Origin of the sequence: Fervidobacterium pennivorans DSM 9078 (assembly GCF_000235405.2) — a bacterium.
GTDB classification, from domain to species: domain Bacteria; phylum Thermotogota; class Thermotogae; order Thermotogales; family Fervidobacteriaceae; genus Fervidobacterium; species Fervidobacterium pennivorans.
The window spans coordinates 1,918,600-1,976,270 of sequence record NC_017095.1; the positions used below are offsets into that span (position 1 = coordinate 1,918,600).

General features: G+C 38.9%; 50 protein-coding genes and 2 tRNA genes (2 of these 52 only partly in view). 28 read left to right on the plus strand and 24 right to left on the minus strand.

What is annotated here, in order from left to right; all coding sequences use genetic code 11:
- The 3 genes from FERPE_RS09050 to FERPE_RS09060 form a co-directional block, all read left to right on the plus strand.
- Positions 1-575, plus strand: partial view of an IS110 family RNA-guided transposase gene (locus FERPE_RS09050; RefSeq protein ID WP_011994508.1) — the 3' portion only. The gene continues 574 nt to the left of window position 1, outside the view; 575 of the gene's 1,149 nt are visible here — the last part of the coding sequence; its start codon lies beyond the left edge, outside the window; it ends in the stop codon at positions 573-575.
- 528 nt (positions 576-1,103) lie between these two features.
- A complete protein-coding gene (locus FERPE_RS10500) occupies positions 1,104-4,499 on the plus strand; it encodes a fibronectin type III domain-containing protein (protein WP_014452323.1) in 3,396 nt (1,131 codons plus the stop codon).
- 138 nt (positions 4,500-4,637) lie between these two features.
- Positions 4,638-4,726 (plus strand) — tRNA-Leu (locus tag FERPE_RS09060).
- A 55-nt stretch (positions 4,727-4,781) separates the two neighbouring features.
- Here the strand turns inward: FERPE_RS09060 and FERPE_RS09065 are convergent.
- Positions 4,782-5,585 (minus strand): flagellin, encoded by an 804-nt coding sequence (locus tag FERPE_RS09065; RefSeq protein WP_014452324.1) that lies wholly within the window; start codon positions 5,583-5,585, stop codon positions 4,782-4,784.
- A gap of 213 nt (positions 5,586-5,798) precedes the next feature.
- Here FERPE_RS09065 and FERPE_RS09070 point away from each other — a divergent pair, with 213 nt between their 5' ends.
- Positions 5,799-7,169: a glycosyltransferase gene (locus FERPE_RS09070; protein ID WP_014452325.1), complete on the plus strand. Its 1,371-nt coding sequence runs from the start codon at positions 5,799-5,801 to the stop codon at positions 7,167-7,169.
- 182 nt (positions 7,170-7,351) lie between these two features.
- The gene (locus tag FERPE_RS09075) at positions 7,352-8,518 is read left to right on the plus strand and encodes a flagellin N-terminal helical domain-containing protein (RefSeq protein ID WP_014452326.1); all 1,167 of its coding nucleotides are present in this window, start codon (positions 7,352-7,354) and stop codon (positions 8,516-8,518) included.
- Here the strand turns inward: FERPE_RS09075 and FERPE_RS09080 are convergent, their stop codons facing one another.
- Complete coding sequence (locus FERPE_RS09080; protein WP_014452327.1) at positions 8,519-10,045, minus strand: IS1182 family transposase; 1,527 nt, start codon at positions 10,043-10,045, stop codon at positions 8,519-8,521.
- A 235-nt stretch (positions 10,046-10,280) separates the two neighbouring features.
- Between FERPE_RS09080 and FERPE_RS09085 the strand changes: the two genes are divergently transcribed.
- From FERPE_RS09085 to FERPE_RS09130, 10 genes are all read left to right on the plus strand, one after another.
- Complete coding sequence (locus FERPE_RS09085; protein WP_014452328.1) at positions 10,281-12,917, plus strand: tetratricopeptide repeat-containing glycosyltransferase family 2 protein; 2,637 nt, start codon at positions 10,281-10,283, stop codon at positions 12,915-12,917.
- 39 nt (positions 12,918-12,956) lie between these two features.
- Entirely contained in the window at positions 12,957-14,129 is a 1,173-nt protein-coding gene (locus tag FERPE_RS09090) for a flagellin N-terminal helical domain-containing protein (protein ID WP_014452329.1), read from the plus strand.
- Between the two features lie 105 nt (positions 14,130-14,234).
- Complete coding sequence (sdaAB, locus tag FERPE_RS09095; RefSeq protein ID WP_014452330.1) at positions 14,235-14,897, plus strand: L-serine ammonia-lyase, iron-sulfur-dependent subunit beta; 663 nt, start codon at positions 14,235-14,237, stop codon at positions 14,895-14,897.
- The gene (gene sdaAA, locus FERPE_RS09100) at positions 14,894-15,766 is read left to right on the plus strand and encodes an L-serine ammonia-lyase, iron-sulfur-dependent, subunit alpha (RefSeq protein ID WP_014452331.1); all 873 of its coding nucleotides are present in this window, start codon (positions 14,894-14,896) and stop codon (positions 15,764-15,766) included. Before sdaAB ends, sdaAA begins: the two co-directional genes overlap by 4 nt.
- Positions 15,767-15,939: 173 nt before the next feature.
- On the plus strand, positions 15,940-17,595 hold the full coding sequence (gene hutU / locus FERPE_RS09105) for a urocanate hydratase (protein WP_014452332.1): 1,656 nt from the start codon (positions 15,940-15,942) through the stop codon (positions 17,593-17,595).
- A gap of 48 nt (positions 17,596-17,643) precedes the next feature.
- Positions 17,644-18,444 carry a DUF4895 domain-containing protein gene (locus tag FERPE_RS09110; protein WP_014452333.1) on the plus strand — a complete coding sequence of 267 codons (801 nt, stop codon included), beginning with the start codon at positions 17,644-17,646 and terminating at the stop codon, positions 18,442-18,444.
- A 27-nt stretch (positions 18,445-18,471) separates the two neighbouring features.
- A complete protein-coding gene (locus FERPE_RS09115) occupies positions 18,472-19,215 on the plus strand; it encodes a TPM domain-containing protein (RefSeq protein WP_014452334.1) in 744 nt (247 codons plus the stop codon).
- A gap of 26 nt (positions 19,216-19,241) precedes the next feature.
- The gene (locus FERPE_RS09120; protein ID WP_014452335.1) at positions 19,242-20,237 is read left to right on the plus strand and encodes a hypothetical protein; all 996 of its coding nucleotides are present in this window, start codon (positions 19,242-19,244) and stop codon (positions 20,235-20,237) included.
- On the plus strand, positions 20,234-21,283 hold the full coding sequence (locus FERPE_RS09125; RefSeq protein WP_014452336.1) for a glycosyltransferase family 2 protein: 1,050 nt from the start codon (positions 20,234-20,236) through the stop codon (positions 21,281-21,283). Before FERPE_RS09120 ends, FERPE_RS09125 begins: the two co-directional genes overlap by 4 nt.
- 16 nt (positions 21,284-21,299) lie before the next feature.
- Positions 21,300-22,145, plus strand: coding sequence for a hypothetical protein (locus FERPE_RS09130; RefSeq protein ID WP_014452337.1), 846 nt, complete (start codon positions 21,300-21,302; stop codon positions 22,143-22,145).
- 19 nt (positions 22,146-22,164) lie between these two features.
- On the opposite strand, the gene FERPE_RS09135 is transcribed toward FERPE_RS09130, so the two are convergent.
- The 4 genes from FERPE_RS09135 to FERPE_RS09150 are packed head-to-tail and all read right to left on the minus strand — an operon-like array spanning position 22,165 to position 25,592.
- Positions 22,165-23,106, minus strand: a complete 942-nt coding sequence (locus tag FERPE_RS09135; protein ID WP_014452338.1) for a hypothetical protein — start codon at positions 23,104-23,106, stop codon at positions 22,165-22,167.
- Between the two features lie 27 nt (positions 23,107-23,133).
- Complete coding sequence (locus FERPE_RS09140; protein ID WP_014452339.1) at positions 23,134-23,508, minus strand: HAD family hydrolase; 375 nt, start codon at positions 23,506-23,508, stop codon at positions 23,134-23,136.
- Positions 23,505-24,095 carry an SIS domain-containing protein gene (locus tag FERPE_RS09145; RefSeq protein ID WP_014452340.1) on the minus strand — a complete coding sequence of 197 codons (591 nt, stop codon included), beginning with the start codon at positions 24,093-24,095 and terminating at the stop codon, positions 23,505-23,507. Before FERPE_RS09145 ends, FERPE_RS09140 begins: the two co-directional genes overlap by 4 nt.
- A complete protein-coding gene (locus FERPE_RS09150; RefSeq protein WP_014452341.1) occupies positions 24,096-25,592 on the minus strand; it encodes an NTP transferase domain-containing protein in 1,497 nt (498 codons plus the stop codon).
- A gap of 113 nt (positions 25,593-25,705) precedes the next feature.
- Between FERPE_RS09150 and FERPE_RS09155 the strand changes: the two genes are divergently transcribed.
- A tRNA-Gln gene (locus FERPE_RS09155) sits at positions 25,706-25,779 on the plus strand.
- Between the two features lie 46 nt (positions 25,780-25,825).
- Here FERPE_RS09155 and hisS read toward each other — a convergent pair.
- Genes hisS through FERPE_RS09175 form a run of 4 tightly spaced genes read right to left on the minus strand, consistent with a single transcriptional unit; the run spans position 25,826 to position 29,758 of the window.
- Complete coding sequence (gene hisS, locus FERPE_RS09160) at positions 25,826-27,091, minus strand: histidine--tRNA ligase (protein WP_014452342.1); 1,266 nt, start codon at positions 27,089-27,091, stop codon at positions 25,826-25,828.
- A complete protein-coding gene (locus FERPE_RS09165) occupies positions 27,076-27,810 on the minus strand; it encodes a tetratricopeptide repeat protein (RefSeq protein ID WP_014452343.1) in 735 nt (244 codons plus the stop codon). The genes hisS and FERPE_RS09165 overlap by 16 nt, the downstream gene beginning before the upstream one ends.
- Before the next feature lie 7 nt (positions 27,811-27,817).
- Positions 27,818-28,654: a Cof-type HAD-IIB family hydrolase gene (locus FERPE_RS09170; protein WP_014452344.1), complete on the minus strand. Its 837-nt coding sequence runs from the start codon at positions 28,652-28,654 to the stop codon at positions 27,818-27,820.
- Positions 28,655-28,678: 24 nt separating this feature from the next.
- On the minus strand, positions 28,679-29,758 hold the full coding sequence (locus FERPE_RS09175) for a glucose-1-phosphate thymidylyltransferase (RefSeq protein WP_014452345.1): 1,080 nt from the start codon (positions 29,756-29,758) through the stop codon (positions 28,679-28,681).
- 296 nt (positions 29,759-30,054) lie between these two features.
- On the opposite strand from FERPE_RS09175, the gene glnA reads away from it, so the two are divergent.
- From glnA to FERPE_RS09200, 5 genes are all read left to right on the plus strand, one after another.
- Positions 30,055-31,425, plus strand: a complete 1,371-nt coding sequence (glnA, locus tag FERPE_RS09180; RefSeq protein ID WP_014452346.1) for a type I glutamate--ammonia ligase — start codon at positions 30,055-30,057, stop codon at positions 31,423-31,425.
- A 193-nt stretch (positions 31,426-31,618) separates the two neighbouring features.
- Entirely contained in the window at positions 31,619-31,999 is a 381-nt protein-coding gene (locus FERPE_RS09185; RefSeq protein ID WP_014452347.1) for a PadR family transcriptional regulator, read from the plus strand.
- 43 nt (positions 32,000-32,042) lie between these two features.
- Positions 32,043-32,492, plus strand: coding sequence for a NifB/NifX family molybdenum-iron cluster-binding protein (locus FERPE_RS09190; RefSeq protein ID WP_014452348.1), 450 nt, complete (start codon positions 32,043-32,045; stop codon positions 32,490-32,492).
- Positions 32,493-32,621: 129 nt separating this feature from the next.
- Complete coding sequence (locus FERPE_RS09195; protein WP_014452349.1) at positions 32,622-33,611, plus strand: sensor histidine kinase; 990 nt, start codon at positions 32,622-32,624, stop codon at positions 33,609-33,611.
- Positions 33,612-33,641: 30 nt separating this feature from the next.
- Positions 33,642-34,376, plus strand: coding sequence for a LytR/AlgR family response regulator transcription factor (locus FERPE_RS09200; protein ID WP_014452350.1), 735 nt, complete (start codon positions 33,642-33,644; stop codon positions 34,374-34,376).
- 31 nt (positions 34,377-34,407) lie between these two features.
- Here the strand turns inward: FERPE_RS09200 and FERPE_RS09205 are convergent, their stop codons facing one another.
- From FERPE_RS09205 to hrcA, 4 genes are all read right to left on the minus strand, one after another.
- A complete protein-coding gene (locus tag FERPE_RS09205; RefSeq protein ID WP_155804147.1) occupies positions 34,408-35,553 on the minus strand; it encodes a hypothetical protein in 1,146 nt (381 codons plus the stop codon).
- Positions 35,554-35,837: 284 nt separating this feature from the next.
- On the minus strand, positions 35,838-36,977 hold the full coding sequence (gene dnaJ / locus FERPE_RS09210; protein WP_014452352.1) for a molecular chaperone DnaJ: 1,140 nt from the start codon (positions 36,975-36,977) through the stop codon (positions 35,838-35,840).
- 31 nt (positions 36,978-37,008) lie between these two features.
- Positions 37,009-37,647 (minus strand): nucleotide exchange factor GrpE, encoded by a 639-nt coding sequence (locus FERPE_RS09215; protein WP_014452353.1) that lies wholly within the window; start codon positions 37,645-37,647, stop codon positions 37,009-37,011.
- A 30-nt stretch (positions 37,648-37,677) separates the two neighbouring features.
- On the minus strand, positions 37,678-38,727 hold the full coding sequence (gene hrcA / locus FERPE_RS09220) for a heat-inducible transcriptional repressor HrcA (RefSeq protein WP_014452354.1): 1,050 nt from the start codon (positions 38,725-38,727) through the stop codon (positions 37,678-37,680).
- 263 nt (positions 38,728-38,990) lie between these two features.
- Between hrcA and FERPE_RS09225 the strand changes: the two genes are divergently transcribed.
- On the plus strand, positions 38,991-39,866 hold the full coding sequence (locus FERPE_RS09225) for a DMT family transporter (protein WP_014452355.1): 876 nt from the start codon (positions 38,991-38,993) through the stop codon (positions 39,864-39,866).
- A 48-nt stretch (positions 39,867-39,914) separates the two neighbouring features.
- On the opposite strand, the gene rpsB is transcribed toward FERPE_RS09225, so the two are convergent.
- Complete coding sequence (gene rpsB / locus FERPE_RS09230; protein ID WP_014452356.1) at positions 39,915-40,691, minus strand: 30S ribosomal protein S2; 777 nt, start codon at positions 40,689-40,691, stop codon at positions 39,915-39,917.
- Between the two features lie 274 nt (positions 40,692-40,965).
- Between rpsB and FERPE_RS09235 the strand changes: the two genes are divergently transcribed.
- Positions 40,966-42,288 (plus strand): transporter substrate-binding domain-containing protein, encoded by a 1,323-nt coding sequence (locus FERPE_RS09235; RefSeq protein WP_014452357.1) that lies wholly within the window; start codon positions 40,966-40,968, stop codon positions 42,286-42,288.
- Here the strand turns inward: FERPE_RS09235 and FERPE_RS09240 are convergent.
- The 9 genes from FERPE_RS09240 to FERPE_RS09280 all read right to left on the minus strand — a co-directional run bounded on the left by FERPE_RS09240 (position 42,263) and on the right by FERPE_RS09280 (position 52,498).
- Positions 42,263-44,029, minus strand: a complete 1,767-nt coding sequence (locus tag FERPE_RS09240; RefSeq protein WP_014452358.1) for an HD-GYP domain-containing protein — start codon at positions 44,027-44,029, stop codon at positions 42,263-42,265. The genes FERPE_RS09235 and FERPE_RS09240 overlap by 26 nt on opposite strands.
- A 50-nt stretch (positions 44,030-44,079) precedes the next feature.
- Positions 44,080-44,397, minus strand: coding sequence for a hypothetical protein (locus tag FERPE_RS09245; protein ID WP_014452359.1), 318 nt, complete (start codon positions 44,395-44,397; stop codon positions 44,080-44,082).
- Between the two features lie 4 nt (positions 44,398-44,401).
- Positions 44,402-45,706, minus strand: coding sequence for a ribosome biogenesis GTPase Der (der, locus tag FERPE_RS09250; RefSeq protein ID WP_041263523.1), 1,305 nt, complete (start codon positions 45,704-45,706; stop codon positions 44,402-44,404).
- A 52-nt stretch (positions 45,707-45,758) separates the two neighbouring features.
- Positions 45,759-48,356: a bifunctional 4-hydroxy-3-methylbut-2-enyl diphosphate reductase/30S ribosomal protein S1 gene (locus tag FERPE_RS09255; protein ID WP_014452361.1), complete on the minus strand. Its 2,598-nt coding sequence runs from the start codon at positions 48,354-48,356 to the stop codon at positions 45,759-45,761.
- Positions 48,357-48,363: 7 nt separating this feature from the next.
- A complete protein-coding gene (cmk, locus tag FERPE_RS09260) occupies positions 48,364-49,044 on the minus strand; it encodes a (d)CMP kinase (protein ID WP_014452362.1) in 681 nt (226 codons plus the stop codon).
- A gap of 4 nt (positions 49,045-49,048) precedes the next feature.
- Positions 49,049-49,378 carry an STAS domain-containing protein gene (locus tag FERPE_RS09265; RefSeq protein ID WP_014452363.1) on the minus strand — a complete coding sequence of 110 codons (330 nt, stop codon included), beginning with the start codon at positions 49,376-49,378 and terminating at the stop codon, positions 49,049-49,051.
- A 43-nt stretch (positions 49,379-49,421) separates the two neighbouring features.
- Complete coding sequence (gene aspS / locus FERPE_RS09270; protein ID WP_014452364.1) at positions 49,422-51,143, minus strand: aspartate--tRNA ligase; 1,722 nt, start codon at positions 51,141-51,143, stop codon at positions 49,422-49,424.
- A gap of 32 nt (positions 51,144-51,175) precedes the next feature.
- A complete protein-coding gene (gene fsa, locus FERPE_RS09275) occupies positions 51,176-51,829 on the minus strand; it encodes a fructose-6-phosphate aldolase (RefSeq protein WP_014452365.1) in 654 nt (217 codons plus the stop codon).
- A gap of 87 nt (positions 51,830-51,916) precedes the next feature.
- Positions 51,917-52,498: a flavin reductase family protein gene (locus FERPE_RS09280; protein WP_014452366.1), complete on the minus strand. Its 582-nt coding sequence runs from the start codon at positions 52,496-52,498 to the stop codon at positions 51,917-51,919.
- Positions 52,499-52,628: 130 nt separating this feature from the next.
- Between FERPE_RS09280 and gatA the strand changes: the two genes are divergently transcribed.
- The 5 genes in view from gatA to FERPE_RS09305 are tightly spaced (at most 37 nt apart) and all read left to right on the plus strand, a layout consistent with a single transcriptional unit that may run on beyond the window.
- Positions 52,629-54,023, plus strand: a complete 1,395-nt coding sequence (gatA, locus tag FERPE_RS09285; RefSeq protein ID WP_014452367.1) for an Asp-tRNA(Asn)/Glu-tRNA(Gln) amidotransferase subunit GatA — start codon at positions 52,629-52,631, stop codon at positions 54,021-54,023.
- A 25-nt stretch (positions 54,024-54,048) separates the two neighbouring features.
- The gene (gene gatB / locus FERPE_RS09290) at positions 54,049-55,488 is read left to right on the plus strand and encodes an Asp-tRNA(Asn)/Glu-tRNA(Gln) amidotransferase subunit GatB (protein ID WP_014452368.1); all 1,440 of its coding nucleotides are present in this window, start codon (positions 54,049-54,051) and stop codon (positions 55,486-55,488) included.
- Positions 55,489-55,525: 37 nt separating this feature from the next.
- Positions 55,526-56,422, plus strand: a complete 897-nt coding sequence (locus FERPE_RS09295; RefSeq protein WP_014452369.1) for a hypothetical protein — start codon at positions 55,526-55,528, stop codon at positions 56,420-56,422.
- A gap of 25 nt (positions 56,423-56,447) precedes the next feature.
- Positions 56,448-57,566: a radical SAM family heme chaperone HemW gene (hemW, locus tag FERPE_RS09300; protein WP_014452370.1), complete on the plus strand. Its 1,119-nt coding sequence runs from the start codon at positions 56,448-56,450 to the stop codon at positions 57,564-57,566.
- Positions 57,563-57,671, plus strand: the 5' end (the start) of a protein-coding gene (locus tag FERPE_RS09305; protein ID WP_014452371.1) for an FtsW/RodA/SpoVE family cell cycle protein. The gene runs 1,007 nt beyond the window's last position; 109 of the gene's 1,116 nt are visible here — the first part of the coding sequence; its start codon is at positions 57,563-57,565; its stop codon lies off the right edge, out of view. The genes hemW and FERPE_RS09305 overlap by 4 nt, the downstream gene beginning before the upstream one ends.

Sequence of the window (57,671 nt, forward strand, 5' to 3'; positions counted from 1 at the left end):
GACACAATGTCTCTTCACAAGTCTTAGCAGAAAAACTCCAAACTCTTGCTAAAGATGCCTTGAGGTTGTCTGTTAATCCTTCAAACACTCTGAGAATATCTATTGTTTCCACTATCGATTTGATACAGCACTATGAAAAACAAATCGAACTAGTAAAGAAAGAAATAAGTAAATTACTTAAAGTAATTTCGAACACACTAACAACAGTCAAAGGGATAGGAGAAATAACTGCAGCTGGAATTATAGCCGAAATAGGAGACATCAATCGTTTCGAAAAAGCCTCAGCGTTAGCATCATACGCAGGGCTTGTATGGACAATCAATCAAAGTGGAAATTACAAATCAGAAAACAACCAACTAACGAAAAAAGGGAACAAGTATCTAAGAACATACCTAGTAATGGCAGCGAACGGAGTAAAGACATACGATCCTGTATACAAAGAATATTATCGCAAAAAGTACGCAGAAGCAACAACACACAAACACATGAGAGCGCTAATATTAACTGCAAGGAAATTAGTAAATTTAGTGTATTATTTACTAAAGAACAACGTACCGTATGTACCGATGAAATAGGTAAAAAGAACGAAATCAAGTATGTGAAGAATGAAGGTGAAATATTAAGTTATTGAAAGTCAAAGTGTTGACTAGGTTTTTTATTTTTCTATTTTTTCTCCTCTTGACTTATTACCGGAAATCTTGATTAGAATATTGTTGACTACAGTTTTCACAAATAACTGGATAAATATGGTTGTTTTTAATGATACCTTTTGACGACTTCTAAATCAGAAAAAGGTGATATGTCCTCTGTCACGCAGCCGTTTTACTTTTTCATTATATGCTTGTAAATATTTACGTTACAACCTTGATATAGGTTTTAAATTCTTCATTGTAAAACAACGTAGTAAATATTCATATGTTTTTACAGACCGCTAAATTCAGAGGAAAATTTCCCAACGTTTTGGACTTTTTTGGAATTCTTTCGAAAAAACTATTGCAAAACTTGAAATCATTAGTGGTATAATATATAAAGTGATTAAGTTAATGCTTAGCAAAGAATTTCTAAAAGCATGATTTCAATCACAACCAAAGGGGGGAGATTACATGCGGAAAGTTTTCCTAGGGTTAGTTATTTTTCTTGCTATTGTATCTACCATTGTGTTCTCTCAAGTAACGTATACAACACCATTGGCGAGGTTTTACTACGAACTAAAGGCACTAGTTGAGAATCCAGACGTAAACATTAAAGAAGCGCTTGAATCATTACTTCAAAAGTATGCACCTGTTGTTGAGCCAATCTTACCTCCAGGCGAGTACGAAGAATACAGTCTTAGGTTGTCTGAACTTGACAAAGCTCTGTTAGAAAACGGAATATGGATTACAAGGGCAACTGTTGAAATCTTTAACCAGGAAGTTGTTGAAGGACCCTTCCTTTTGAACTACGACAGAGAGACAGGGCAAGCGACAGGTTTGATAACCAAACTGAAGGCCGGTAAATACAATATTATTGTCAAAGTCCTTGGGCTGATTGATAAAAAAGATGAACGAATTGTTGCATATGGTCGAAAAGATGGAGTAGAAGTTGTGAGAGATAGGATTTCTTTAGCAAATATTCCACTTAACGTCCTTGTGGGTTCTGGTGGAGTTCTAGTCAACGCTCTTATAGATTTCCAAAACACAGAGTTTGTTCCCGGTGAAATCGAAAATGTGGAACCCACCAACGGTGCTACAGATGTGTTGCCAAATGTAACTTTATCCTGGTCTTCAAAACGAGCGAAGACGTATGATATTTACTTTGGAGAAGAAGGAAATATACAGTTGATTGAAAAGAACTACTTTGACAATAAATACGAAGTTAAAAATCTTAAACCATCGACGACTTACCAATGGAAAGTAGTTGCCAAGAACACTTTCGGTGAAACTGAAAGCCCTGTATTTTCGTTCAAAATAGGCGATGCACCAACGGTTCCAGAGAATCCAGTCCCATACGATGGTGCACAGAAGGTTTGGATTGAACCACGCTTAATGTGGCAAGCCGAAAGAGCAGCAAGCTATGATATTTACCTTGGAAAATCACCAGATGAATTACAACTTGTTGCAACTGTTGATGAACCTGAATACGATACGGAACCACTCGAACTTGGAACGGCTTATTACTGGAAAGTTGTAGCAAAGAACGCTTATGGTGAAACGGAAGGACCTGTGTGGAGCTTCTCCACAGGTGACGTTCCAACAAAACCTGAACTTGTCGAACCGAAAGGTGAAAAAGTATGGATCCAGCCAACATTCAAATGGACAAGTGAAGATGCAAAGGAATACGAGTTGTATCTTGGTGTGGAGATAGACAACCTTGAACTCGTAGCTACAACTACAGTAGCTGAAATCACATTACCATACGAATTGCCTATGGACACAACTTTCTTCTGGAAAGTAGTTGCAAAGAACGACTTCGGAACAAATGAAAGCGATGTAGAAGTGTTCAAAACGGGTAAAGCCCCAGAGTTTGTTCAGATTGTAAGCCCACTTGATGGCGAGGAAGATGTCTGGAAAGACCCAGAACTTAGTTGGGAATTCGAGTGTGCTGACGCGTATGATGTGTATCTTGGAAAAGAAGCAACGGAATTGGAACTCGTTGTAGAAGATGCAACCAGCAACACATTTGTTTTGCAAAATCTTGAACTTGGGACAACGTATTACTGGAAAGTTGTTGGAAAGAACAGATTCGGTCAAGCAGAAAGCCCGGTAGTTAAATTCACTGTTGGAAATGTCCCAGCTGTTCCGTACAATCCAGAACCTCCTGATGGTGCTGTTGACCAATTCAACAACTTAGTGGTGAGATGGGAAAGTGCGAAAGCTGATGCGTATGATCTCTACTTGGGCTTCTCGGAAGACACACTTGAACTGTATTTGGAAAATGTTAAAGAAAGTGCAGTTGAAGTTAGGGACTTACTATTTGGAACGACGTATTATTGGAAAGTTGTTGCGAAAAATAGATTTGGCAACACAGAAGGACCTATTTGGAAATTTACAACAGGTCAGGTCCCAGAACAACCAAAAGCTATTTATCCAGAAAACGATGCACAAGAAGTTCCTGTTGATGTAACACTCAAGTGGGTCAGTGAAAGAGCAGAAGAATTCGAACTCTACTTCGGAACAGTTAAATTGGATCTTGTTGACAAACTTGAAACAAATGAGTACACGTTACCACAGCTCCATTTCGGAACTGAATACAAATGGAAAGTTGTTGCAAAGAACATATTCGGAGAAGTTGAAAGTGAAGTATTTACGTTCAGGACAAAACTTCCAACAATTCAAAAGCAAGAAGTTTTAGGTGGAGCTGGTCAAGATACTTCAAGAAGAATTATTAAGACAGCTGATGGAGGATACATACTTGTTGCAAGTACACAGTCCAGCAAACTTCCAGAGTTCAAAGGTGAGTCCGACATACTTGTGGTGAAATTGACAAAAGAACTCGATGTTGAATGGATGAAACTACTTGGTGGAGCTGGCTGGGATGAAGCTGCGGATGTCAAAGAAGTCGAAGATGGATACATCGTTCTTGGATACACATTATCAAAAGAAATCCAAGGTGAATTCAACAAAGGTGGATGGGATTACTTACTCGCAAAACTTGATAGAGCAGGCAATACCAAATGGCTCAAACTCTATGGTGGCACAGGTAACGATATACCATCAAGAATCATACAAACATCTGAAGGCGGATTCCTTATCGCTGGTACAACAAACTCTGTGAATGGTGACACTGGTGGAAATATCGGAACATGGGATAGCTGGTTGCTTAAACTTGATGCAGAAGGTAACATCATGGCAAGCAGAGTATTTGGTGGTTTGGATAGGGATAAAGCAGTAGATGTTATTGAACTTGAAGATGGATATCTTGTAGCGAATGTTACTTACTCGCTTGAAGGTAACATACCATACAACCACGGGACATCTGATATCTGGTTGTTCAAAGTAAGCAAAGACCTCAAAGATATAGTACTTAACAAAGCTTATGGTGGAACTGACCAAGATGAAGTTTCAAGAATGATTAAGACAAACGATGGTAACTTCTTGATAGTCGGTTACACAACATCTGTTGATGGCGATGTTCAAGTCAGTGCAGGTTTCTGGGACATTCTTGTGGCAAAAATTGATCCAAAAGGTGAAATTATCTGGCTCAAGACATTCGGTGGCTTTGAAGAAGACATTGCATACGCGGCTGCAGAATTCCCAGATGGTGGATTTGTAATAGTTGGACACACACTCTCAAAAGTTGATGGTCAAAAAGGTGCCGCTGATATCTGGTTGATAGATATCGATAACGATGGTAACCTTAGATGGTCTAAGACCTACGGTGGTAGCTTAGCTGATTATGCAAGTGATGTATTTATAGACGAAGACGGAACGATAATAATTGTGGGTACATCCTTCTCAAGAAATGGAGACATTGGTAAAAACATCGGCGGTAGCGATATCTGGATATTCAAAGTAAAATAAACCGTTCAAAAATCAAGAATCGGCGCTCGTAAGGGCGCCGATTCTATTTGTTCTTTTTTGCATTTCACTTGTTTTTTTAAAATCTATCTTGAAAAATTCATGTGTAAATGATAAAATACAATATGCCCGAGGGCAAGTGCCGAGGTGGCGGAATTGGCAGACGCGGTTGACTCAAAATCAACAGGGGTTCAAACCCCGTGCGGGTTCAAGTCCCGCCCTCGGCACCAAAAATAAAAGCGGTGGGAAAGTTCCCACCGCTTTTTTTACTTATTGGAGCTATGGCTATCCAAGAAGTCTTAGAACATTCTGTGCGTTTACATTAGACTGTCCAAGTATACCAACTGTTGCTTGTTGCTGGAGTCTTGTTCTAATCCATTCCATAATGCCACGTGCCATGTCTGTGTCTGTTAAAACACTCACGGAGGAGGTGAGGTTTAACATAGTGTTGCTAAGTTCTCGTGCCGCTCCTTCCAGCCGGTTTGTCACGCTACCAACATAGCTTCTTGTATTTGAGACAGTTTCTATTGCTCTATCTAGAGCTTTTAATGCGTTTTGAGCATTTTCAGTGCTGTTAAGGTTCACATTCTCAAGACCAAGAGACTTAATGTCCATGCCCGGGAGGGTGACTCTCATCTGTTGCCCTTCATTTGGACCAAGTTGAACCTGCATATCTCTTATATCACCGCCTAAAACCCTTCTGTTATTATAAGTAGTCTGTTCAACCACCCTGTTTATCCCTTGAGCCAGCTGAGAAAATTCCTGTTGAAGTGCTGCACGGTCACTTTCCGAAAGCGTGCCATTTGAAGCTTGAACTGCGAGTTCTCTCATTCTTTGAAGATTGTTTGAAATGCTTTGAAGACCACCTTCTGCAACATTCATAACCCCGATTGCGTTGTACGTACTTGCCATAGCTTCACGATAACCGTTGATTTGTGAGCGAATACGCTCAGCTATCGCTCCGAAAGCTACATTTTGCTGAATAGGTATCGTTGCCTGTGCCAAGCTTTGCACTTGCCTGTTTTGTTGGGTTTGCAAATTTTGAAGATACCTAATAGCCCACATTCCAACGTTGTTGTTAATCCGCATCACCATCCCTCCCTACAGGCATGGACGGAAAAATAAGCGTAACCAAAAGTCAGTATCTTAATCGAGCCGACGTTTTTCCCTGCTCATTATATTAGACCGTGCATATGCGGAAATCGTTCAAAAGATTTTTGGGAATTTACAGTAGTAGGAGTTATAACTCTGGGAGAAGAAATATAAAGTGCCAAACGCTGAAAGACAAGGGGGAATACTCAGATGTCAGACTTCCCAGAATTATCACAACTTACGGAACTAATAACACAAGGGAGATTCTCCGAAGCCAAGCAAATAGCAGAAAAGCTACCAGATATTGTTCAGAAAGAAAACGCTTTTGGCATGATATATTACTACGAAGGTAAGCTTGATGATGCAATAGAGCATTTCAAAAAAGCAGTTGAAATAGACCCCATCAATTCCGATGTTCTTTTCAATTACGGGAAAGCCTTGTTTGATAAGAAAGACTACAAGGAAGCTTGGCGTTATCTATTACGCATTCACAATAAAGACTGGGCAGTATACGATTTGCTTGGAGATACACAGATTGTCCAAGGGAACATTCCAATGGCACTTTACTATTACAGAAAAGCGGCAGAAATTTCACCACTTGAAGAGATGAAGAAAAAATATCTTGAATACAAAAAGCACTACCATCAAGATGTAAATATAGCGATTCTTTGCTTGCCAGGTCTTGATAATTTTATCCGTGACATTGCGGATATACTTGGTGAAGTCTACAACGTAAGGCTCGTTGTATCAGAGAACGGTAACGAAATAGTGCAGGCATACGAATGGGCAGATATCGTCTGGTTAGAATGGGCAAATGAATTGGCGGTGGAAGTGACGAATAAGTTGGAGAAGAAAGGGAAAAAGATAATATGTAGGCTGCATAGTTATGAGGCACTAACCAATGCCTTTCTGTATAAGATTGTTTGGGATAAAGTGGACACTATTGTTATGGTTGCTGAGCACATGAAAGACGTTTTAAGAATGTATCACCCCGACGTTTATAAGAGGCTCGAAGACAAAATCAAAGTTATCCACAATGGGTTAAATTTGGAAAGATTTAGGTACAAGCCCAGGACAAGGGGATACAACATTGCAGTAGTAGCTCACATAAATTACAAAAAGGATCCAACAATGTGGTTACAAATTATGGGATTACTGAAAAAAATTGATCCGAGATACAATCTATCAATTGCAGGTGATTTCCAGGATTATAGGTATCATCTTTACTTTCATTACTTTATTGAAGAAGCAGGCTTGCGAGACAATGTAAAGTTACTCGGTCATGTTAACAATATTGAAGAATTCTTGGAAGATAAGAATTACGTGCTATCAACGAGTGTGCATGAAAGTTTTGGATATAACATAGCAGAAGCAATGGCTGTTGGTATAAAACCTGTCGTTCATAATTTTTATGGTGCTAAGATGTTGTGGATGGAAGATACTTTGTTCAATTTTATCGAGGAGATCCCACAAATTCTTGAATTTGATTACAGGAGTGAAGTCTATAGAACTTTTGTCGAGGAAAATTATTCCTTTGAGAAACAGATAAGGCAAATTGAGGATGTTCTTTTAAAGGTTTGAAGCATTTTATATTCGTAAACTTAAACTCTCTTCTGGCGGTTCTTTAGTTTCCCACTAAAGAACCGCTAATTTTTTCCGATAAAAATATTGGTAAAAACAAAAGGGCGCCCTTTTGGAAGACAGATTCTGGTTTTGAGTTCTTAAGAATTTAAAGGAAAAAACTCACATGGAGGTGGAGAGTTATGAGGATTAACCACAACATTAACGCTCTGAACAGCTGGCGCAACATCATGATGACCAACATGGATATGAGCAAGACGCTTGAGAGACTCTCTTCAGGTTTGAAGATTAACAGGGCTGGAGACGACGCAGCAGGTTTGGCAATCAGTGAAAAGATGAGAGGACAAATCAAAGGTCTTGAGATGGCAGTAAAGAACGCACAAGATGCTATCTCCCTCATTCAAACAGCAGAAGGAGCACTCACAGAAGTTCACTCAATACTCCAAAGGATGAGAGAACTAGCAGTTCAAGCCTCAAGTGATACGAATACAGACGTTGACAGAAACCAAATTCAAGCAGAACTTGATCAACTGAGAGAAGAAATAGATAGGATATCAAGAACAACAGAATTTAACACAAAGAAATTACTTGATGGAAAACTCGAGGGATTCAGGTTTAACGCTGACATTAAAGAGGTAACTGGTGGAAATATTGACGTTAAAGCATCTGGCGTTGCAACTATTTTAGAGGGAACTTATGTTATTGAAGTTGGTCAGCTTTCCGGTTCAGTTTCCAGCCAGATAGATGTTAGAGTTGTTCACATCGGTAGCAACGGACAAATACAAAATACTGCAGTTGTGAGCATAAGCGATGGACAAGTGACAGTAGGTGGGGTCAAGTTTACTTGGACAACAAATACATTTAATATTGAACAATTTGGTAGAGCTTTGCCACTCAACGAGATTATAGACAGTGCAGTTGTAAGAGTGGAAGGCGTTTATACATCGAATAATCAACTTGTATTCCAGATAGGTTCAAACGAAGGTCACAACATGATTGCTGGTATTGACAACATGAGCGCTGCAGCACTTGGATTATCGACGTCAACACTTAAAGTTACGGATCAAGACAGTGCTGAAAGAACGATAATGGTGCTTGATGCAGCAATACACAGGGTGAGTACAGCACGAGCAGCACTTGGTGCTATCCAGAACAGGTTAGAGCACACGATAGCAAACCTTGGAGTAGCAGCAGAAAACCTCACAGCAGCGGAAAGCCGAATCAGAGATGCAGACATGGCAAAAGAGATGATGCAATTCACAAAACAACAGATACTCCTCCAGTCCAGTATGTCGATGCTTGCACAAGCGAATGCACAACCACAACAGGTGTTGCAATTGATGAGATAATCAATGAAAAGTTAATAAAACCCCAAAAATGGAAAAGCGGGCGAAAGCCCGCTTCAGATTGTTGACAAACCCCCACTTTTCGATAAACGAAAGGTGGGGTTTTATTATCGCCAATACAACTTTTGAGAAAAATTCTAATAAAACTTCCAAATTTTTGCCCTTCCCTGGACCTCCCTTCCCCTTTTTCCATATCCAATTCGCTAATTTTTTCATGTTAAAACATGTGCAAGTCAATAACACTTGCATGTGCACCTTTTCTATCCCCCTCAGCATCGTCACCCTCATACCGTGCTTCTCCTTCAAGTCCGCAAATACCCTCTCTATCGTCTTGCTTCTTTCTTTGTACAACTCTTTACATTCTTTCGTGTGCCTTAAATACTCTACTTCTTCCATGTATTCTTCCCATACATGTCGGGTGATTATCTTCGTGTGATTCTTACTGCTTGTACATCTACCTAAATCTTCACATTTCTCACATACCTTCGGATCCGATTTGTATTCTTTGTACCCTTTTCTGTTTGTTGTTGAGTATTCTAATATCTGCCCTTGTGGACATATGTAGCAATCGTAATATTCATCGTATACGAATTGTCTTTTTTTGAAATACCCTTCTTTGTGTTGTGCACGTGTGTATGGCATGCACGGGACTATACCTTCGTCCATCAATAGCTTACATATCGGTGGAGTCTTGTATCCTGCATCCAAAGCTGCCCTTTTCGATTTGCCAGCGTTCTTTTTTGTTTTATTGAATAAGTTCTCAAACACCATGCTGTCGTGGACATTTGCTGGTGTTGTTATACAGCTTAGTATTATCCCGTTCTTATCGCATGCTATGTGTGCAGAATATCCGAACTGGTGTTCTTTTTCATTTTTGTTTATCATCCCGCTATCTGGGTCTGTCGTGCTTATTTTTATTTCCTTCAGTTTTACTTTCTCATGTGTGAAATCCAAAGGCTTCAATCCGTGTTTTTGCCTATCTTTGTTTATTTCTTCTTCTAAAGCTTGTTTGTATGTCTTGGTTTGCTCCTCTACAAATACCTTCTCGTACTTTTTCTTGTTCGCACTTGCTTTGATGTGTGTTGAATCCATGAACACGGCATCCATATTTACCAAGCCATGCTCGATTGCTTGCTGCAGTATTTTGTTGAAGATTTGCTCAAACAAATCGGTTCCTTTGAACCTACGTTCGTAGTTTTTACTGAACGTGCTGAAATGAGGGATGGTATCAGAAAACCCGAATCCGAGAAACCATCTGTATGCGACGTTTGTTTGTATTTCCTTTATGGTTTGACGCATGGATTTTATGCCGAACATATATTGGATAATGGTAATTTTAATTAACACAACGGGGTCAATACTAGGTCTGCCATTATTGAGGCAGTACTTGTCTTTGACAAGGTCGTAGATGAAATCGAAATTGATGGCGGATTCGATTTTTCTGACGAGGTGGTCATGAGGGACGAGTTGCTCGATGGAGACGGATTCGATTTGTTCTCTGCGTGATTTATCTTTGTTGATGGTCAGCATGTATATTCCTCCTACTATTTGTGTAAAAAAAAGAGGATCCTGTTTGGAAAGGATCCTCTTTTGAAGAGATTATACTTGAACAAGTTATACTTTGTCAACAGTCTGAAGCGGGCGAAAGCCCGCTTTTCTGTTTTTCTTTGCTTTTCTAAGTTTTTAAGGAATATTCTTTATCAGGAGTGAATAATATGTTAGGAGAGTTATCAAAGACTTGAACCAAAACCTCGGAGGTTGAAATATGCCAGGAAAAAAGTGTTGCTTACTCAGTGTTGCGATGATTATGAAAAACGAAGAGCACAATCTTGACAGGGCACTTGGGAGTATTAAACCATATGTTGATGAAATTATTGTTGTCGATACGGGTTCAACTGACAATAGTGTGGAGGTTGCCAAGAAATACACAGACAAGATTTATTTCCATGAATGGAAAGATGATTTCTCAGAAGCAAGGAATTTTTCTCTCCAATTTCCTACATGCGAATGGGTTCTAATTTATGATGCTGACGAGGAAGTTAAGGAAGATTTTGCCGGGATAAGGGAATTTCTCGCAAGTTTGCCTGATGACGTTAATACCGTATACCTTCCCACATTGAGTTATTTGGACTTGGATTTGAAAAAAACAGAGATAGCTTCAACTGCAAGGTTGTTCAGAAACGGAACCGTAAGATACGAAAATATTGTTCACAATCAGCCTATTTACAAAGGCAAGGTTGTGGAAGCTCCCTTCACGATATACCATTACGGATACATTTGGACGCGAAAGCTAAAGAAGAAAAAATATGAGAGAACAAGGAATCTTATAGTCAAACTATTAGAAGAAAACAAAAATATGCCTTCCCAAGAAAGAGCATATTATTTATGCCAACTTTACAAAACAGAGATGATTGGTGGAAATGCGATAGAGCTCTATCCAATAGTTAGGAAGGTAATTGAAATAATTCAAAAGGATCAAAAAATGCCTGCCATTGCTTTTGAGGTTTTACTTATGCATGCTCTCGCTTTAAATGCGAAGGGGTTCAACAAGGAAGCTCGGGAATTGCTTGAATTTTTGATAAGAATAGAGCCTAAGAATCCAGATCCCTATTACGGGCTTTTGGCTGTAAGTGAGGCTGAAAAGAAATACGACGAGATAATATCATATGGAGAAGAGTTTCTAAAACGAATCGAATATGTAGAAAAGAATCCTCAAGAGTTTACTTGGACGATAATTGCGATTAAGTATACCCCTATGGTTCACACTCTTCTTGCTATTGCTTACCTTAAGAAGAAAGATATTGAGAAATTTAAAATTCATTTTGAAAAGATATTTGATAAATCAAAACTTACCACAGCCGAGGCGCAAAAGCTTGTAAATGCTTTAGTCAAATATATTACAGAGGTTGATGATGATGACTTCATAAAAATTGTCCCTGAAGTTGATAAACTTTTGAATGAAGCGCATCAACTTAGTGTGCACCTTAACGTGTTTGATATTGTTGAGCGAGTGAAGAAAATAGGTATACAATTCAACTACGATCTTTTTGAACCGTTCTTGAAGGGAACCTTTGGAAAGCTCATTCTGGAAAATCTGAAGACAAAGAAAGATGGGCTGATGGAATACATCTTTGGTTTGGATGAAGATCAATGGGCAGAGAAGATAGAAAAAATGGGGCTTGAAGCTGTTTTATTCTTTTACGAAAATCTTCCGAATTCCAATCCAGAAAAATTGCGGGTACTAAACAAGCTAAGAAAATCAGAAAACGCGGTTATCAAAGGTGTTAGCCACGGACTAATTGCGGATATTTACTTAGAAAAAGCGAATTTTAAGCTGGCTCTTGAGTATTACAAGACAGCTGCTGAAATCTTGCCAGAACTTGGTAGGTTTGTGAAACCTATCTTGGATGATTTGAAAACGAAATTAGACCCAACAATAGAAGGTATATTCCACGAACTTAAAAGGTTCTACTTTGAAAACAAAGAGCTCATGACGGGGGCACTTAAAGAATTTCCAAAAGAGGAACTTGAAAGGCTTTACCTCATTTCAGACGCAGATTTTGCAAAATACATTAGCGCGACGAATATTTGGAAAAACAACAAGAAAAAGGCAGCACAGTTGCTTGATAGTATATCCAAAAAAGAAGAATATCCATTTTTGGAATACAGGTATGCGAAATTGTTCGAAGATTCGAAGGACCAAGAAGAGTTGAAAAAAGCCTACTTATACCATACCGAAGCTTTAAAGAAAAACACAGTGTTAGGTGATTTAGCATTAGGGGTTTACAAATTTGATAATTTCTACCCGCATGAAGCGTTCGGAAACAAAAATGATGAGATTGTATGGGTTGGAAATATCTCGGAAAAACATTCGGGACTCGGTGTTATCTCACCGTTGCGCGTTTGGCGGAAAGCGAGTAGATATTACTACGTTGAACCCTTCCATATCGATGAAGCGATAAGGATATACAAAGAAAGAAGAGTTGGCTATAACCTTCCGGTTTTAGAAGCCAAAAGAGAAGATATTTTAAAAGTGCTCGGAGAAGTAAATATAAAAGAAATCAAAGTTTACGAGGAAGATGAAAAATATATTGAGCTAGTTAAAAATGTTGCATTAGAAACTGGTATTGAGTATGACGATAAATCAAAGAATATAGTAAGCTTTGAAATTGTAAACATAGCTAAGGAATTGGGTGATGTTGTGAAGAATTTTGAAAGTGGAGTGCTTTTCTATTTTGTTCCGGATTTCAACAATCATGATGATATCGTTTGGTATTATCCAATCTTTAGGTTTATTAGAACAAGAAAGCAAGTTGAAGACGAACTGAGAAAGTCTGGGGCGAAAAAGATTAGGCATTACGTCTTGAACGAGTCTTTAAGAGCTGTTGTTTTTGAAAAGTGATTAATATTTAATCACTTTACTTTCCATGGAGGTGAGGTTATGCGTATCAACCACAACTTATCTGCACTGAACGCATGGAGGCAGATAACGCTTACGGATTCTGATATGAAAAAGGTGCTCGAAAGACTTTCGTCTGGTTTGAAGATTAACAGAGCAAGTGACGATGCGGCAGGTTTGGCAATTAGCGAGAAGATGAGGGGACAAATCAAGGGCCTCGAGATGGCAGTGAAGAACGCCCAAGATGCTATTTCACTCATTCAAACAGCAGAAGGTGCACTTAACGAGGTGCATGCTATCTTGCAAAGGATGAGAGAACTCGCAGTCCAGGCGGCAAGTGACACGAATACCGATGTGGATAGGGCAAGTATCCAGGCAGAACTTGACCAGTTAAGAGAAGAAATCGACAGAATTGCAAGGTCGACGGAATTTAACACAAAGAAACTGTTGAACGGAAATCTCGAGAGTTTCAGATTTACACCAGATGTAAAGGTTGTTGCGCAAGGAAATATAGACCTTGTGGTTAGCGCTGTGAGCTCTGCCGCAAGTGTTGTCGAAGGAACATTTGTTGTTGAAGTGGGTCAGTTCTCAGGCAATGTAACAAGTGCACTTGATGTTAGGGTGGTTCTTGTAAAACCCGATGGTGTAAGCAGTGTTATCACAAGCTATAGTCAAGGTTCTGTTGTGGTTGGCGGTGTAAAAATTGTATGGAATAAGAACAGATTCGATATTTCACAGTTTGGTGGCGGGTTGCCACTTGAAGAAGTAATCGACACAGGTGTTGCGAGGGTTGAGAAGATAAACACAACAGGTAACCAGCTTGTTTTCCAAATAGGTGCAAACGAAGGAGCTAACATGATAGCTGGTATCGATGCAGTAGATGCAAAAAATCTTGGCTTGTTAACCTCTACGTTGAAAGTCACAAGTCAGAATGATGCGGAAAGAACGATTAGTATAATCGATGCGGCGATTCACAAGGTAAGTTCGGTTAGGTCTCAACTCGGTGCAATTCAAAACAGACTTGAGCATACAATAGCAAACCTTGGAGTAGCGGCAGAAAACCTCACAGCTGCGGAAAGCCGAATTAGAGATGCAGACATGGCAAAAGAGATGATGGAATTTACAAAGTTGCAGATTCTTGGTCAGTCTGGTATGTCTATGCTTGCACAAGCAAATACTTTACCACAAAATGTCTTACAATTATTGCGAGGATAATTTCAACATTATCGAAAAACACGAAGCGGGGAGTGGTGCCCCGCTTTGTTTTTTGGTGGTATAATATTTCTAGTATGCTGTCTAAAACGAATAGAGGTGAATTTCATGGGTTTGCTCGAAGTTTCAGGTCCTGTTATGACAGGTCCATCAAGTTCACATACACTTGGTGCTCTCAGAATTGCAAGGTTTGTGTATAAACTGATGGGAATTCCAGAAAGCGTTGTTTTTACTTTGCACGGCTCGTTTGCGTTAACTTACAAAGGTCATGGAACGGATAGAGCGTTGCTTGCTGGTATTATCGGGTTGAAAGCAGATGACCCAAGAGTGAAAGAAGCATATGATTTGGCAAAAGATGTAGGTTTAAAGTATGAATTTGAATTTGCAGACCTTGGTGATGTGCACCCTAATACTGTGTTAATTAAAGCGCATAAAGGAGATTTATACAACGAAGTTGAAGGTTCTTCCATCGGTGGAGGAGCAATTAGGATTACAAAAATCAACGGTGTCGAGTGTTTACTCGCTGGCGATTATCCTGCGCTGGTTGTTGTTAATAAAGATAGACCAGGAGTTCTAAAGGGGATTTTGGATTGCATAAACACGAATATCGCAAATGTCTACTTGCGAAGAGTAAATGCGCTTAAGGGGATAGCTTTAACAATCATTGAGCTCGATGAAAATCCAACCGAGGAAGTTTTAGAATGTATCAGAACTTTGAAGAATGTTATCGAAGTGTATGCGGTAAGGCTTGAAGAAGGTGAGATGATATGAAATTCGCAGAACTAATCGAGATATGGCAAAACACGAATCTTGAGTTCAGTGAGATTATACTTGCTCAAGAGATGATAGAAACAGGTAGAGACCCGGAGAAAGTCAAGCAGGTGTTAAGTAATTTGTTAAGTGTTATGCTCGAGGAAGCCGAGAAGAATTTTGGTAAAAGATTCGAAACGCTTACAGGCTTGACAGGTGATAATGCCTATAAACTTGCGAATGCGAAACCAAAGATGATGAGCGAGTTTAATCATATAGCAACAGTTGTTGCACTTTCAATGGGTGAGTCAAACGCATCTATGGGAAGGATTGTCGCTTGCCCGACAGCGGGTTCGTGCGGTGTTGTTCCAGGTGCTGCTTACGCACTTTGGAAGGTTCAAAGGGCAGATTTCAATGATTTACTTAAATCGTTCATAGTTGCCTCTGGAATAGGGAATGTTGTTGCAAAGAGGGCAACGCTTTCCGGTGCAGCTGGTGGTTGTCAAGCTGAAATTGGAACAGCCACAGCAATGGCATCCGGATTGTTGACTTACTACTATTCAAATGATCCTATCAAAGTTGGGCATGCGGCTGCTTTGGCTTTGAAAGCACTTATGGGGCTTGTATGTGACCCCGTTGGTGGGTTTGTTGAAGTACCATGTGTGAAAAGGAATGGTAATGCTGTAAATGTGGCAATCGCTTCGGCGGAAATGGCATTAGCCGGAGTGGAGAGTGTTATACCGTTTGATGAGGTTGTTGAAGCAATGTACGAAGTTGGGAAATCACTACCTGAATCGCTGAGGGAAACAGGTCTTGGAGGTATTGCCGCCACAAAAACTGCACAAGAAATTGTTGAAAAGATACGTGAGAATTGGAAAGGGACGGAATAAAGAAAAATAGAAAAATGCGTTAAATGGTTTTTGAAATGCTTTGAATTTATTCCCAAATGTTTGTCTTTCTTGGGTATGGTTATTTTAAGAAGAATTGAGAAAAGTTGTGGTTAGGGGTAGAATAAAAGTATGGAATCAGTGTATGTCGGATGTTATTCGAAGGGGGTTATATTATGGCAGAAGTGATTAGGGCTCCAAGGGGAACGAAGTTAACGTGTAAATCATGGCAAACAGAAGCTGCAATGCGCATGCTTATGAATAACCTCGACCCTGAAGTTGCAAGGGACCCAGCAAATTTGATAGTATACGGTGGTAAGGGTAAAGCAGCGAGAAATTGGGAATGTTTCTACAAGATAGTCGAAGTGCTTAAGGAACTCGAAGATGATGAGACACTTATTGTTCAAAGTGGAAAACCGGTTGCCGTTTGGAAAACACATGAATGGGCTCCGCGTGTGCTCATTGCAAATTCCAACCTCGTTCCAAAATGGGCAACGTGGGAATATTTCAACGAACTTGAAGCACGGGGACTTATTATGTACGGTCAGATGACCGCAGGAAGCTGGATTTATATAGGCACACAAGGTATACTCCAAGGGACTTACGAAACGTTCTATGCGGTTGCTAAAAAATACTTTGGTGGAACACTTAGAGGAAGGCTTGTGTTGACAGCTGGGCTTGGTGAGATGGGTGGAGCTCAGCCACTTGCTGTAACAATGAACGATGGTGTGGTAATCGCTGTTGAAGTGGATAAACGAATGATAGATAGAAGGCTTCAAACGGGATATCTTGATACGTGGACAGATAGCCTCGATGAAGCACTGAAAATGGCAAAAGAAGCTATGAATGAAGGTAAACCACTGTCGATAGGTCTACTTGCTAATGCTGCTGACGTGCATCCTGAACTTGTGAGAAGAGGAATCATCCCCGACGTTGTCACGGACCAAACAGCTGCACACGATCCACTCAACGGATACGTTCCGGCAGGTATTTCTTTTGAAGAAGCACTTAAGTTGAGAAAAGAAAATCCACAAAAATACTTGGAGATGGTCTACGATAGTGTTGTTAAACATGTGAACGCTATTTTGGAAATGCAAAAACAAGGTGCGAAGGTCTTTGAGTATGGAAACAATATCAGAAGACTCGCTTTTGACCATGGTGTTAAGGATGCCTTCAATATTCCAGGATATGTGCCAGAATACATCAGAGACCTTTTCAGTGAAGGTAAAGGACCGTTTAGATGGGTTGCACTCTCTGGAAATCCTGAGGATATCTACAAAACAGACCAGAAGGTGTTGGAACTTTTCGGGGAAGACGAGCACTTGAGGAAATGGATAGAAATGGCTCAGAAGAAAGTAAAATGGCAAGGACTTCCGGCACGAATTTGTTGGCTTGGTATGGGTCAAAGAGCTGAGATGGGACTTGCAATGAATGAGATGGTGAGAAAAGGCGAATTGGAAGCTCCCATTGTTATAGGTAGAGACCACCATGACACAGGTTCTGTTGCAAGTCCGTATAGGGAAACTGAGGCAATGAAAGATGGAAGTGATGCAATTGCCGACTGGCCCATTTTGAACGCTATGCTTAACGTGGCAAGCGGTGCGACGTGGGTTTCGTTCCACCACGGTGGTGGTGTTGGCATTGGTTATTCACTCCACGCTGGTGTTGTTATTGTTGCGGATGGAACTGACTTGGCAAGGCAGAAACTCGAAAGGGTGCTTACAAACGATGTAGGAATGGGTGTTGTAAGACACGCCGATGCAGGATACGAAATAGCAATCAGAACGGCGAAAAAACACGGAATCAGAATGCCTATGTTGAAAGATGAATAAGGGAAGTAAATTTAGTTGATTTTAAGAAGGAAGGTTTGAGAGAAAGCAATGTATGTAGGACCTGAGAGGTTTAAAAAATTAGAAAAGATAGATTTTGATACTTCTGAACTTGTCGAATTTTTGGAGAGTAAGAAAGAAAGGCTAGATGTTTACCACCGCCATGTGGCGGTGGTAAGTTGTCATCTTAATCATACTGAACATTTTTCAACTTTCCCGTTTTATATGAATTTCATAGTCACACCTTCCAATGAAAAAATCGTTGGTATTTCGATTTCTTTACCGATGTCATTAACTCCCGCAATTTACAAAATGAACGAATTGGGGAAAAAGGATGAGTTTATCAGGCTTTGTAGGGAGATTACAAACAATCTAAATGAACAGTGGGTTTGTCAATGTGGTATAATAAAATTGCCGTTAAAGACTAGGTTCATAGCGGTTGCTGGAAATGATGGGTTTTTGAACAAGGAAATGTTCAGTGAAAAGGTTTTTGGCACAGAATCGTTTTCTTTTGCAAAGCGTGTTGATGAAAAGGTTTTGGAGTTTTTGGAAAAATACAAAGATGGGAAATACAAAATATGTAAAACCATAATAAACGATGAAGGGATAAATTTCTTTGTTGTTGATAAAAAGGTAACAGATGAGTTCCGTCCATTGTATTCGGAGGTTATTTCTTTGCTAAGAAAGAAATACAACCTTGCCCCTGCCAAGTATTATCCAATATCGGAACGTGTCATTGGTTCGTTTACCCTCGAGTTCGAAACGATTTTTTCCAATGCGCCGTTTGAAAGAGTTGATAGGCTACTGGATGATTATGAGAAAATAAAATCTGATATCGCAAAGTATTTTTGAGCTTGCGATATGAATGGAGTTGAGTAGATGAGAGTAAAACGAATGTTCTACCTAATTTTGGGTTTGTTGTTCGTTTCAAATGTATTGTTAGCCGTTGATTTTCCAAAGCCTACACCATACAAATACATCAACGATTACGTTGGTGTGGTTGAACCTGAGTATGTTCAAAAAATAATCTCGGTGGGAAAAGAACTCGAAGACAAAACCACAGCGCAGGTAACAGCTGTTGTTATTGACTCGCTGCAAGGTATGACAATTGAAGAGTATGCGGTTGAGCTTTTCAGAAAATGGGGAATAGGGCAGAAAGGGAAAGATAACGGAGTTTTGTTGCTTGTTGCGATAAACGACAGGCAGATGCGTATAGAAGTAGGTTACGGACTTGAAGGTGCTATTCCTGATGGAAAGGCTGGACGGATTAGGGATGAATATATCATTCCATACTTCAAGGAAGGTGATTATTCCAAAGGGATTTACTACGGATATTTGGCTCTTGCGAAAGAGGTTGCTAAGGAATACAATGTAGAACTTACGTTTGATGTAGATACAGAGTTACCTAAGAGTTCTTCTGTGGATGTTGATACGATAGTGATAATAATATTTATTGTGACTTTTATCATGTTAGCTTTGTCGAGGCGAGGGGTATGGTACATTGGTCCGCGGGGTCCAATGGGACCGGGTGGATTCGGAGGGTCTGGTAGAAGCTCTGGTGGCGGATTTGGAGGTTTTGGCGGGGGCAGAAGTGGCGGCGGTGGTGCGAGCGGGAAGTGGTGAGGAAGATAGTGAGGTGTTGGCAGTAGATGAAAAGTATTTACAAAGTCGAAAAAATAAACATACTCATATTGGAAGGCCTTGCAATATTCTTTGTTATGCTTGTTCATGCTGGAACTCCAAACTACATTTATGCATTTTTCAGCTACGGACTAGGTTCGCTTGTGTTTGCAAGGGGATACCAGTGGAAAGAACGGAATTTAAAAGATATTATCGCTTCAAGAATTTTGCTTCTTCAAACCTACTATGTTGCCGGTTTCATTAACACACTTATATTTTTACTTATCGCGCCGAGCAACGTAATGAATTATCCAAAACGTGTTTATTTAACAAATTTTCTTATAGGTAGAATGGACAAGTTAGACCAAGTAGCAGTAAACGCGATACCTGTGTGGTTTTTTCTGATGCTTTTTCTAGCAGAGATTTTATTCAATATTGTTGAAAAGAGCAGATTTCTATTGTTCGTTTCAATCTTGGGTTCTTTCGCATTTAGAATTTTTGAACATGAACCGCTACCTTTTAAAATTGACGCTGCGATTGTTTCATTACCCTTTTTCTGGATTGGTCGTGAATGGAAAAAGAGAAATCTTAGTGTTTCCATTGTGGATTTTATGCTTGCAACTGTTGGTTTGATTTTAATAAGTCAGGTCAACGGAGATATTTCTTGGAACAACCAATGGTTTGGCAAAAGTGGGGTCATTTCGTTCTTTGGAGAGATTCTGGCAATAATTATTATTGTGTTCCTCTCTGATTTGGTGAAGAAGATAAAAATTGATAAGTTCTTTTTGAAATTATCCATAAATGCACTTTTTGTGATTTCTTACCATATGCTAGTTGGTAGTTTAGTTTATGTTGTGATGAATTTATTTGGAATAGTTATTTCTGATGTGGTGGGATTCTTAAACAAATTTTGGTATGTTTATTTCTCACTCGACCTAATTTTGGTATACTTAACAATTAGTTATCTTCCCTCAAAAGTAAAGGCGCTGATGATTGGTGATTTGAGGAGGATAATAGGAAAGTGATTTATTCTGAAAGACCACTTGTTTCTGTCGTTATTCCTGCGTATAACGTTGAAAAATTCATTCCGAAGACATTGGAGAGTGTGCTGAGGCAGACGTACGAAAATTTAGAAATAATAGTGGTAAACGATGGGTCAGTGGATAAAACGGGTGTTGTCGTCGAAAGCATATTGGGAAATCAAAACAGATTTCCATATAAGGTGATACACAAGAAAAATGAAGGCGTAAGTGTTGCAAGGAATATAGGTATTGAAAATGCTAAAGGGAAGTATATAAAATTCCTAGATGGTGATGATTGGCTTGTTCCGGATGCTATTGAGGTGTTGGTTGAAGCGTGTGAAAGAAATAATTGCGAGATAGCCTTTGGTGGGCAGGACGTGGTAACTCCAAACGGAAAGTTTTTGTATAGGTATGACGAAACGTATGTTTACGAAGAGGGATTGAAAAACGCAAAGAAGATAACTAAAGATTTTCTTTTGAGTCGAACTCACATAAGTTTAAATTCTTCTATATTTCTTATGGATGTCATCGATACGAATCAGTTAAGGTTTACGAAAGGAGCATTATTCGGAGAGGATAATGAATTTATTTCAAAATTTCTCAGTTTTTCATCTTTTGCTTATGTTTTAAACCGAGCTATTGCGTCAGCTGTATTTAGGTATAGCTCAACTACGAAACAGCCTACTTTAACTTGCTTTCACAATGTCGGTTCAATGAAACGGTTAAGAAGATTTTTCGAAATACGTAACGAATCTGAATTTGTTAAAATCTTAGATGAATTTGTTATTCCGAACGCTTATGCGTGGACCATTGGCAATCTTGCTTTCAATGGATATCCATTTACAAAATGGATCAGGATTGGAAGACGTAGAAATATTCGCGAACAAGTGCTCAAAGTAAAGTACAGGCAGAACCCAACGAAAATGGGTAGGCAACTAAGTTTTATAAGAACGACCTATGCACTTTTTCCCGAATTAACGTACATGCTGCTTAGACTTGCAGGAATTATATTTAAGTCGAAGTCAAGGGTTGAACAAATGTTTGGTTGAAAGCAGGTGATTTTGATTGACTGAGAAGAGATATTTGATAGCAACCGCATGCAATAAGAAATACGAAGATTTTCTCTTAAATCATTGGTTTAGATCTTTAAAAGAAAACGTTAATCTATCAGAGATAGATGTACTTATTATGGATTATGGACTATCAGAAGATGTGGTTCAAAAACTTTCTGAACAAGGGGCTATTGTGTTGGAAGCGACAAAAAGAGATGACTTAATAAATAATGCTCGTTTTTTTGAGCTTGCGGCCTTTTTAAAGCAAAATCCAAATTATGAAAAAGTGGCAATTACAGATTCTGGTGACTTAATTTTTCAAGCTGATATCTCTGACTTATTTAAAAATAACTGTAGAATCGCAGGTGTAATCGAAGAAATCTCACCTGCTATTGTTTCTTTGATCAAGAAAGAATATATACATAATTACGACGAGGTAATTAATGTACTAAAAAATAAAAAGCTTATCAATGTTGGATTTTTGATAGGTTCTAGAGATTTCTTCTTGGAAGTAGCTGAAGAAATGGCTCGTCTAACTAAGGTTGGTAATGTTTGGGGTATTGATACTATTATCCCCAATTACATAGCCTACAAAGAGGGGTTCTGCAAACTTCACCCAAAGTACAATTTTATCCCAACTACAACAATACTAACGTATAAGATAAAGAATGGAAAATTTTTGTTTAAAGATATAGACCATTTAGAAATTATACCAGTAGTGCACAACGCTGGAAGGCATAGTATCTTAAGACCTGTGTTAGATTTTGGGTACGGTGAAGGGCACAACCACCCAAAAATTTTGACGATACTACTGCTTCGTGCTATTTATAAGATACTTTACTTTTTGAGAAATAAATGATTCGGACTAAAATTTTCGTTTAGGTAACATCGCTCTTATCCTTAAACTCTAACTGAAAAAAGCGAATTATTTCTTTTGCTATCTGTTCGACGCTTTCAGAGATAGTGAATTCTTGCATTACAGCGCGCATTTCAAAGTCACTTACTGGGAAATAATCTTTAATCGTTGTTTTGCCAAACAAGTGGGTTGTTTTAAGATTAGGGTAGAGAACCGCAATCTTTGCTGAAGCGTTTGTCAGAAGATCTGTTATTCCACTACGGATTGTTAACACATTTCCTGCAAAGTTGGCGAAGTGAATAGTATCTATAAGCGAGAACCGTGCCGGAATTAGCGGCATATCAGAGAGATAATCAGGAATATCGTTGGCAAAGATGATCCAGCCGTTCGATAACGCAGTTTCAACAACTTGTCGGAAGACACTTTTTATCTCTTTCGTGGTTTTTATGGCTCTCGCAAGTGGAAATATAAACAATTTCTTCTGATGTCCTTCGTATTCGTTTTTTAATTTTATGACATCGCTCGACGCTTCAGGAAAATCGGGGATCAATTTGAATTTTAACCTGTCCTGAATCCCCATTTTCAATCGAAATACGTGCCAAAAGTTGTATCCGTTAAAAAAAAATAGTTTTTCAAACAGCCCGGGGCTGCAGATATTTAAACTTCCAGACTTTAACGGTTGCAATTTCAGGGGGTGTGAGAGAGGAAGCCACGCAAAAAATTCTGCTAAACTATCTGATATTTCAGTTACCTCGTCGATGTCTTTGAAACATGAAACAAGTTGGTGAAATTTTTTAGGAGTTATCAAAACTATCTTTTTTAAATTGTATAGTTGTTTAACCTCTTTACTAAGAGAACAAAAAGCATATATGTCGCCAACATGTGGGGATACAATCACATAGGCTTTATCAGGATCAATATCTTTAGGAATGACCTTAAGCAGTTTTCCTAACAATGAAATCACAAAGATCTCCTCCTTGAGTGGTTGTCTCTATAGTTCGGTTATTCTTATGACTTCCAATTCAAGTTCCGAATCCCTTTCTTTATTTATTGCGTACGCTGTCAATAAGCCTGAAGGTTTAATGTCGTTGATAAGAATTCTCTCGCCTTGTGGCAAACCGAACAAGATAGCGTTATATCTTATTCCATGCTCTTTTAAAAAACTCTCAGTAATTTCGCGATATTCTTCGCTTCTTGATGTAAGTATAATTATAAAGTCAGTTTCCGGTATTTTCTCAAATAGCTCTTTAACGCCTGGTAGTAGTGTATCCCCCTCCATTAGATATCCATTATGTTTTACAAGTGTTCCATCGAGGTCAAAAATCCAGACTTTTGGTAATATGGAAAGAGCGAGCTTAACTTTCACACTCCTTCACCTCTCAGTATTTTCCCTATAAATCCACCAGGATGATTAAACTTAAATTCGTCGATTTGAATATCGAGCCTATCTAATAATTCCATAGCTATTGCTTGAAGTATAAAAAGATATCCAATTGAAGAATTGTTTGGAACAAGGTTCCATTTATCTCCTTCATGTTCAAGATACAGTATAACCTTTTTCTCACTCATTTTTGCAAGTATACTATTTTCATTATAAGTCATTATCCATATGTTCGCACCCTTTGCTTTTAAATGGTCATAGAGATATACTGATTCTTCTGTATTTCCACTTTTTGAGAGGAGAAGAACAAGGTCACCTGCTTTTACAATCCCAAGGTCTCCATGAACGGCATTGTTTGTATGAAGAAAATATGCGGGTACACCAAGAGAAATAAGAGTGCCAGTAAATTTTTCGCATATTGGCACGTTTTTCCCAAGAGCAGATGTCACTATCTTCTTACCGTTCCTTATTGTTTCAACCATTTCTGTTATGAGCTTTTCTAATTCTACTTTGTCAATTCTTTCCACAATTCCTTTCAATGCTTCCAATTGTTTTTCAAGATGGTTCAACATTTACAACACCTCCGCAAGTTTTAACGCACCGTTATAAAAGGCACCGCATATCATATCATAGTCATCCCAAGCGTACGTAGTCAAAGATAACCATATTATTGCATGAAGCAATTTAATCTTTTCTGTCTTATTAATACCCACTATCTCGAAAAATAAATGTTCAAAATTTTCGTAACCGTTTGATTCAATGGCGATTTCTACGCTATCATGAAAAATTTTGAGCTCGAATCTTTTTCTATTGAATTTGTCGTAGTTTCCTACAAGGCTGTAGTAAACTTTTGCAAAGTCATAGTCGGGATCGCCGAATATCTTTGTATGCCCGAAATACCCTCTTGGGTCTATAAAATAGACCATCCCATCATCGGTAACCATAGTGTTCGAGAAAGTTGGGTCACCATGGATTATGGTAAAAGGATTGTTAAAGAATTTCTCTAAAGCCTTTTTAATCTCCTCTTCTAAAAGAAACGGATTCGGGACTATTTTACCGTTTATGTAAAGCTCGGGCTTTTCTGAGTGTGGAATTATGTTTTTTACCTCATAAAGTCTTTCGAATGTTTTTTGATAATACTCCCTATAGTAACTCATTTTGCATGGTGGGATTGTTTGATAACTATGCAGTTTAGAAAGGGCTTCCAGTATTTTAACGAGCACTTCGTGAGTAGGTTGTAACTCAAAAGGATGTTTGGCATTTAGCTTTTCAAGTTTCAAAGGTTTGCCAGACAAAACCGTGGGTATGTGTTCGTATTGGTATTTCGACACGTGATTGTACCAGGCAATCTCTAATTCTGCCAGTTCAAATCCCTTTTTATCGATAGGCTCTTTCACAACCACATTATCTAGCACTGTTACTTTATTAAAAGGCCTTGAAACAGCCTCAGAAAGGAGTTTTTCGTATTCTTCTGTAGTTCCAAATTCCTTGACTCCTCGCAGAACTATTGTATCGAATACCAAATCTTTTCTTGTACTTAAATATCTAACGAATTCTCCATTATCTGGGACATCTTTTATGAGTTCCTTATCCTGAAAGACGAAAAATCCGGCAACGCCATTGGTTATTGATGGCTCTTCACGGAATTCCCCATTTTCGTAAGACCATCTACATGGAAATGTTCCTGACAGACCAACATAATTCTTGGGTTTTTCATCGTTTGGAAGTTTAAAATCATCTGGGAAATAAAGGTCGCACCAGGTGATTATAAATGGTGTTCCTTGTGGTATGTAGCTAAGTGCTTCTTGAAGTCCTGCACACGTGCCCGAACCATGAGCTTTGACCAAAATATAGTTTTCTTTTGCGTATTTTCGCAGGTAGTCTCTAAGTACCTCGTATTTATAGTCACCTATGATAATAAATTTTGAACCCGAGAACTTAGACATCGTGTTCAAGATAAGAGGAGTTCCATATACAGGGATTAAGGCTTTTGGTTTATTGAAAGTGTACTTACCCAATCTGCTTCCTTTCCCGCCTGCTTGCACGATTATGTATTTGTACTCTACCATACATCACTCACCTCGTCTTTGGGTATTTAGGTCTCCTTTTGAGATTATATTACCGTTGACAACCCCAATCCTTATGGTAAAATATATCTTGCCTTGCTTTGTTCAAGGCGTGTTGGGAGGTCGTCTAATGGCAGGACTGCGGACTCTGGATCCGCCAGTGGAGGTTCGAATCCTCCCCTCCCAGCCAAATTTAATACCTATCATAAAGCTCCCGTACGGGAGCTTTTAATTTTTTAAGCGAGTTCTGTTAACAGGTCTTTGATACCAGTGACAACGAAGTTCTTTTCGAACTCAAGTTGTTCGCCCGTTTCCATGTTCTTGACTAATACGATGTCCCTTTCAAGTTCGTTCTCACCAATAATTATACAAAGCTTTGCACCTGTTCTTGCAGCGTTTTTGAGTTGCGCACTAAGACCTCTTTCCATGATTTCAAGGTTCACTGCTATACCTTCCCTGCGCAGCTGCTGTGCAAGTTTCATCGCTTCTATTCTGACTGCCTCTCCTCCAAAGTGTGCAATATAGACTTCATTTATCTTTATATCATCAACATTCACATTTTCAGCTTTTAATGCAAGTATCAGTCTTTCCATACCAGCAGCGAATCCTAATGCCGGCACGTCTTTACCACCAATTTCTTTTATTAAGTTGTCGTATCTTCCGCCACCGGCAATTGCGCTCATCGCGCCAAGTTTGTGATGGTGCACTTCGAACACAGTTCGGTTATAGTAATCAAGCCCTCTTACGAGTCTTGGATCTTCTATGTATTTTATTTCAAGGGCGTCGAGTAATTTTTTTAGTTCTTCATAATGTTTTCGTGCGTTTTCCCCTATGTAGTCAATAAGTTTTGGAGCTTGTTTTGCGTATTCGACGTCTACTTTACAGTCGAGCAATCTCAATGGATTACGTTCGTATCTTACTTTACAATCATCGCAAAGATGCTCCAGGTGCTGAGCATAATACTCTTTGAGCGCTTGTTTGTAATTTGCGCGGTCCTCTGTGTCTCCAAGGGTGTTTATATGTATCTCAAAATCCACAAGACCTATGTCCCTAAGGAATCTATCAACAAAAGCTATTAATTCCGCGTCAGCGAGCGCAGATGGACTTCCAAATATTTCTGCACCAAATTGATGAAATTGTCTTTGCCTTCCAGATTGCGGACGTTCGTACCGAAACATTGGACCGATGTAAAAATATTTTTGAGGGAAGCCTTGGGTAATCAAACCATTTTCGACAAATGCGCGCACAACTGGAGCGGTTCCTTCTGGTCTTAGGGTGATGCTCCTACCACCTTTGTCTTCAAATGTATACATCTCTTTTTGGACGATATCTGTATCTTGACCAACACTTCTGACAAACAATTTTGTCTCCTCAAATATCGGTGTGCGAATTTCTGTAAATCCGTACACCAAAGAAATCTTTCTGGCTTTTTCTTCTATCCAGTACCAATACTTCATCTCTTGGCCGTATAAATCTTCCGTTCCTTTTATTTTTTGGTACACTTCCTTTCCACCTCCGGGATTCTGTTCTTTATCTCATTTTTTGCTTCCTCGTCAACTACTTTCCATTCTGGTCTGATGGGCAACTGGAGTGCTCTTTTATAGATGTTTAGTGCATCGCAAAACTGTCCTTTCTTCTCGAAAAGTTTCCCATACATCAAATAAGTGTAAATGTGTTCTGGGTTGTTATCTAAAGCCTTTTTTAAATATTGCTCAGCGAGCATAAGGTTTGGAAAAAGCGGGACTTCCAAATTTCGAACGCCTGCTAAAAAGAAAGGTTCCCATTCTTTGGGTCCGTATTGCATGGCTTGGTTAAGATGGTAGTCTATTTTTCCAACAAGCGTTATAGCAAGAAGATTATTTTTTTGAACCCTATGGGAGAGTACAACCGCCATCGCATAGTGAAATTTCCAGAATTCTGGATACTTTTTGAGCATTTCATCGGCTAGTTTGTAGGCTTTTTCAGAATAACTGTAATCCACACCGGCCCAACTGTAAAGTTCGCTAAGGGCGATTATGTAATCAGCTTTTTCTATCAGCGTTAACTTTTCAAAATCTAAAGAGCCAAGGAACTGTACAAGTTCCTTGGCTTGTCGATTGCCTATCATGTACTGGATTTTGTAGGATATTTCACTCATTTGTTCGGTACTGGAAAATGCAAAGCTAAGAGCTCCTAAGAGAACAAATAAAATCGTAGTTTCAAACAATTTGGTTATTTTCATCACCAGCTTACTCATCTATTCCGAGAGCCCATTTTCTTACTGCGTAAGCAACTCCTGCTTCGTTATTGGATTTTGTGATGTATCTTGCATATTGCTTAACCTCGCTGTGCCCGTTTTCCATAACTACCGGATAACCCACCATCTTAAGAAGCCCTATGTCGTTGAAGCTGTCTCCTAAGTACATCGTTTCTTCTGGAGCAACGTTAAAGTATTCAAACAGATACTTTATCGAGAGTTCTTTTGAAGCATTTGGTCCGAAGACTTCATAAAAAGTTTCTTCGTTTATCGTGTTATTTTTTACAATGCTTGTTGCATTTCTCACTTCACCAAGAGATTCATTTAAAGCGAGCATTATCCGTTCCTCGTTTCCAACAAGTGCTACTTCGGCAACAGTGAGTTTGTTTTTTAAGTATTTTAACACATCATCGACAATATTCAATCTCCAGCGATTTTGATTCAGATAAAGTGAAAAATTACCGCTGTATGGCTGGTCTATGTACATATCTTTTTCTTCGAGGAAGTCTCTATAGAGTATGTAGAAAATTTTATACTTTCTTGCCGTCTCAATGACCCTTTCGGCAATTTCTGTTTTAAGCTCGGACTTGTATATGACTTTATCTTCCATCCACTGGTAAATAAATGCACCGTTTTGGAAGATGACAGGGACATCGAGTCCTAGTTTTTCGACGTATGGTTTGGCTGAGTAGAAATTTCTGCCTGTTGCAACACTTACGTGTATACCTTTGTCCATTGCTGCTTTTAGTGCCTCGATATTTTCTCTCGGTATATGTTTTTCATCGTTTAAAAGTGTACCATCTAAGTCTGTAACTATGAGCTTTACCATCTCTCTAACCTCCGGACCTTTGTGTTATCTTGAGACAATAACTTTACTGAGGTCGCCCACGATTATCTGAACACCTTTTGGTTTGCCATCGTTCTCTGAGATTTCTACCTTCTTACCTATGACGGAGGAATCTATCCTGAACGAAAGGTTTGAAATCTTAACTTCGTCCATAACGATGGAATTTTCGATTTCGCAGTTTTCAATCATTACCCCGTTACCTATCGATGTGTAAGGACCTATGTACGCGTTTGAAATAGTGCAGTTGTCCCCAATAATTACAGGTCCTCTTATGACACTGTTGACTACTTCTGAATTCTTTCCAACACTTACCCTACCTTGTATAACTGATGAGGCTTCAACGGTGCCCTCAATTTTGAATTCTTCGATAATTTCATCCAAAATCTTGTGGTTTGCCTCTATAAGGTCTTCAGGTTTACCTGTGTCCTTCCACCAACCGTATATTATGTGCCCTTCAACAGTTCCTTTATGTTGAATGAGCCAGTCTATCGCATCTGTGATTTCAAGTTCCCCACGCCAGGATGGTTTGATATTGGCTATACCTTCGAAAATGTCTTTTCTGAATAGATAAAGCCCAATGATTGCAAGGTTTGAAGGCGGTTCTTTGGGTTTCTCGATAGTTTTGATAATTTTATTTCCTTCCATTACCGCTATACCAAAGCGTGATGGTTCTTGGACTGGAGAGAGCATAATCAATGCGCTTAACTCCTTCTTTTCTTCAAATTCTTTTACAAAGGGTCTTATATCGTCCATGATGAGGTTGTCACCAAGGTACATCATGAAATCCTCGTCTCCGAGGAAGTCTTTTGCCATGAGAACGGCATGTGCCAAACCTTTTGGTTCTTCTTGGAGGATGTAAGTCAGGTTGACGCCGTATTGTGAACCATCACCAAGTGCAGCTATGAAATCTTGCCTGTTTTCTGGACTGACAATGATTCCTATCTCCTTAATCCCCGCGCTTTTGATTTTCTCGATAGTGTAGAGTATAACAGGTTTGTTTGCAACAGGAATAAGGTGTTTTGCCGTTGTGTAGGTAAGAGGTCTTAAACGTGTTCCTTTCCCTGCGCAAAGAATAATAGCCTTCACATTTCTCACCCCTTGTCGATGATTTTAATTGAATCAGTTACGTTATTTTAAGAAGCAAAACTATTATATAACAATAGTGTTGGATTTCAAATAGAATTAACCTAAAAACAGACCTCTTTTTAAAGAGCATATCGAAGAATTCTTAAGAAAAAATGAGAAGCTCTCAGGTTAGTTTAAAATAAATCGTTTTTTGTATGTTCCACTTGGATGGTGTAATTTGTTTCCTTAGAACGAACATGCTAGTATTATTGTGATAGAAAGCGATTTTCAATTAATGGTTTTTAGGAGGGATTAAGATGACCAGTTCGCAAGTTCTGAAATTAATCGAACAGGAAGGTATCAATTTCATAGACCTCAAGGTTGTTGACCTCTGGGGTAGATGGAGACACGTGACACTTGCAAGAACAAACTTTTCCGAAAAGACTTTCGTTGAAGGTGTAGGATTTGATGCTTCAAATCTTGGCTATGCCGAGGTCTTCAACAGTGACATGGTTATTATTCCAGACCCCGAGACCGCATTTATCGAAGAATACGATGGTGAAAAAGTTCTTTCAATGATTTGTGATGTCTACGAAGTTGAAAATATGACACCATGCTCGCATGACCCGAGAACAATTTTGAAGAAAACACTTAAGTCAATAAAAGATATCGCAGATGAAGTTTATCTGGGGCCTGAATACGAATTTCATATCTTTGAAGATGTGAGATACGATGTGAAGTCTAACAGAATCATGTTCGAAATTGACAGTTCGGAGGGGTTTTGGAAATCCAGTGAGACAGGGGAATATTTCATTGGGAGGAAGAAAGGTTACCACAGAATCCCTCCATTTGATAGGTTGATGGAAGTCAGAAATGCGATTGTTAAAAAGTTGCTTGAATACGGAGTGCCTGTTAAGTACCACCATCACGAAGTTGGAACTTGTCAAGTAGAGATTGAATTAACATTTGTAGATGCTTTGAAAGCGGCAGATTACACGATGCTTGTCAAACACGTTGCAAGAATGGTTGCAAAACAGTACGGATACTTAGTAACATTCATGCCAAAACCTATGTTTGACGAAGCTGGTAATGGGATGCATGTGCACCAATTCTTGAAAAAGAACGGTAAGAACATATTCAACGGGGATAAACTTTACAATCTTTCCGAAGAAGCTCTTTGGTATATTGGTGGTATGTTGAAAAACGCCCCTGCCCTTATGGCTTTCACAAACCCATCAACGAACTCATACCGCAGATTGGTCCCAGGTTTTGAAGCACCAACGAACGCTGTCTTTGCGCTCGCAAATAGAACATCAGCTATTAGAATTCCCGCTTATGTGAAAGACCCAGAAAAACGAAGAATTGAGTTCAGAACCATAGATGCGACGTGTAACCCATACCTTGGTTTTGCAGCAATGATACTTGCCGGTGTCGATGGTATTAGGAAGAAGATAGACCCAACTTCTGAAGGTTTTGGACCATTTGAAGGAGATGTTTATGAAAAAGAGCTTAAACCTCTTCCAAAATCGCTCGAAGAAAGCTGTATAGCATTGAAAAATAATCACGAATTTTTAACAACATTCCCGAAAGATTTGATTGAACATTGGATAAAAGCGAAATTATTCGAAGAAAGGCAAGTCAGCTCTGTGCCTCATCCAAAAGAATATGACTTGTATTTTGATGTGTAATCTGGTAGTCTATAATAGGAGTTAAAAGATTCAGAGTTACAGAGAAGCTTCCTCATACCAGTACCCCCACCCCCTTGGACTTATAAGTGCCAAGGGGGTTAATTTTAAGATATTACTTGACAAAACTCAATATTGATATATAATCAGTAACGACAAATATGGAGTCAGGTAGTTGAGGAAGGGAATGTGATAAATGAGGAGAAAATGTGCATGTCAGCATCGTGGTGAAGGACATCATGGACCTCATATATGTGAGCAAATAGGTTTTTCCGTGGGAGATTATCTTACGGCGGTTATATTGAAAGAGCTCTCAAAGAAACCCATGCATGGTTACGAATTATACGATAAAATATCGCAAGCGGAATATTATCCATTCAAACATGACCAAAGTGTTATATACAGTTTGTTAAGAAAGCTAAATGCTCATGGGTTGGTGAGTTATTCACTCCAGGAAGGAAACGGTGGGTTGAGGAAAGTTTACGAAATAACAGAAGAAGGTCTTAAATATTTGGAGCAGTTGGTGGAATACATATCAAGACTAAAGCAAGCGTTTGATTTGTTTTTGAATGCTTGAAAAAATTGGCAACTAAAAATCATACTTGAAGGAGGTGTTGGGTATGAAAATTGCGATTCCTACGGACGATGGAAGAACGGTGGCAAGTCACTTTGGAAGTGCTGAATATTTTATGATAGTCGAATTTGAAGATGGAAAAGAAATATCCAGAAGACTCTCAGAAAATCTTCATGCAAGAGGACATGGACATCATGGTTATCACGAACATTACGAAGGACATGGATATGGACATGGTTGGCATCACGGTAATCACGGCTATGGTGGAGGTTATCATCACGGCTATGGTGAAGGTCATCGCCACGGGCATGAAGAGGTATTTGCCTCGACCGGAGAGATTCAAGCAGTTATTGCTGTTAGGATAGGACCACACATGTTTGAGGATTTGAAAGAGAGAGGTATAGGAATTTACTTGGTTCGACCAGGAACGAGTATAGATGAAGCAATTGCAAAATTTACTGCAGGAGAATTGAGAAAAATAGAACCAAGAAAGTAAAAGATGAGAAAACCTTCCAACAAACCGGCGCTTTAAAGGCGTCGGTTTTATTGTTTATTATCAGTCACTGTTATGTTAAAATTAATGTTGAGTAATGAAAAATTTATTCATTCCAAGAGGTGAACAACTTTGCGAGTTTTCCTATTTTTGCAAGTGATTGCACTCATTATCTTCGTATATACAATGTATTTCTTACCTTCAAATTTGTATTTTATCTCTATCGTATCTGTGTTTGTCATAGTGAACACGGTTGGTTTGACTTATTATGTTTTCCGAACTTGGTGGAAGGAAATTCGTAATTCTGGGCAATTAACTAAGGTTTTTTACTTCACGTTATTGGTTACTGCAATTGTCGCTGTGCTCTTTTTATTTTCGAACATATTCAGAATGTGGGTTTACAGGTATACAGAAGATTCGCTTGTGAATTTTTCAAACTCGTTACTTGCTATTTCTACCTTTCTTTTAGTTTCGTTTGGTGTGTCTTATCTAACTTTGAAAAGAGAACTTGAAAAGCAGATTCAGGAATATGAAAAGCTAAGAACTGTCCAGCAAAGACTGAGCATCCAGGTTGTTAGATACAAAACAAATCCACATTTTCTCTTCAATTCGTTGAGCACAGCAATTTCGATGTTGGACTTACGAGTGGAAAGAGAGAAGATTAGAGAGTATTTGTCAAACCTCGCAGAGCTCTTCAGGGTTGTGTTGAATGCGTCCGAAGTCTGGACATTAAAAGATGAACTAGAACTTACCAAACGCTATCTTGAGATACAAAAAGTTAGAGTGGAAGGTCTTGAGTACGAAATTACTATGGGCCCAGCATGTGAGACGGTGAAAATTCCTTCTTTGGTTTTGCAACCAATAGTAGAAAATTCCGTGGTTCATGGAATAGCGAAATCGAAAAACGGCGGGAAGATAAAATTAGAATGTACGAAAGTTAATGGGACTGTTACAATAAAGGTTAGTGATAATGGTAAAGGTGCGGAGAAAATAATTCCAGGAACAGGTTTAAAGCTTGTTCAAGAATTGATGAATGCATTTTCACGAAAAGTGGAACTACATTTTGAATCTTCTCCGGAAAGTGGAACGATTGTTACTCTTTCCTGGGAAGATATTGGGTAACTTAGGAAAAGTTCTTCAAGGGGGGAGTTCATGACCTGCGTTATTGTTGAAGATGAAAAACTTTTGGCAATGGTTTTGGAAAAAATGGTAAAAGAAGAAGGATTAGAAGTGCTTGGTATTGCCAAGGATGCAGAAGAAGCGATAAGAATGATAGATGAGAAAAAACCTGAGATAGTTTTTCTTGATATAAACCTTGGGGAACACGACGGATTCTACGTGCTCCAACATATCAATCACAAACCTTACGTGATATTCACAACCGCCTATTCTGAGTATGCGGTAAAGGCTTTTGAAGAAAATGCAGTGGATTATCTTTTAAAACCAATAAAAAAGGAAAGGTTGCACGAAGCTATTGAGAAGGTTAGAAAGTTGAGCACTTTTGAAAGAGCGAATCTATACGATAACATTCAAAGAGTAAAGGACTTAGCGCAAAGATTAAAAGCTGACAAGTTCATTGTGGAAATCGGTGATGAAATAGTTTTTCTAAATGTTGACGAGATAATCTTTCTAACATCGGAAAAAGGCGAGACGGTTGTTGTTACAAAGAACGAAAAGATGAAGACAAAAATCCCACTTAAAGATTGTGAGATTAAGTTGCCTTACGAAAGGTTCCTAAGAGTGCACAAGTCGTATATCGTTAATGTTGAGAAGATAAGAAAGATTATCCGAAATTATTTTGGTTCGTTAGCTCTTGAACTCTCTAATGGAGATATTATTCCTGTAGGAAGAAATTACAAAGATTCTATAAAAAAACTGCTCGAATAATCGAGCAGTTTTCTGATCAATTTTATCGGTCCTATATTTCCGGCAAAAGCTTTGTCAATCCTTTCATCTTTCCATTATCCATAACACTACCGGATAATATGAATACATTTCTCTTCTCATCTCTTGATATCGAAAAGAGCATACCGTATTCCGTGTCAATTGTTTTCTCAACGACGTTGATAGCATCTGAGGCCTTATTGTATTCAAAAACACCGTACCAAGGAACTTTTTTCTCATAATCGTATTTGTAACCTGCGAAGTAAACCACATCATTCAGTTCTTGAACTTGGCTTTGCGAATTACAAACCACAGAATGGATTCTCACATTTTCTCCAAACGTTTTTAAGTACTCCACCTCTCCGTTTAGGGACAATTTTGCAACGAAGGCTTTCTCGGTTCCAAGCTTTTCGAAATTCGGAACGTTGGAGAATTCATAAACGTAACCTGCGACAAAAACGCTCTCAGCTGTGACACATAAATCCATGGGCCAAAGGGTTTGAGAGTTTGTAAGAACTGTTTGCCAAAGTAGGTTCCCGTTTGTATCATAACTGACAACGTATCCATCGTAACGTGTCCCATCTGTAAATGAGTTACTTGTCCCTGCAACGATTATTTGTTTGTTTTTCTCATCATAACCAACAGCGTAAGCCCTGTCCCAGCGTACTCCTCCAAAACTTCTGTCCCAAATGATTTTACCTTCTTTTGAAAGTGAAACAATCCAGTAGTCGTGTTCTCCAAAATTTTGAGTTACATCTTTACCTTTTTCGTAGTTATCACCAATGAAAACAAAGTTGTCTTCTACTTTCGTTATTTTGTAAGCTCTATCCCAGTCAGGTCCTCCAAATGATTTTTGCCAAATCACATCCCCGGTTTTATCAAGTCGAATGACGTAAGCATCAAATCTTCCTAAAGCGCCTAAACTTCCTGAAGAGGTTGTTCCAAGAAGTAAGAAGCCATCGTCTAAAGGAATAATGTCGTATCCAAAATCATCCCCATCAGCTCCTAAAAGTTTAGTCCACAGAATTTTGCCGGTTTCGTCTATCTTGGTAAGTAATATCTGATATTTCTCTTTTTCATCAGTCATTACTGAACCAATTCCGGCAAATCCATCATCGGTGCCGATAACCCTTGATATTCTTGATTCTAACCCTGTGTCAATTATTACTTCTTTATCCATTGTTACATCCTTTTTGCTATGAGTGCTTTTTATCAAAGACAGCGACGGGTAATTATGTGTGAAAATAAATCCGAAACTAAGAACTAAAATTCCAAGGATTATAAAAAGTAAAATCATAGAAACTAAAATTTTTGACTTTGAGCGTTTTTTTGTTTTCTGTGGTCCCGAGACTGAAAATGGACTTGAAAAGCTTTCTCTTTTAGAGTTTCCAAGGAATTTTTGACTGCAATGTTTGTTGAACTTTCTCTTTTTTTGAAAATTCCTTAGTTTGTCTCTGTCAAGTCTCAAATTTCTAAGCCCCTTTCCTTTGCTATTTCTTCAAGAAATTTTCTTTCTTTAGATGAGACTCTTTTGGGTATTAACACTTTTACTTCTACTATGAGATTTCCGCGCTTTCTTGTTCTTGAGTTTGGAATACCTTTTCCTTTAATGACAATACGTTCATTTGGTTGTGTGCCTGAAGGTATCTCTACTGGAACACGTTCACCATTTGGCAGATTCACATATACAGTCCCACCAAGTATGGCGGTGACATAGTCAATAGGGACAGTTATTATTATATCATCACCTTCACGTTTGTAATCACTTGTTTTTCTAACCCGAACATGGACATACAGGTCACCATAATCTCCACCACTTATTCCAGCGTTACCTTTCCTTGGAATTCTAATTACGGCTCCATCTTCTACACCAGCTGGTATGTTTACAACGGTACTTGTTCTTTTCCTTACTCTTCCAGAGCCTCTACAAATATGACAAGTTTCTCCAGGAACAGTTCCACTACCGCCACAAACGTCACAAGTGTATTGGTTTATGAAGACACCAAATGGAGTTCTGCGCTCTTCACGGACTACACCAGTTCCATGGCATTTTGAACATGTTACCCATCTGCTACCTGGTTCTACTCCTTCTCCCTTACAATTTTCACAAGTTTCGTATCGGTCGTACTCTATTGTGACATCTTTGCCTGTGAATACGTCGGCTTCCGTGATGGTTACCTCAAGATTTATATCTTCTCCTCTTTTGGCGTATCTTCTTCCACTAGTTGTTCTTTGTGTTTGTGATGCGGTCGTTCTGTGACCACCGAAAAATATGTTAAATATGTCATCGTTCAGGAAATCTCTAAAGATGTCGCTTATATCGTCGAATCCAAATCCACCAGTTCTTCCTGAAGGTTCGTACACGTAACCACCCTCGCCCACGTATCCAAATTTATCATACATCGCACGTTTTTGAGGGTCACTTAAAACCTCGTACGCTTCTTGTATCTCTTTGAATTTCTGCTCTGCTTCCTTTTTCTTATCACCAGTATGCCTATCAGGATGCCACTCTTTTACAAGCCTTTTATATGCAGCCTTTATTTCATCCTCAGAAGCGTTTCTTGGCACTCCGAGAATTTCATAATAGTCTTTTCTTGCTGGCATTGCAAACCACCCCTATTTTGTATTTTGATTCTCACGTGTTTTGTTGGTCATTAACTGCATTCTCTTCCTTTTTTCTTGGTTTTATAGCAACACGTACCTTAGTTGGTTTTACAACCTGCCCATTGAATGTGTAACCATCTTCAATGACTTCAAGAATAGTGTATTCTTCAACATCATCACGTTCCTCTTTTTCAAATGCTTCATGGTTGAACGGGTCAAACTTTCCAGAGGCATCAATAATCCTTAATCCCTCGTTTTCCAGTGTCTTTAGAAGTTTTTCATAGATTTTTTCTACTCCAAGTTTGAATTTTTCTAAATCCTTGTCTGAGTCGTAGTATTTGAACGCTCTCTTAAAATCGTCTAAAATGGGTATAAGCGCTTTTACTATACGAAGCGCCGTTGATTTCGTTGCGTCTCTAATTTGCCTATCAACGTCGAGCTTGTAATTTTCAAATGCTGCTTTGATTATGCGTGCAGCGTTCTGTATTTCCTTCAGTTGGTTTTCTAACTCTGCTATCTTTTCTTTCAGTTGTTTGTTCTCTTCTGATAATTCGTTTTGGTTCATTTGGTTCACTTCTTCTCGCTCCTTAATTTCATTTGAACTTTCCAAGTTGTTTTGAACTTGCAGTTGTGTTTCATTTATTTCATTTATTTTCTTTTCTTCACACATGTTCCCTACCTCCTCTTTTAGTTTGAGTTTTTAGACATTCCTCGATACTATAGTGAAATACTCGCTCAGTCTGTTGAGCATAAACTCGAAGCTATCCATAATCAAATCATATCGACCGTATTTGTCGAATATAACAGCAACGCGTCCAACGGGATTATCTTCTGAGTAGAACTGTCCAAGAATTACCGAGAAATCTTCAAGGAACTTCAATCCATGCTCTTTACCGATGTATATGTCGTTCTCAAGCTCAAATAGTTCTTTGTAAAACACGTCGGATGAAACATACACAAGGATGTTTTGTAATTTTTTCAGATTGATTCTATCGTTTGCAAGAAGGTTTGGTAGTCCTTCCGTTATGTAATCTTCGTAGCTTTCAACAGATAACCTTTCCGTGATTTCTAAAAATCCACGACTGATAGTTCCAAAATCGCTGTCTTTGAAGCTATTTAAGTTGTTAAAATTATTGATTCGAGTAAGTATATCTCGCAATTTGGATTTGAATTCGTTCAATGTTAATCCTGTCATCGCTTTGTTAAGCATCTGCTCTATTTTCTCAACATCGTCAAGTTCGGTGTGCTGGATTGGAATGGAAGAACTGAGACCGAGGGATGTAATTATATTCGCAATTGAGAAATTCTTACTCACAGGTGTTACAACTATACGCTTGATTCTTAGCGTTAGTGGGCTGGGCTTTTCAATAATAACCATACCTTTTGTTGAAGAGCTTAACAACTTTGCTGCACCCGTGAGCACCTTTTCCATATCACCGATTGGAAATTTTGCCGCAACCTCCACTTGTGAGCTTTTGGACTTTATCTCTTCCCTGATTTTTTTCAGTTCATTTACGTAAAACCTGAGTCCTTTGTCTGTTGGAACGCGACCAGCAGAAGTGTGTGGCTGGAATATATATCCCGTGCGCATTAAACGGTTCATATCATTTCTAATCGTTGCACCGGATCTCTCAATTGCAGCACTTTCCAAAACCCTTTTTGAGCTTACAGGGGTCCTCGTGTTGATGTATTCTTGCACAATGCAGTAAAGAACTTTCTTTTGTCTTTCGGTGATATCGTTTCCTAACACGGTTATCACCTCTCCGTTTTTCTATCTGTTTTAGCCTAATTTTTGTTATCAGAAATGTTAGCAATCTACACTTTAGTCTGCTAATATATTACCATAAGTGTGAGAATTTGTCAATTTTTGGAGTGTTTTCAGTATCTGAGATATCAGACACAAAGCAAAGAAAAATATTGATGAAAATTTCCTTTTTGGTAAAATAGTAACAGAAAAAATTGTGCGGAATACGAACATTTGTAGATGATTCTACTTTGCCTGAGGTGATAAATGTGAACTGGAAGGTTTATATTTCTGGATTTGCAGTTTCAACGATATTTGGGTTATCATTCCTTTTTACTAAAAACAGTATAGAACATATAAACGTTTACACGTTTTTAGCCTTTAGGTTTGGTGTGGCAACCAGTGTGATGCTATTACTTTGGCTTTTTGGAATCGTAAAATTAACAAAGAAACCATTTTGGAAATTATGGAAAGTAGCGCTATTTCAACCGATTGCTTACTTTGTGTTCGAGACTAATGGACTCAGGTTTACGACGTCCTCTGAGGCTGGGATGTTGATTGCATTAATTCCAATCGTTATAACGATTTTGAGTCCAGCATTGCTGAAAGAAAGAATCAGATGGTACCAAATTCTCTTCGCATTTCTTAGCTTTTTTGGAGTGTTTCTTATCGTCAAAGGTGGGGGATTAGAACAAGGAGCGCTACTTGGAAAGCTGTTGGTTTTGGGTGCGGTTTTCTCCGCAGCATTTTACAATATTTTCTCGAGAAAGCTATCCTCAGAGTTCACTCCTGTTGAGATAACGTTCTTTATGATGCTTACGGGATTTGTCTTTTTCTTTTTCCTGAGCATCGTAACAGGAAATTTCACAATCGCATTCCACCCTGCTGTTGTTATTGGAGCATTGTATCTTGGCATACTTTCTTCAACGGTTGCATTTTTTCTTGTGAATTTCATGCTTAGCAAGGTTTCACCAACGGTTTCTTCTCTTTTCTCAAATCTAACGACGGTGATATCTGTAATTGCAGGCAGTTTCATTCGGCATGAAAGGATTGCTGCAGTACAAGTATTTGGAATGATTTTGATACTTGTTTCGCTAATTCTTAATTCTTATCTGAAAAGCAAAGAAGTTGAACAGAGTAGATAACAAAAAAGCCCTCGGATTTCCCGAGGGCTTTGGTATTATTTATTTTCCTTATATTTCCTCTTCGTCAAGGTTTTCTGGTATGCTGATTTCAATTTCTTCTACTTCTGTCGTAGTTGTGGTTGCTTCTTCTGTTGAGTAAGGTACTCCTTCACGACCTTCGAGGTATGCATCCGCTATCTTACCGGCAATGAGAGCTATTGCTCTTATTGCGTCATCGTTCGATGGTATTACGTAGTCGATAGGATCCGGGTCACAGTTTGTATCAACCATTGCAACTATTGGTATTTTGAGGTGGTTCGCTTCTTCAACGGCTATCTTTTCTTTCCTCGGGTCGACTATGAAGATGACATCGGGTAAGCTCTTCATGTTTTTGACGCCACCGAGGTTCTTTCTGAGTTTTTCAAGTTTCTTTCTGAGTTTGCTCTGTTCTTTTTTTGGAAGCTTGTCGAGTTCACCATTTGCTTCCATTTCCTCGAGTTCGATGAGCTTTTGGATTCTTGTCTGGATTGTGGAGAAGTTGGTCAAAAGTCCACCGAGCCATCTGTTGTTAACGTAGAATCCTCCGCATCTTTCAGCTTCATTTTTGACAACTTGTTGTGCTTGTTTCTTTGTTCCAACAAAGAGGATAGTTCCACCTTTGCTTGCTACGTCTCTGACAAAATCGTAGGCTTCATCGAGTAGTTTGACAGTCTTTTGCAAATCGATAATATAGATACCTTTTCTTGCGCCGTAAATATACGGTTTCATCTTAGGGTTCCATCTTTGTGTTCTGTGCCCGAAATGGACACCTGCTTCCAAGAGCTGTTTCATCGTTACAACTGGCATACCGACACCTCCATGATTTGGTTTTATCCTCCGCCCCCTTGACCCACCGACCTTGCAATTACCTTGCAAGGCACCGAGGTGGGAAACGGGTTGGCGTGTGGATTGGGATACATTTTTAACGCATTCGAATTTTATCATATATTTTTTGTTCGTCAAGTATTTAGTGTTGCAAACGGAAGGCATTAAATGGTAGTTAGTTGTTTTATTACGCAAAAATGTGATAAAATATGTAGCGAGATGCTCAGTCTGAAACTCAGAGGAGGGCAAAGCAACAGTGAAGAGAAAATTAAGTTTTCTTTTTTATTTTTTCTTGATGTCCACTCTTTTGTTTTCGGCGATAAAAATAGGTTATTACGATAACTACCCGCTAACTTACGATGACAATGGTAAGCCTAATGGATTGTTCATAGACGTGCTCAAAAGAGCTGGAATCCTAAGAAGTTTCGATGTGGAATTTATCTTTGGCGAATTTGCTGACCTTATGCAGCAATTGAATAAGGGTTATATTGATATGGTCGTTTGTGTTGCGCATACTCCCGAACGCGAAAAATTATATTCGTTTAACACAGAACCTGTAATTATAAACTGGGGCGTACTTGTTAGTTTTAGGACTCTTGAAGATATAAAAGCAATAGATGGAAAGAACGTTGCTGTTAATCGTGGGGATATATACTATCAAAAATTCTTGGAGATTGCTCAGTCTTTTGATGTGAAACCAAATTATGTGGGATACGACTCGTATGAGAGCGTTATAAGAGCTGTCAACGATGGAGAAGCGATAGCTGGTGTTGTTAGTAGGATAGCTTATCTTGTCAACAATACTAAGTATCCGAAAGTTAGGGCAACACCCTTTGTTTTTAGTCCTGTTCAACTCAAGTTTGCAATTCGCAAAGGTTCTGAAGTAGCCAATAAAGATATTTTAGAAAAGATTGATAAGACGGTTGCAGTTATGAAAGTTTCTGGTGAGTTGGATAAGATTTTTAATTCATATTTTGGCGTTTCAAGAATGGTTGGAAGACAAGGTTTTCAGATGTATTTGATAATAATATTTATAGGACTTTACGTACTTACCATAGCTGGCTTTATGCATGTAATAAAACTCCAAAAAGCTCGCTATGAAGCTGCTTTAGAGGTAAACAGACAAGCTATAGCGAGAGAAAGCATTCTCGACGAAAGTAGAGGGATTTACACTTACAGTATCGGATTAGAAATTTTGAAAAAGTACATGGAACTTTCGAAGCGGGAGAATCAATTGCTCGGAGTTGTTATTTTGGAATTTGAAGGAACAGGATGCGAAGAAAGTAAGGGAAAGGTAGAAAGCATACTTAGGCAAAATGCAAAAGAAGGAGATGTTATAATTCACATATCACAAAATACATATGCGCTGGTCCTTTACAAATATGGTGTTTTCTTTGCGGAACATTTTAGAAGAAAGGTAGTAGATTCTTTGGAAAAAAATAATATACCTTGCAACCTCTACATTGGGTTTGCAAGGTATATTCCAGAAAAAAACATATCGGCGGAAGCTCTCGTATATGAGGCAACTGCTGAAATGGAAAAAGATAAAGAATTCAAGAAAAAGATGAATATTGAGTGAGAGAATAATTAAACCATCTTAATTCCTCCCAAATTTTACGTATTTCATCAGCGTTTTCTTTAAATACTTCCAGTATTTTCGGTGAAAAGTGAGATGGAAGTGTTCTACCATCACCTTTTAAGATAATTTCCAATGCCTCTTCGTGGGTCATACCTTTTTTATAAGGTCTGTCAGAACGCAGAGCATCGTAGACGTCTACGATTTTTACTATTTGTGCCTCAGTTGGTATTTCTTCATTTGCTAAGCCAAATGGATAACCTGTTCCATCGTAATTTTCATGGTGATATAACGCTATGTTTAAGGCTGTTTCAAAACCAGGAACATCAAGAATCCTTCTTGCATAGATTGTATGTTTTTTCATCTCTTCCCATTCTTCTGGTGTTAATTTTCCAGGTTTTAGTAGGATTTCCTTTGGTATGAAAATCTTTCCTATATCATGCAAGCTTGCGAACATGTTTATCTCTTCAATTTTTTCTTCAGACAAATTCAGCTTTTCAGCAATTAATTTGGAGAGGTGTTTAACCCTATATATATGCTGACCTGTATTTTCATCGTAGCCTTCGGCGATAATAGCCAACTTTTCGGAAATATTAACCAAGAGTCTTTTAAATTCCTCGCTTTTGAGTTTTATTTCATCGTAAGAACGCATAAGTTCTTGGTTTGTGGCTTCTAATTCCTCCATAGTTGCGCTCAGTTCTTGTAAGATTGCCGAGAGAGTTTCATAAAATTCCTGGGTTTCGACTAAGTTAAAGTTGCCTGCAGGTGGTAAAGTGCCTGTGTTCCCAATTTCTCTCACGGCAATGGATAACTTATTCAAATCGGAAGCGAAAGGTTTTAGCGTTGCTTGTGTGGCAAAGAGCGTAAAAATAATTACGGTTAGTATAAACGCAATCAAATAGATGAGAACGTAGAATAAAACTTTTCGGTAATCAAAAACAACTTTGAGATAAATTGGAACGGTTAATTCTCTGTAGGAAGAAAGAACGTAGGCTTTATAGAATATGGATTTTGGCCAGTCCCTTTTTAAATATTGGTCCTTAAAGCCTTCTGCAATTATTGGGTCAGCTATCTTTTTAGAGGTATCCAACCTGTTTTCGTAATCTACGTATATGGCTATCTCAGAAACATTTGCTGCGGATAAGTTTGCTAATCCTTTTATAAATCCTTCGTATAATCTTGGACTTAGGTATAACGTGAAAAGAAGATATTCGGTTTCAGAGAACTGTAACCATAGGTATTTGACCACGCGTGATGTCCCTGGAACAAAGCCTGTAATGATTGATATGGAATTTGTAGAATAAACTGTAGGTTTAAATCCAATATTTTTTACAGTTGCAAGATAACCTGTTGCGTTCAAAATTTCTCCTTTTGAGTTCAACAGAGCGACGTCTATATCAACGAAGACGTTTGGAATACTGTATAAAATGGTCTGTGAAAGTTGCTTTTTAATGTTTTCTAAGGCTTCGTTTTTATTTAAATTACCGATAAGCTCCTTGGCTAAAGGAAGGTTAGCCCTTATGTAATCTTCCAGCTCTTCATCATGATGTGAAACTAGGGTATTAAATGTGTCAAGAAAGTTTCTAAAAGCTAAGTCTATCTTTTCAAAATGCGCAGTCGAATTTTCCACACTGTAGAATCTTGTCCAAATCAGTGAGCCAACAAGAACGAATATAGTAACTGAAATTGCAACTAGAAAGTTTTTTATGAGGATACTCTTCTTAAGTTGGTCAACCCTTAACATTACTACCGCTCCTTTTCGTTTGAATCCAGTCATTCTGAAATTGAAATGAGTCATTTTTGAAATTTTTTCAGGATTTGCAACCTGTCTGGGTTTTCATAGTTTAAACAACATCCACTTCCAAAAAGTCTAATTTCAAGTTTTTGTGATTCTTCAAATGCGTTTATTTCATCGTATTTGCTACACAAGTTATCTTCAGTTAAATACTTGCATTGGTTTTTCTCATAGTCCCATTCACCGTAGTAACAAACGGTATGTTTACAGCACCAGCCACACTTTACACATGGTGGGCATGCCGTTTGTTTTGTTTCATCCAACATTTTTTCAAGTTCTTCTACAAAATCATCTGATAATGGCTCTGAGCTACTCATGAGTCTATTGCCTCTCTTTGAATTTTAAGAATATCGGAGCACCTGTGAATGGGTCAACTTGCTCTCTTATTGTTTTCCTTATCGCATTCTGGAAACTCTCAGGCACTTCTAATTTGTTCACGAAGAACAAAAACGTTGGTGGACGTATGTCAACTTGTAGACCGTAGTAGAGCTTTAGTCCGTGAGGTGGTTTGGCTATCATCCTTTGGATAGCTGCGTTTACTGCACTTGTTGGGACTTTTTTGTGGAGAGAATCGTATGCTGTGTTGATTGCTCTTATCAACTCCTTGTAACCAACACGATTTATCGCACTCGTGAAGACAACAGGTGCAAAGTCTACGAAGTAAAGTTTTTCGTTGAACTGGTCCATGAAATCTTTGATTCTTTTGTCTGCATGTTTAATCAAGTCCCACTTGTTGAATACGACCACAATACCTTTACCATTTTTTTCTGCAAGTCCCGCTATTCTTTGGTCTTGTCTTGTTATACCTTCTGTAGAGTCTATGACCAAGACAACGACGTCCGAACGCTCAATTGCGTCTATCGTTCTGAAAGTGCTAACGCGTTCTATAAAGTCTTCGATTCTGCTCTTTTTTCTCAAACCAGCGGTATCGACAAAGAGGTAACTTTTATCACCTATCTTGACAATCTCGTCTATCGTGTCACGTGTTGTCCCTGCAATTGGTGTGACCAATGCACGCTCTTCTTTCACAATCATGTTGAAGAGCGAAGATTTGCCAGCGTTAGGTCTACCGACGATAGTAACCCTAATGAGGTTTTCAAATTTTTGAGTCTTACTTAGGTCGTATCCTTTCTCTTCAAGCTTGGTGATAATTAGTTCAACTAATTCGTCCAAATTCTTGCTTTGTTCTGCAGAAACCGGGAACGGTTCGCCAAATCCCAAGCTGAAAAGCTCTGGATAAACTTTTGAATAATTCTTTTCACTTTCAGACTTGTTAGCAACCAAGATAACGTCGACCCCGGATTTTCTAAGCATGTCGGCTATTGTGTAGTCTTCTGAGGAAAGTCCATTCTTTCCATCGACAACGAAAAGTATTAAATCGCTTTCTTGCAAAGCTTTGAGTGTGAATTCTTTGCTCTTCTCATAAATTTCGTCTTCTTTTCCCTCGAAGATTCCACATGTATCGACCAACTGAAACATTTTGTCAGAATAAACGACGCGGTCAATGACCGCGTCTCTTGTGGTCCCTTGCTCATCTGCAACTATCGATTTTCTCTTACCGATGAGTTTATTAAAAAGTGTTGATTTTCCAACGTTACTTTTTCCAACTATTAGAACCGTTGGAATTTTTGATGCATCTACAGTATCTCTAGTTTTGTTCTCTTGTTTCACATTTTCTTCAGTCTTTAGCTGTTCCTGTTTCTGGTCCCTTGGATTCAACGGCATCCTCTAATTTTCCCTCCATAGTTACTTTTGCTATGTTTGTTTCCTCTGTTGACTTTGCACTTTTCAAAGCGTTTTCATCTTCGTAAGCTTTAGGACTGACGATAATCTTATAGATATCTTTTTGTGGTTCGAGTTTGATGATTTTGCCAGTAATTTCATCATCGATGTTCAAATTATCGTATACTTGCGTTTTTGGTATGTATACCTCCACACCTTCGCAAAGTCCGATGTAACCTTTATCGACAGCTTTTATTATTTTGGCAGTTACTGTATCTCCTTCCTTGTGGCTCTTTGCAAATTTTTCCCAGGGGTTTTCCTTCGCCTTCCTAATGCTAACCCTTATTTTTTTGTTATCTTTGTCAATTGAGAGTATCTGGAATTTTACTATGTCGCCTTCTTTTATCACATCTTCGATTTTATCAACAAAGTTCCAGCATATTTCTGAAATGTTGCAGAAACCAGTAATGTTTGGTTCTAGTTCGACTATGACTCCGTTTGGCAACACCTTGATAACTTTACCAGTAGCTATACTACCTTCTGGATATTTCTGTTCAACCTTATCCCACGGATTTCCTTCAACAGATTTATAGCTCAACACAATTCTTCGCTTTTCAGGGACAATTTCAAGAATCTGCAACTTAACTGCATCCCCGACAGCAACAACATCCGTGATTTTGCCTGGTTTTCCCCAGAAGATTTCGGATATCGGCACTAGCCCTTCTATACCGTCATCTATCTTTGCAAAGAACCCGAAAGGTTTTATTGAGGTGACGATACCTGAGACTTGTTGACCGACCTGGAATTTCTTGGTTACGTTCTCCCATGGATCCGGCGTCAAGGCTTTAAGGCTGAGCGTTATTCTTCTTTTTTCTGGGTTTATTTCTTTAATTTGGAATTTCATGACTTTTCCTGCTGTTAGGACATCACTTGCTTTAGTAGAACTGTTGTGCGAAACTTCGCTGTTTGGTAAGAAACCAGTTAAAACCCCACCTATCTTAACAAATGCGCCACGTTCATCAATCGTTTCAACAATACCTTCGACGACATCACCTTGTTTTTTTGTCTGGAAGAATTCTTCGATGAGTTTTTGGAAAAGTCTTTTTCTGGAAACTACAACGTTAGTTTTTCTACCTCGTTGTTCAAAATTTATAACCGCGAAGTGCATTTTTTCTCTTGGCAGTTCTTCACCTTCTTTTATGTTGGACTCGCTACCTGGAAGGAACGCTTCTACTACATTTTCGATAAGGACTCTGTATCCACCTTTAATTCTTTCGAGTATTCTCCCTGTAACGGTTTTGCCTTCTCTAAACGCGTTGAGTATATCTTCCATCACTTTCCTTTGCATTGGTTTCTTTTCCGAAAGGATTGCAGTTCCTTCTTCCTCGTTGAACTTTTCTATTCTAACAAGGATTTTTTGACCTACTTTGTATTCTGAAAGTTCTTTGTAAAGTTCCTCGAGAGGTACCACTCCTGTTCCTTTCCATCCAAAGTCTACGGTTAAACCTGTCGGTGTGACTTCTGTTACGATGCCTTCTACTATACGCCCCTTCCCCACACGATTCTGCTCCATCGCTTTTTCCGACTCGTTAAGAAGTTCTTCAAATGATGGTTCGCTTTGGTTTTCTAACTGTTCGAAGTTGACCTGTTCTTCTTTAACAGTGTCGTTGAGTTTTTCAAGTTCCGCCATGAAAAGTTCCCTCCCACCGTATTTTTCAAGAATATATTTAACGATGTTGTTGACATCGTTATTTGATGTAGAAGTACCACTCAAAATACCAATCTTCGAATCTGCGTTCGAAAGAATTTCAGAAAGCTTAGAGTCAACGGAAATCAAGCTTTTCAGTTCTTCAATATCCTCAACGTGAATAGCGTTACCCCGTTTCTCTAAAGCTAACTCGTAAAGTTTCTTCGTGTTAGAACTATTCTTTCCACCTATTACTATTGTTAAATCACACATCTCACCGAATTTTTTCGCAACATCTTCTCGTTCAATAGTAACATTGCATATGGTATTGTAAATACTGAATTCTGCATCTGGGTTCAGTGTTTTCATCGATTTTACAAACTGCTCATAGCTATCTTTAGAACTCGTTGTTTGGCTTATGATTGCCCATCTTCCAGGTTCAACGCGAACAGACATTTTTGTAATTATTGCGTCTTCGACATGTCCTTTTAGCGCAATCATTTCTGCATGAAGGGTATTACCGTAAGCAATTATTTTGAAACCATTAGCTCTAAGTTTTTTGGCGAGTTTGAATACATTCAAAACTATCGGGCATGTTAAATCAATTATTTGGTATTTCTTTGAAATTTCACTTAACACCTTTGGTGGTAAGCCATGGGCTCTAACAACAAAGATAGTGTTGTCAAAAACAACATCTTCCTCGACTTTCAAACCAAGCTCTTTGAGATGGTTCATAACATTTTTGTTATGAACTATCTCACCATCAGTAAGGACATTTTTTCCTTCCCGAAGCAACTCTTTGACCTTTTCAACAGCTCTTTCAACGCCAAAGCAAAATCCAACAGGTCCGATTATTACATTTGGCACGAATATCTCACCTTACTGTCTTTTGAAAATTTAGACTGCACCGCTCTTTAATTATTTCCAGAATCTTTTGAACTACATCTTCAACACTTAGATTGGAAGAGTCAATTTCAATAGCATCTTCTGCCTTAACCAGAGGTGCTATTTCTCTGGAAGAATCGAGTTTGTCCCTCTCTATTATTTGTTTAAGAAGCTCATCGTAGCTAACTTCTAAACCTTTGCTTTTGAGTTCTTCATATCTTCTTTTTGCTCTGACTTCTGGAGAAGCGATGAGGAAAATTTTAACTTGGGCATCTGGCATGACGACAGTACCTATATCACGCCCTTCGGCAACGATGCTCCTCGTGGCACAGATTTCTTTTTGAATTTTTGTTAAAAATTTTCTCACTACAGGGTTTGCACCGTAACGTGATGCGTAAATGCCTGCTTCTGCTGTTCGTATCTCGTCTCCTACTTGCTTGCCATTTAAATAGTACTTTCCATCTTTGTATTCTATTGAAACGGTACTTAACGTCTTTTCGATTTCTTCCGTTGAATCTGGACTCACACCACAGTTATGAAGATAAAGCCCAACGATGCGATACATCGCACCCGTATCAAGGTAATCAATCCCCAGCCTTTTGGCAATTTCTTTTGCAACAGTAGTTTTTCCGGAGCCGGCTGGTCCGTCTATTGCGATTTTACAATGCAATTTATCATGCCTCCTCAACAGTCTGCACAATTTTGAATACTCTATCGAGTCGTGTCATTTCGAATATTCTCATAACGGTTTGTTTTAGTGAGGCGAGAACGAGTTCTTTTTCGGCCATCCTGGCATCTTTGTAGAGTGCAACCAAGCTACCAAGACCAGCACTGTCAATGTAATTTACTTCCGACATATCAAGGACGATTTTTGGTAACTTTGTTTCATTTATGGCATCTTTAAGAAACTTTTTGACCTCTCCAGAATGGTACGCATCTATCTCGCCGTGAATAGAGATAATCAGTTTATCCTTTTCTTCCCTTTTGTCGAACTTAATAGCCATAGACACACCTCCCGTTGTTAGTGGTATTCCAAGTTTTATATCATTACCTCAAAGAGATTCCAAGCTCTTCAAGCTGTTTTTGTGAAACTGTCGATGGTGCGTTGGTTAATAAACAAGTCCCACTAGATGTTTTTGGGAATGCGATAACCTCTCTGATACTATCAGCCCCAACTGCTATTGTTACTAGTCTGTCCAGTCCAAATGCAATTCCTCCGTGCGGAGGTACGCCGTATTTAAGTGCTTCCAAGAAGAATCCAAATTTCTCCTCCATCTCTTCTTTTGTCAAACCAATTATATCAAAAACTTTCTCTTGTATATCCTTCCTGTGAATTCTTATACTTCCCCCACCGACTTCATATCCGTTTATAACCATATCGTACGCATGTGCTCGGATTTTTGAAAGTTCCACTCCGTTTTCTAAGTCTTCTACGTATGGCATTGTGAATGGATGATGTCGAGCGACGAATCTATTCTCTTCTTCGCTCCATTCAAGGAACGGGAAGTCTACAATCCAAAGGGCATCGAAACCTTCCACTTTGAAATGCTCTTTTCCTATCTTTAGCCTTAGAGCACCCAATGCTTCATTCAGCCTCTCTCTATTATCATGTGCTGCAAGTATGACAACGTCTCCTTCCTTCATTTCGAATGCTTTTGAGATTTCCAAATATTCATTTTCTAAATACTTTGCTGTCGTTGATGCGATTTGACCATTTTCAATTTTAAACCAAAGAATGCCACCTAGGCCGAAAGTCTTTACAAATTCTGAGTATTCGTCAGCTATTTTTCTACTCATAGGTATGTGTGTTTTAAAACCTTTTACTGAACCACCTTTTGCAAGAACATCTGCCACGATTTTGAACTGCGTGTTAGCGAAGTGAATTGTTAGGTCATGTAGTTCCATTCCATACCTTCGGTCAGGCTTGTCTGACCCATATTTTTCCATCGCTTCTTCATATGGGATTCTATCAAATTTTTCGGGAAGGTGTATCCCCACCTTTGAGTAAATGTATCTTATCAGGTCTTCGGCAAGGTTCAGGACATCTTCCGTGTGGACAAAAGACATTTCTATATCAATTTGGGTAAATTCAGGTTGTCTATCCGCTCTCAGGTCTTCATCCCGGAAGCAGCGTACTATTTGGAAATATTTATCCATTCCTGAAATCATGAGTATTTGTTTAAATAACTGCGGGCTCTGTGGAAGGGCGTAAAATGTCCCCTTTTTCAAACGAGATGGAACAAGAAAGTCCCGCGCACCCTCTGGGGTACTTTTTGTAAGGTATGGAGTTTCAATTTCCAAAAAGTCTTTGCTTGTTAAGAATTCTCTAGCATAGAACGCCATTTTGTGCCTGACTATGAGGTTATTTGCCATCTTTGGATTTCGAAGGTCCAAGTATCTGTATTTCAAACGCATTTCTTCCGAAACTTCATCACCCGGATAAAATGGCGGTAGTTCGGATTTTGAGAGAATTTCGATTTTTTCCGCGAGGATTTCTATCTCTCCGGTAGGTTCAGAGGTCACCGCTTCATTTGGCCTTGCTCGAACAATGCCTTCAACATTGATGACGTCTTCTCTGGAAATTGTATTGACAATCGAGTAAACTGGTGAATCCGGATTTACAACAACTTGCGTTTTTCCATACCTATCTCTGAGGACTATGAACTTAACACCGCCGAGGTCTCTGATTCTGTCAACCCAACCCGCAAGTTTCACTTGCTTTCCTTCGTCTTTTAAGCGGAGCTCACCACAATTATGAGTTCGATACATCTATTTACCTCCCTTTAGTGTTCGCATTCTTTTTACTTTTTCGAAGATTTGTAAGATTCCCAGTCTTGCAAGAATCTCTTTATCCCAACATCGGTTAACGGATGCATAAACATCTTCTTAAGCACATCGAATGGAACTGTTGCTATATCCACACCTATAAGTGCAGCTTCCACAACGTGCATTGGGTGTCTTATACTTGCGGCAATTACTTCTGTTTCAAAACCATAATTAGCGAAAATTTGCATGATTTCTTCCAACAATTTCAGTCCATCGTTACCGTTGTCATCTATTCTTCCTACGAAAGGACTAACATACGTTGCACCAGCTTTCGCTGCGAGTAAGGCTTGGTTTGCACTAAAAACAAGTGTCACGTTTGTTCTTATACCTTCGGCTGATAGTATCTTCACAGCTTTTATTCCATCAGGAGTCATTGGAATTTTTATTACCACATGTTCGTCGATTGCGGCAAGTTTTCTAGCTTCTTCGACCATGCCTTCCCAGTTCAAAGAGATAACCTCAGCAGAGACAGGTCCTTGGACAAGCTCGCATATCTCCTTTATACGTTTTTCGAAATCTGCTCCTTCTTTTGCTATGAGTGTTGGGTTTGTTGTAACTCCATCTACTATTCCCCACTCCACTCCCTGCCTTATCTCCTCAAGATTCGCTGTATCGAGAAAGATTTTCATATCACTCCACCCCCTATCAAAGGTTTAGATGAACCAAAACCTTTGGTAAGATTATACCATACTTGTTTTAACTTTTGAAAGCCTGACTTAAACTTTTTTGTTGCTAAGTTCGTTGTAAACTTCTTCTTTGCCGAACTTTATGCTTTTGTTTAGAGCGTATGTGTATCTATCGTTACCATGGTAGAGCAGCAACGATTTTGAAAGTCCATTGTCGTAGTATGTTTTATCGTAATGTATTCCAACAATTTCGCCGACGTATAATATATGGTCTCCGTATGTTTTTTGGTCTACTATTTTGCATTCATAACAAGCTATTGCGTTTTCTAAAACAGGCACAGGAAGAACTTTCCCATCAAAGTATTTTAGTTCGAATGTTTTAACTTTATCTAAGTCCTTTCCTGATGTTCTTCCGACAAAGCCGGCTATTTTGTAATCTTCGAACTTCAGAAAATTGACAGAAAATGCATCTGTTTGTTTTATAAGCTCGTTTGTGTATCTTTTTGGTGAGATTAAGATACCATATAGCGGCGGGTCAAAAGAAAGTTGTGTATGCCACGCTACGGACATGAAATTTACCTTTTCGTCAACCTTGACTCCTATTATAGCAACAGGAAATGGGTAATGATAATAATATTTACCACTTCTCAGTTCAAATGTTAATTGGTTCATCCTCTTCCCTCCCAATGTCGTTTTGGCTAAGTTTTCTTTTCATTTGCTTTGTTATCAATTTTAACACACAACGGTGTATTTTGTTGAATATGTGATATAATTTCCTCGAAAGAGCAAGGAGGTGTTCACATTGGAAGAGAGGGTTTTGAATTCCGAGGAATTTAAAAAACTGACACTCAGAGAAGCTATTGAATTTGCAAAAAGTGACGATTTAGGAATACTTGTGAAAAGAGCGTTAGAAGTCATTGAAAAAGAAGACAAGATTTTGAATGCGTTTATAAGTGTAAACAAGCAAGCTCCAAGAGGAGTCCCTATAGGGATAAAGGATAACATAAATGTTCAAGGAATTGAAACCACATGTGCATCGAAGATATTGAAAGGATACATTGCTACCTACGATGCTACGGTCGTGAAGAAACTCAAAGAAAATGGATTTTCTGTTGTTGGAAAGACAAATCTCGATGAGTTTGCAATGGGAGCGAGTACAGAGTACTCCGCCTTTGGACCAACAAGAAATCCGCATGACACGCAAAGAGTTGCGGGCGGAAGTAGTGGAGGCTCGGCTGCGGCTGTAGCATCTGGAGAAGTAGTTGCAGCGCTTGGAAGTGACACAGGAGGTTCGATTAGACAACCAGCCGCCTTTTGTGGTGTTGTAGGTTTTAAGCCATCTTACGGTTTGGTCTCACGATACGGACTTGTCGCTTTTGCTTCTTCACTGGACCAGATAGGACCTATCACAAAGACGGTTGAAGATAGCGCGATATTGATGAACATAATTGCGGGAAAAGATGAAAATGATTCTACAACAGTTGACAGAAAAATCGATTTTACGCAATTCATAGGGAAAGAATTGCCAAGAATGAAAATCGCCGTTGCTAAACAATCTTTCAATGATGGGGTCGAAGAGGGCGTAAAAGGAAAGATTGATGAATTCATTAAATTCCTGGAGAGCTTAGGACATTTTGTTGATATGGTTGATTTGGACGAAATCAAATATTCGGTCGCAACTTATTACATAATAGCCCCTGCGGAGGTAAGTTCAAACCTGTCGAGGTTCGACGGGGTGAAATACGGTTTAAGGGTTTCAGCAGAAGGGTTAAGAGAGATGTACGAAAAGACGCGAGGGATAGGGTTTGGTGACGAGGTGAAAAGAAGGATACTGATTGGAACGTTCACACTTAGTGCTGCTTACTACGATGCGTATTTCGAAAAGGCTCAAAAAGTTAGAAGAAAAATATCGACGAAGCTCAACAGTGTCTTTGAGCAGTACGACTTCATCGTTACACCCACATCTCCTATCGTTGCTTTTAAAATAGGTTCTGTTAGTGACCCGCTTGTTTATTATATGATGGACATATTCACAATCCCTGCAAATCTTGCTGGATTACCAGCAATTAGTATTCCTTTTGGTAAAGTGGAGCATCTACCTGTTGGTATCCAAATAATGGGTCCGAGATTTTCTGATGCCAAGGTCTTAGGTTTTGCCGATTACATTGAAAGGCATTTAAGAGAAAAGGGAGCTTAGATGCTTTAAGGAGGTTGAATGTTGGATGGAAAAGGCGAAGAGATATAAGCCTGTCATAGGACTTGAAATACACGTTCAATTGAGCACAAAAACGAAGGCATTTTGCAACTGTAGTGCGGACGTATTCGATTTGGAACCTAACACTTCGATATGTCCTGTATGCACGGGTCAGCCCGGCGCTTTGCCTGTACCGTCAATGGAGATGTTTGAGTTAGGAGTTAGGTTAGGATTGGCTTTGAATTGTAAGATAAACAGGTTCTCAAGATTTGATAGGAAGAACTACTTCTATCCGGACTTGCCAAAAGGGTATCAGATTACTCAGTTCTTTTATCCACTTGCTGAACACGGATTTTTGGAAGTTGAAGGTAAAAAGGTTCGAATAAGAAGAATACACTTAGAAGAGGATGCTGGAAAATTGATGCATGCTGGAGATAACATCACCGAAGCTGATTACTCACTCGTTGACATGAACAGATGTGGGGTGCCGTTGGCTGAAATTGTTACTGAACCTGATATAGAATCTCCAGAGCAAGCAAGGATATTTATGGAGAAACTAAGGAGCATTTTGAGATACATAGGCGTAAGTAGTGGAGATATGGAAAAGGGAGCTATGCGTTGCGATGCAAATATTTCAGTCGTAGACACTCTAACGGGAAAGCAGAGCAACAAAGTAGAGGTCAAAAACATGAACTCTTTTAGGTTCGTTGAAAAGGCTCTTGAATACGAGTATGAACGCATTGTAGAGCATTTGGAAAAAGGGCTAGACGTGGAAAGGGAAACAAGAGGCTGGAATTTAAGCACTAAAACTACGGTGAGTATGAGAAGTAAAGAAGAAGCACACGATTACAGATACTTTCCAGAACCGGATATACCACCTGTCGTGCTTGATGACGAGTTTATTGAGAAAATCAAAGCAACAATTGGGGAGTTGCCAGAACAAAGGCTCAAAAGATTTGTAGAAACTTACGGTTTGAACACAAAAGAAGTTTGGGCACTTGTTGAAGACAAAGAGATTGGTGACTTGTACGAAGAGGCTGTGAAAAAATCAGGAGAACCTAAAGAGGTTGCAAACTGGTTCTTAACAGAACTTTTTAGATTGTATGGCGAGTACGAAAAAGAGAAGCTATTTGTTAGTGCAGATACGTTTGTAGAGGTTATCAACTTAATAAAGGATGGAACCATTTCGCGGAATATGGCAAAGGACGTTTTCCAAGAATCGTTACTCACAGGTAAAATGCCAAAACAAATAGTTGAAGAGAAAGGTTTAAAACAGATAGACGACACTGCGTTGATAGAGCAGATTGCAAAGAAGGTTATCGAGAGCCATCCAAAAGAGGTTGAGACTTTCAAAGCTGGAAAAGAAGGCCTCTTTGGTTTCTTCGTTGGACAAGTTATGAAAGAGCTCAAAGGCAAGGCAAATCCAAAGACGGTGAACGAAATATTGAACAAATTGCTAAGAAACTAAAGTCTATTTTCTTGAAAGGTTTTGAGGGGGGGACAAGATGGATACATGCAAAAGCTTAAGGCTTGTGTTACTAACTCTGGTATTCTTTTTATTTTCATCAACAATAGGTTTTGGTGACGTAGCTGAGGATACTGTAAACGTCCTGAAGAGTGTGAATCTTGAAATACAGGGCATGTATAATGCTATTTCGCTCAATGTGTGGAATGCATCCTTAGTAAATGAAAATTCCAAGTGGGCGGTAGGATTAAGGTTGCACGATGAGAATGTCAGAAGTGAAGCTTATAAGCTGGGATTTATAAACTTGAAGCGTCCTGTTGACAAAAGTTACTTTAATTTACTAGCGTTTGTTGGGCAAGTGCAAGGAGTTGCTCTTACGATAGGATATGAGAGTTATTCTATACCTGTTACAGGTTTTGAAAAGACTTACTATATTTCCACAAACCAGGTCTTGCAAACCGAGTATTCCAAGACATGGCTGGCTTTACCAAGCTTGCCATTAGGTGATTTGGTTATAGGACCTTTCGCGTTGAACTACGAAGGTTTTTCGCTCTCAAAACTAGGGAACGAGCAGCCCAAGGTCGAGGTAAACATGAAGAGGGGATACGCCCTAATCGATACATTACCTCTCAGCTTTGTGCAGATAGGCAACATCTATTCACTTGGCATTTTTGTATTTGCGGACAAATCACTTGAGCAAGGAGCAATCGTGAATCTTGGATGGGACCTCGATGAAGGAAGATTAGTAGGGCTTCTTGGAGGGAGAATATTTATAGACTTCCAGGATTTCAGATTTTTCTTCTCAACCTTTGGAACTTACGTTCCATCTTCTCAGAACCTAAAATACGGTGTTTGGTTTAGGTTCCTTTCACCGTTCTCAGGGGATTTGATAATCCAAAACAACGTGGCTTATTTTAAGCTTAGATTTTCTGAATAATTCAATGGAGAGGTTGAGTAAATCAATGCTTTTCAAGAGTCTTCAGGAAGGATTAGGGGTATACATACATATTCCATTCTGCAAAAGTCGTTGTGTATACTGTGATTTTGTGAGTTTTGTAGATAGAAGTTACGATGAGTATACGGAATACTTGCTGAAAGAGGTAGAGATGTATAAAGAGTATCTCAGTGAAGGTGTTACAACATTGTACATAGGTGGCGGAACTCCAAGCATATTTCCTTTGCAGAACCTTGCCAGGATGGTTAAGTCCATTTCTATTTATGCAAAAAATAGTTTTCAAGAGTTTACGATAGAAGTTAACCCCGACTCTTTCGATTTAAACTTAGCTGTTGAATACAAAGCGCTTGGAGTAAATAGACTGAGCATGGGACTGCAAAGTACAGATGACAACGTGCTTAAGAGGTCTGGTAGATTATATGATTTTGAAACATTTTTGAGAAAGTACGACATTGCCCGAAGGTATTTTGATAACGTGAATGTAGATTTTATTGTAGGATTACCTGGAGAAACATGGAAAACTATTCAAGAGAACGTTAGGTTTGTGAGCGATTTTGTGCCTGACCATGTTTCCGTTTATATGTTGGAGATTCATTCAGAAAACGGTGCCGGTGTACTAAAAAAGCCAGACGAACAGACGTTTCAAAGGTATGATGAGTTTTTAAATGCACTAAGAGCACTTGGATATGAGAGGTATGAGATTTCTAATTTTACCATCAACGGTAAATATTGTTTACACAATTTAAAGTATTGGTTTAATACAGACTACATAGGTTTGGGTGTTGCCGCAGGTGGTCATATAGGTTTTCTGAGGTATAATAACTTCGAGAAATTGAGTGACTATTTTTTGGCAATCTCCGAAGGTAGATTACCCAGGTCTTACGAAGTGTTCAATACACCCGAAAGAGAAGCATTAGAAACACTCTTTATGTCGTTAAGAACAAAATGGGGTTCTGACCTTGAGTATGTCAAACGAAAAACAGGTGTAGATCCAAAGGATGTACTTGATATCCTTAAAAGAAGGTTTGAATTTTTTGATGGTGAAAAACTTACAGAGCAAGGTATGGACTTTAGTAACCTATTTTTCGTAACACTTCTTAGTGTTTGGGAGGAGTATTTCAAGTGAGAGCAGAACTCAAAGCTACTCTGGTCACTTATCTGGTGCTTTTTGTTATTGGAGCTTTGGCAATGTATAGCTTGGACCTTGCGAAAGAACAGGTTTTCAATACCT

Excerpts from the sequence above, each read along its gene's own strand:
- dnaJ (WP_014452352.1), bottom strand. The coding sequence starts at position 36,977 with ATGCCAGCAAGAAAAGACTATTATGAAATTCTCGGAGTGCCAAGAAAC.
- FERPE_RS09075 (WP_014452326.1), top strand. The coding sequence starts at position 7,352 with ATGAGGATTAACCACAACATTAACGCTCTGAACAGCTGGCGCAACATC.
- FERPE_RS09165 (WP_014452343.1), bottom strand. The coding sequence starts at position 27,810 with ATGAAAATAACCAAATTGTTTGAAACTACGATTTTATTTGTTCTCTTA.
- FERPE_RS09085 (WP_014452328.1), top strand. The coding sequence starts at position 10,281 with ATGCCAGGAAAAAAGTGTTGCTTACTCAGTGTTGCGATGATTATGAAA.
- FERPE_RS09120 (WP_014452335.1), top strand. The coding sequence starts at position 19,242 with ATGAAAAGTATTTACAAAGTCGAAAAAATAAACATACTCATATTGGAA.
- sdaAA (WP_014452331.1), top strand. The coding sequence starts at position 14,894 with ATGAAATTCGCAGAACTAATCGAGATATGGCAAAACACGAATCTTGAG.
- FERPE_RS09070 (WP_014452325.1), top strand. The coding sequence starts at position 5,799 with ATGTCAGACTTCCCAGAATTATCACAACTTACGGAACTAATAACACAA.
- aspS (WP_014452364.1), bottom strand. The coding sequence starts at position 51,143 with ATGTATCGAACTCATAATTGTGGTGAGCTCCGCTTAAAAGACGAAGGA.
- FERPE_RS09245 (WP_014452359.1), bottom strand. The coding sequence starts at position 44,397 with ATGAGTAGCTCAGAGCCATTATCAGATGATTTTGTAGAAGAACTTGAA.
- FERPE_RS09080 (WP_014452327.1), bottom strand. The coding sequence starts at position 10,045 with ATGCTGACCATCAACAAAGATAAATCACGCAGAGAACAAATCGAATCC.
- FERPE_RS09185 (WP_014452347.1), top strand. The coding sequence starts at position 31,619 with ATGAGGAGAAAATGTGCATGTCAGCATCGTGGTGAAGGACATCATGGA.
- FERPE_RS10500 (WP_014452323.1), top strand. The coding sequence starts at position 1,104 with ATGCGGAAAGTTTTCCTAGGGTTAGTTATTTTTCTTGCTATTGTATCT.
- FERPE_RS09170 (WP_014452344.1), bottom strand. The coding sequence starts at position 28,654 with ATGGTAAAGCTCATAGTTACAGACTTAGATGGTACACTTTTAAACGAT.
- FERPE_RS09240 (WP_014452358.1), bottom strand. The coding sequence starts at position 44,029 with ATGTTAAGGGTTGACCAACTTAAGAAGAGTATCCTCATAAAAAACTTT.
- sdaAB (WP_014452330.1), top strand. The coding sequence starts at position 14,235 with ATGGGTTTGCTCGAAGTTTCAGGTCCTGTTATGACAGGTCCATCAAGT.
- FERPE_RS09295 (WP_014452369.1), top strand. The coding sequence starts at position 55,526 with ATGGATACATGCAAAAGCTTAAGGCTTGTGTTACTAACTCTGGTATTC.
- FERPE_RS09150 (WP_014452341.1), bottom strand. The coding sequence starts at position 25,592 with ATGGTAGAGTACAAATACATAATCGTGCAAGCAGGCGGGAAAGGAAGC.
- rpsB (WP_014452356.1), bottom strand. The coding sequence starts at position 40,691 with ATGCCAGTTGTAACGATGAAACAGCTCTTGGAAGCAGGTGTCCATTTC.
- hutU (WP_014452332.1), top strand. The coding sequence starts at position 15,940 with ATGGCAGAAGTGATTAGGGCTCCAAGGGGAACGAAGTTAACGTGTAAA.
- FERPE_RS09200 (WP_014452350.1), top strand. The coding sequence starts at position 33,642 with ATGACCTGCGTTATTGTTGAAGATGAAAAACTTTTGGCAATGGTTTTG.
- FERPE_RS09110 (WP_014452333.1), top strand. The coding sequence starts at position 17,644 with ATGTATGTAGGACCTGAGAGGTTTAAAAAATTAGAAAAGATAGATTTT.
- FERPE_RS09280 (WP_014452366.1), bottom strand. The coding sequence starts at position 52,498 with ATGAACCAATTAACATTTGAACTGAGAAGTGGTAAATATTATTATCAT.
- FERPE_RS09190 (WP_014452348.1), top strand. The coding sequence starts at position 32,043 with ATGAAAATTGCGATTCCTACGGACGATGGAAGAACGGTGGCAAGTCAC.
- FERPE_RS09115 (WP_014452334.1), top strand. The coding sequence starts at position 18,472 with ATGAGAGTAAAACGAATGTTCTACCTAATTTTGGGTTTGTTGTTCGTT.
- gatB (WP_014452368.1), top strand. The coding sequence starts at position 54,049 with ATGGAAAAGGCGAAGAGATATAAGCCTGTCATAGGACTTGAAATACAC.
- glnA (WP_014452346.1), top strand. The coding sequence starts at position 30,055 with ATGACCAGTTCGCAAGTTCTGAAATTAATCGAACAGGAAGGTATCAAT.
- FERPE_RS09215 (WP_014452353.1), bottom strand. The coding sequence starts at position 37,647 with ATGTGTGAAGAAAAGAAAATAAATGAAATAAATGAAACACAACTGCAA.
- FERPE_RS09065 (WP_014452324.1), bottom strand. The coding sequence starts at position 5,585 with ATGCGGATTAACAACAACGTTGGAATGTGGGCTATTAGGTATCTTCAA.
- fsa (WP_014452365.1), bottom strand. The coding sequence starts at position 51,829 with ATGAAAATCTTTCTCGATACAGCGAATCTTGAGGAGATAAGGCAGGGA.
- FERPE_RS09145 (WP_014452340.1), bottom strand. The coding sequence starts at position 24,095 with ATGTTGAACCATCTTGAAAAACAATTGGAAGCATTGAAAGGAATTGTG.
- hemW (WP_014452370.1), top strand. The coding sequence starts at position 56,448 with ATGCTTTTCAAGAGTCTTCAGGAAGGATTAGGGGTATACATACATATT.
- FERPE_RS09265 (WP_014452363.1), bottom strand. The coding sequence starts at position 49,378 with ATGGCTATTAAGTTCGACAAAAGGGAAGAAAAGGATAAACTGATTATC.
- FERPE_RS09205 (WP_155804147.1), bottom strand. The coding sequence starts at position 35,553 with ATGGATAAAGAAGTAATAATTGACACAGGGTTAGAATCAAGAATATCA.
- FERPE_RS09090 (WP_014452329.1), top strand. The coding sequence starts at position 12,957 with ATGCGTATCAACCACAACTTATCTGCACTGAACGCATGGAGGCAGATA.